General features: G+C 70.7%; 45 protein-coding genes and 2 pseudogenes. 16 read left to right on the forward strand and 31 right to left on the reverse strand.

Annotated elements, in window-relative coordinates:
* Together AADR41_RS23105 and pdxH are read right to left on the reverse strand one after the other, a co-directional pair.
* A partial coding sequence (locus AADR41_RS23105) for a PAS domain-containing protein (protein ID WP_342283295.1) occupies window positions 1-215 on the reverse strand: 215 nt, incomplete at its 3' end.
* 361 nt (window positions 216-576) lie between these two features.
* On the reverse strand, window positions 577-1,203 hold the full coding sequence (pdxH, locus tag AADR41_RS23110; RefSeq protein ID WP_323186651.1) for a pyridoxamine 5'-phosphate oxidase: 627 nt from the start codon (window positions 1,201-1,203) through the stop codon (window positions 577-579).
* A 220-nt stretch (window positions 1,204-1,423) separates the two neighbouring features.
* On the opposite strand from pdxH, the gene AADR41_RS23115 reads away from it, so the two are divergent.
* The 4 genes from AADR41_RS23115 to AADR41_RS23130 all read left to right on the forward strand — a co-directional run bounded on the left by AADR41_RS23115 (window position 1,424) and on the right by AADR41_RS23130 (window position 5,680).
* Window positions 1,424-2,533, forward strand: coding sequence for a citrate synthase 2 (locus tag AADR41_RS23115; RefSeq protein WP_342283296.1), 1,110 nt, complete (start codon window positions 1,424-1,426; stop codon window positions 2,531-2,533).
* Between the two features lie 173 nt (window positions 2,534-2,706).
* Window positions 2,707-4,029: an AAA family ATPase gene (locus tag AADR41_RS23120; protein WP_342283297.1), complete on the forward strand. Its 1,323-nt coding sequence runs from the start codon at window positions 2,707-2,709 to the stop codon at window positions 4,027-4,029.
* A complete protein-coding gene (locus AADR41_RS23125; protein ID WP_342283298.1) occupies window positions 3,983-4,633 on the forward strand; it encodes an RloB family protein in 651 nt (216 codons plus the stop codon). The genes AADR41_RS23120 and AADR41_RS23125 overlap by 47 nt, the downstream gene beginning before the upstream one ends.
* 402 nt (window positions 4,634-5,035) lie before the next feature.
* Window positions 5,036-5,680 carry a hypothetical protein gene (locus AADR41_RS23130; protein ID WP_342283299.1) on the forward strand — a complete coding sequence of 215 codons (645 nt, stop codon included), beginning with the start codon at window positions 5,036-5,038 and terminating at the stop codon, window positions 5,678-5,680.
* A 69-nt stretch (window positions 5,681-5,749) separates the two neighbouring features.
* Here AADR41_RS23130 and AADR41_RS23135 read toward each other — a convergent pair whose 3' ends face one another.
* From AADR41_RS23135 to AADR41_RS23170, 8 genes are all read right to left on the reverse strand, one after another.
* On the reverse strand, window positions 5,750-6,337 hold the full coding sequence (locus AADR41_RS23135; RefSeq protein WP_342283300.1) for a hypothetical protein: 588 nt from the start codon (window positions 6,335-6,337) through the stop codon (window positions 5,750-5,752).
* A gap of 167 nt (window positions 6,338-6,504) precedes the next feature.
* Complete coding sequence (locus AADR41_RS23140) at window positions 6,505-7,098, reverse strand: TetR/AcrR family transcriptional regulator (RefSeq protein ID WP_342283301.1); 594 nt, start codon at window positions 7,096-7,098, stop codon at window positions 6,505-6,507.
* Window positions 7,086-7,832, reverse strand: a complete 747-nt coding sequence (locus AADR41_RS23145; protein WP_342283302.1) for an enoyl-CoA hydratase family protein — start codon at window positions 7,830-7,832, stop codon at window positions 7,086-7,088. Before AADR41_RS23145 ends, AADR41_RS23140 begins: the two co-directional genes overlap by 13 nt.
* 274 nt (window positions 7,833-8,106) lie before the next feature.
* The gene (locus AADR41_RS23150; RefSeq protein ID WP_342283303.1) at window positions 8,107-9,279 is read right to left on the reverse strand and encodes an acyl-CoA dehydrogenase family protein; all 1,173 of its coding nucleotides are present in this window, start codon (window positions 9,277-9,279) and stop codon (window positions 8,107-8,109) included.
* Entirely contained in the window at window positions 9,276-11,228 is a 1,953-nt protein-coding gene (locus AADR41_RS23155; RefSeq protein ID WP_342283304.1) for an ATP-binding protein, read from the reverse strand. Before AADR41_RS23155 ends, AADR41_RS23150 begins: the two co-directional genes overlap by 4 nt.
* Window positions 11,229-11,235: 7 nt before the next feature.
* Window positions 11,236-12,843, reverse strand: a complete 1,608-nt coding sequence (locus AADR41_RS23160; protein WP_342283305.1) for an acyl-CoA carboxylase subunit beta — start codon at window positions 12,841-12,843, stop codon at window positions 11,236-11,238.
* On the reverse strand, window positions 12,840-14,555 hold the full coding sequence (locus AADR41_RS23165) for an acyclic terpene utilization AtuA family protein (RefSeq protein ID WP_342283306.1): 1,716 nt from the start codon (window positions 14,553-14,555) through the stop codon (window positions 12,840-12,842). The genes AADR41_RS23160 and AADR41_RS23165 overlap by 4 nt, the downstream gene beginning before the upstream one ends.
* Window positions 14,552-15,361 carry a TIGR03084 family metal-binding protein gene (locus tag AADR41_RS23170; protein WP_342283307.1) on the reverse strand — a complete coding sequence of 270 codons (810 nt, stop codon included), beginning with the start codon at window positions 15,359-15,361 and terminating at the stop codon, window positions 14,552-14,554. The genes AADR41_RS23165 and AADR41_RS23170 overlap by 4 nt, the downstream gene beginning before the upstream one ends.
* Before the next feature lie 637 nt (window positions 15,362-15,998).
* Between AADR41_RS23170 and AADR41_RS23175 the strand changes: the two genes are divergently transcribed.
* The gene (locus AADR41_RS23175; protein WP_342283308.1) at window positions 15,999-16,787 is read left to right on the forward strand and encodes an AfsR/SARP family transcriptional regulator; all 789 of its coding nucleotides are present in this window, start codon (window positions 15,999-16,001) and stop codon (window positions 16,785-16,787) included.
* 46 nt (window positions 16,788-16,833) lie between these two features.
* Here the strand turns inward: AADR41_RS23175 and AADR41_RS23180 are convergent, their stop codons facing one another.
* The 10 genes from AADR41_RS23180 to AADR41_RS23225 all read right to left on the reverse strand — a co-directional run bounded on the left by AADR41_RS23180 (window position 16,834) and on the right by AADR41_RS23225 (window position 27,874).
* Window positions 16,834-17,715, reverse strand: a complete 882-nt coding sequence (locus AADR41_RS23180; RefSeq protein ID WP_342283309.1) for an ABC transporter permease subunit — start codon at window positions 17,713-17,715, stop codon at window positions 16,834-16,836.
* Window positions 17,712-18,695, reverse strand: a complete 984-nt coding sequence (locus AADR41_RS23185) for an ABC transporter ATP-binding protein (RefSeq protein WP_342283310.1) — start codon at window positions 18,693-18,695, stop codon at window positions 17,712-17,714. The genes AADR41_RS23180 and AADR41_RS23185 overlap by 4 nt, the downstream gene beginning before the upstream one ends.
* 87 nt (window positions 18,696-18,782) lie before the next feature.
* Window positions 18,783-19,298 carry a multidrug transporter gene (locus AADR41_RS23190; RefSeq protein WP_342283311.1) on the reverse strand — a complete coding sequence of 172 codons (516 nt, stop codon included), beginning with the start codon at window positions 19,296-19,298 and terminating at the stop codon, window positions 18,783-18,785.
* A 52-nt stretch (window positions 19,299-19,350) separates the two neighbouring features.
* Window positions 19,351-21,498: a peptidase domain-containing ABC transporter gene (locus AADR41_RS23195; RefSeq protein WP_342283312.1), complete on the reverse strand. Its 2,148-nt coding sequence runs from the start codon at window positions 21,496-21,498 to the stop codon at window positions 19,351-19,353.
* The gene (locus AADR41_RS23200; RefSeq protein ID WP_342283313.1) at window positions 21,495-22,007 is read right to left on the reverse strand and encodes a hypothetical protein; all 513 of its coding nucleotides are present in this window, start codon (window positions 22,005-22,007) and stop codon (window positions 21,495-21,497) included. The genes AADR41_RS23195 and AADR41_RS23200 overlap by 4 nt, the downstream gene beginning before the upstream one ends.
* A complete protein-coding gene (locus AADR41_RS23205) occupies window positions 22,001-25,315 on the reverse strand; it encodes a type 2 lanthipeptide synthetase LanM family protein (protein WP_342283314.1) in 3,315 nt (1,104 codons plus the stop codon). Before AADR41_RS23205 ends, AADR41_RS23200 begins: the two co-directional genes overlap by 7 nt.
* An 88-nt stretch (window positions 25,316-25,403) precedes the next feature.
* Entirely contained in the window at window positions 25,404-25,646 is a 243-nt protein-coding gene (locus AADR41_RS23210; RefSeq protein ID WP_030709581.1) for a mersacidin/lichenicidin family type 2 lantibiotic, read from the reverse strand.
* Window positions 25,647-25,671: 25 nt separating this feature from the next.
* Complete coding sequence (locus AADR41_RS23215) at window positions 25,672-25,893, reverse strand: mersacidin/lichenicidin family type 2 lantibiotic (protein WP_030709583.1); 222 nt, start codon at window positions 25,891-25,893, stop codon at window positions 25,672-25,674.
* 489 nt (window positions 25,894-26,382) lie between these two features.
* A complete protein-coding gene (locus tag AADR41_RS23220) occupies window positions 26,383-26,811 on the reverse strand; it encodes a DUF3592 domain-containing protein (RefSeq protein WP_342283315.1) in 429 nt (142 codons plus the stop codon).
* A gap of 79 nt (window positions 26,812-26,890) precedes the next feature.
* Window positions 26,891-27,874 carry an EamA family transporter gene (locus AADR41_RS23225; protein WP_342283316.1) on the reverse strand — a complete coding sequence of 328 codons (984 nt, stop codon included), beginning with the start codon at window positions 27,872-27,874 and terminating at the stop codon, window positions 26,891-26,893.
* Window positions 27,875-28,024: 150 nt separating this feature from the next.
* On the opposite strand from AADR41_RS23225, the gene AADR41_RS23230 reads away from it, so the two are divergent.
* The 4 genes from AADR41_RS23230 to AADR41_RS23245 all read left to right on the forward strand — a co-directional run bounded on the left by AADR41_RS23230 (window position 28,025) and on the right by AADR41_RS23245 (window position 31,217).
* Window positions 28,025-28,954, forward strand: a complete 930-nt coding sequence (locus AADR41_RS23230; RefSeq protein WP_342283317.1) for a LysR family transcriptional regulator — start codon at window positions 28,025-28,027, stop codon at window positions 28,952-28,954.
* A gap of 332 nt (window positions 28,955-29,286) precedes the next feature.
* On the forward strand, window positions 29,287-29,658 hold the full coding sequence (locus AADR41_RS23235; protein WP_342283318.1) for a hypothetical protein: 372 nt from the start codon (window positions 29,287-29,289) through the stop codon (window positions 29,656-29,658).
* A 480-nt stretch (window positions 29,659-30,138) separates the two neighbouring features.
* Window positions 30,139-30,903 carry a transposase family protein gene (locus tag AADR41_RS23240; protein WP_342283335.1) on the forward strand — a complete coding sequence of 255 codons (765 nt, stop codon included), beginning with the start codon at window positions 30,139-30,141 and terminating at the stop codon, window positions 30,901-30,903.
* A 68-nt stretch (window positions 30,904-30,971) separates the two neighbouring features.
* Entirely contained in the window at window positions 30,972-31,217 is a 246-nt protein-coding gene (locus AADR41_RS23245) for a DUF2283 domain-containing protein (protein ID WP_342283319.1), read from the forward strand.
* 62 nt (window positions 31,218-31,279) lie between these two features.
* Here the strand turns inward: AADR41_RS23245 and AADR41_RS23250 are convergent.
* A pseudogene (locus AADR41_RS23250) lies at window positions 31,280-31,810 on the reverse strand (transposase family protein); the annotation flags it as partial.
* 330 nt (window positions 31,811-32,140) lie between these two features.
* Entirely contained in the window at window positions 32,141-33,238 is a 1,098-nt protein-coding gene (locus tag AADR41_RS23255) for a serine hydrolase domain-containing protein (RefSeq protein ID WP_342283320.1), read from the reverse strand.
* 149 nt (window positions 33,239-33,387) lie between these two features.
* Here AADR41_RS23255 and AADR41_RS23260 point away from each other — a divergent pair.
* Window positions 33,388-33,519, forward strand: a pseudogene (locus tag AADR41_RS23260) (IS5/IS1182 family transposase); the annotation flags it as partial.
* Window positions 33,520-33,644: 125 nt separating this feature from the next.
* Here the strand turns inward: AADR41_RS23260 and AADR41_RS23265 are convergent.
* The 3 genes from AADR41_RS23265 to AADR41_RS23275 form a co-directional block, all read right to left on the reverse strand.
* Window positions 33,645-33,785, reverse strand: coding sequence for a hypothetical protein (locus AADR41_RS23265; protein ID WP_342283321.1), 141 nt, complete (start codon window positions 33,783-33,785; stop codon window positions 33,645-33,647).
* Window positions 33,786-33,815: 30 nt separating this feature from the next.
* Window positions 33,816-34,667 (reverse strand): protein-L-isoaspartate(D-aspartate) O-methyltransferase, encoded by an 852-nt coding sequence (locus AADR41_RS23270; RefSeq protein ID WP_342283322.1) that lies wholly within the window; start codon window positions 34,665-34,667, stop codon window positions 33,816-33,818.
* A 91-nt stretch (window positions 34,668-34,758) separates the two neighbouring features.
* On the reverse strand, window positions 34,759-34,938 hold the full coding sequence (locus tag AADR41_RS23275; RefSeq protein ID WP_342283336.1) for a hypothetical protein: 180 nt from the start codon (window positions 34,936-34,938) through the stop codon (window positions 34,759-34,761).
* Window positions 34,939-35,091: 153 nt separating this feature from the next.
* Between AADR41_RS23275 and AADR41_RS23280 the strand changes: the two genes are divergently transcribed.
* On the forward strand, window positions 35,092-36,000 hold the full coding sequence (locus AADR41_RS23280; protein WP_342283323.1) for an aminoglycoside phosphotransferase family protein: 909 nt from the start codon (window positions 35,092-35,094) through the stop codon (window positions 35,998-36,000).
* 80 nt (window positions 36,001-36,080) lie between these two features.
* Window positions 36,081-36,299, forward strand: a complete 219-nt coding sequence (locus AADR41_RS23285) for a hypothetical protein (RefSeq protein WP_342283324.1) — start codon at window positions 36,081-36,083, stop codon at window positions 36,297-36,299.
* A gap of 43 nt (window positions 36,300-36,342) precedes the next feature.
* Here AADR41_RS23285 and AADR41_RS23290 read toward each other — a convergent pair whose 3' ends face one another.
* The 4 genes from AADR41_RS23290 to AADR41_RS23305 all read right to left on the reverse strand — a co-directional run bounded on the left by AADR41_RS23290 (window position 36,343) and on the right by AADR41_RS23305 (window position 38,143).
* Window positions 36,343-37,074, reverse strand: coding sequence for a DUF6879 family protein (locus tag AADR41_RS23290; RefSeq protein WP_342283325.1), 732 nt, complete (start codon window positions 37,072-37,074; stop codon window positions 36,343-36,345).
* A 183-nt stretch (window positions 37,075-37,257) separates the two neighbouring features.
* Window positions 37,258-37,638 carry a hypothetical protein gene (locus tag AADR41_RS23295; protein ID WP_342283326.1) on the reverse strand — a complete coding sequence of 127 codons (381 nt, stop codon included), beginning with the start codon at window positions 37,636-37,638 and terminating at the stop codon, window positions 37,258-37,260.
* A complete protein-coding gene (locus AADR41_RS23300) occupies window positions 37,638-37,889 on the reverse strand; it encodes a DUF7848 domain-containing protein (RefSeq protein WP_342283327.1) in 252 nt (83 codons plus the stop codon). Before AADR41_RS23300 ends, AADR41_RS23295 begins: the two co-directional genes overlap by 1 nt.
* Complete coding sequence (locus AADR41_RS23305; RefSeq protein WP_342283328.1) at window positions 37,886-38,143, reverse strand: hypothetical protein; 258 nt, start codon at window positions 38,141-38,143, stop codon at window positions 37,886-37,888. Before AADR41_RS23305 ends, AADR41_RS23300 begins: the two co-directional genes overlap by 4 nt.
* A 140-nt stretch (window positions 38,144-38,283) precedes the next feature.
* Here AADR41_RS23305 and AADR41_RS23310 point away from each other — a divergent pair, with 140 nt between their 5' ends.
* From AADR41_RS23310 to AADR41_RS23320, 3 genes are read left to right on the forward strand one after another with little or no spacing between them, the layout of a single operon-like run.
* On the forward strand, window positions 38,284-38,529 hold the full coding sequence (locus AADR41_RS23310) for a helix-turn-helix domain-containing protein (protein WP_342283329.1): 246 nt from the start codon (window positions 38,284-38,286) through the stop codon (window positions 38,527-38,529).
* Window positions 38,502-39,113 (forward strand): DUF5753 domain-containing protein, encoded by a 612-nt coding sequence (locus tag AADR41_RS23315; RefSeq protein ID WP_342283330.1) that lies wholly within the window; start codon window positions 38,502-38,504, stop codon window positions 39,111-39,113. Before AADR41_RS23310 ends, AADR41_RS23315 begins: the two co-directional genes overlap by 28 nt.
* On the forward strand, window positions 39,110-39,322 hold the full coding sequence (locus tag AADR41_RS23320; protein ID WP_342283331.1) for a DUF397 domain-containing protein: 213 nt from the start codon (window positions 39,110-39,112) through the stop codon (window positions 39,320-39,322). The genes AADR41_RS23315 and AADR41_RS23320 overlap by 4 nt, the downstream gene beginning before the upstream one ends.
* A gap of 52 nt (window positions 39,323-39,374) precedes the next feature.
* Here AADR41_RS23320 and AADR41_RS23325 read toward each other — a convergent pair whose 3' ends face one another.
* The gene (locus tag AADR41_RS23325) at window positions 39,375-40,316 is read right to left on the reverse strand and encodes a MarR family transcriptional regulator (RefSeq protein WP_342283332.1); all 942 of its coding nucleotides are present in this window, start codon (window positions 40,314-40,316) and stop codon (window positions 39,375-39,377) included.
* Between the two features lie 478 nt (window positions 40,317-40,794).
* Between AADR41_RS23325 and AADR41_RS23330 the strand changes: the two genes are divergently transcribed.
* A complete protein-coding gene (locus AADR41_RS23330; protein WP_342283333.1) occupies window positions 40,795-41,205 on the forward strand; it encodes a VOC family protein in 411 nt (136 codons plus the stop codon).
* Here AADR41_RS23330 and AADR41_RS23335 read toward each other — a convergent pair.
* Window positions 41,206-43,499: FAD-binding and (Fe-S)-binding domain-containing protein (locus AADR41_RS23335; protein ID WP_342283334.1), on the reverse strand; the 2,294-nt coding region annotated here is incomplete at its 5' end.

Below are 43,499 nucleotides of genomic sequence, written 5' to 3' on the forward strand. Positions count from 1 at the left end.
AACCCGGCCCGCCCCACGGCCTCCCCGGCGGACCAGCCCAGAATCCGCTCGGCCTCGCGGTTCCAGTGGGTGACCGTGCCGTGCGCGTCGAAGGCACAGAGCGCGGCGTCCATCCCGTCGAGCAACGCGGCGAGCAACTCGGCCCCGGACCCGCCCTTCGGCCCCTCGTCGGGCCCGAGCGCCTCGGCCGTCCCACTGCTTGTGGACGCACTCACCCCATACCTCCCGCAGGACGCATCCGGCATTTCTGCACGTCAGACCATTGAACTCGAAGGCGACCCGGCCCACGTCGACTTCCCGGAAATCGGCCGCCGCATTAATTCGCTTGTGCGGTGCCAGAGGCGTTCCTAGGCTGCTGCCACACGCGAAAGGAGGTGTTCCAGAAGTGATTTCTTCTCGGACTCGTGAGGTGGCTGCGGGCTGACGCCCGTTGTCGCGCACTTTGCAGTGCAGGCCGGTCATCGGCCAATCCCAAGCAGTCACCGACCCGCAGGCTCGCCGGTAAGTCCGGCCGGCTCCTCCGCAAGGAGGGTCCAGAGCCTGCGGGTCTCTGCATGTCCGGATGGGGCTGGGCTGCTACGGGCACAGGCGCTCGACGCGCCACTGATCGCCCTCGCGTACGTACCGCAGCCGGTCGTGCAGCCGGTTCTCGTGGCCCTGCCAGAACTCGATCGTGTCGGGGACGACGCGGAAGCCGCCCCAGTTCGGGGGCGCGGGGACCTGTTCGCCCTCGGGGTAGCGGGCCGCGAGCTCCTCGTAGCGGGCGAGCAGTTCGTCGCGGGAGCCGATCACCGTGGACTGGGGGCTCGCCCAGGCGCCCAGCTGGGAGCCGTGCGGGCGGGTGCGGAAGTAGGCGGCCGTCTCGTCGCGGCCGGTCCGGTCCGCCCGGCCGGTGACGATGACCTGGCGGGCCATCGGGTGCCAGGGGAAGAGCAGCGAGACGTACGGGTTGGCGGTCAGTTCGCGGCCCTTGCGGGATTCGTAGTTGGTGAAGAAGACGAAGCCGCGCTCGTCGTACTTCTTCAGCAGCACGGTGCGCGAGGACGGGCGGCCCTCGGGGGTGGCGGTGGAGACCACCATGGCGTTGGGCTCGTGGAGCAGCCCGCCGACGGCGACCTGCCGGAACCAGTGGGCGAACTGCTGCATCGGGTCGGCGGCCAGCGTGTCCTCGGTGAAGCCCTCGGAGCGGTACTGCTCGCGCATCGCGGCCGGATCGGTGGTGGAATCGGAGGGGGAATCTGCGGTGGGCACGGGGTCATCCTGCCGCAGGGGCAGGACCGGCCCGGCAAGGAGGGGTGTTGTGGGGCGGGGCCGATTCGGGGTGCTGTGCCGGATGTCACGCTTCCCCGCGTCCCGGGTGACCCGCCAGTATCTGAGGCAGGCCACTGTGGCCCGCGCAGAGCCGTCGACCGAGGGAGCCGCCATGTCCGACTTCGTACCGGGACTAGAGGGAGTCGTCGCGTTCGAGACGGAGATCGCCGAACCGGACAAGGAAGGCGGTGCGCTCCGTTACCGCGGTGTCGACATCGAGGATCTCGTCGGCCATGTGTCGTTCGGCAACGTCTGGGGCCTGCTGGTCGACGGGGCGTTCAACCCCGGTCTGCCGCCGGCCGAACCGTTCCCGATCCCGGTGCACTCCGGGGACATCCGGGTCGATGTGCAGTCCGCGCTGGCGATGCTCGCCCCCGTGTGGGGGCTGAAGCCGCTGCTCGACATCGACGAGGAGACGGCCCGCAACGACCTGGCGCGGGCCGCCGTGATGGCGCTGTCGTACGTCGCCCAGTCGGCGCGTGGGCAGGGGCTGCCGATGGTTCCGCAGAGCGAGATCGACAAGGCCGGTTCCGTGGTGGAGCGGTTCATGATCCGTTGGCGCGGGGAGCCGGACCCCAGGCACGTGAAGGCCGTCGACGCGTACTGGACGTCGGCCGCCGAGCACGGCATGAACGCCTCGACGTTCACCGCCCGGGTCATCGCGTCGACCGGCGCCGATGTGGCGGCGGCGCTGTCGGGCGCGGTGGGTGCGATGTCGGGGCCGCTGCACGGTGGTGCGCCGTCCCGGGTGCTCGGGATGATCGAGGAGATCGAGCGGACCGGCGACGCCGTCGCGTACGTGAAGAAGGCCCTGGACAAGGGCGAGCGGCTGATGGGCTTCGGGCACCGGGTCTACCGGGCGGAGGACCCGCGGGCGCGGGTGCTGCGGCGTACGGCCGAGGAGTTGGGCGCGCCGCGCTTCGAGGTGGCGCAGGCCCTGGAGAAGGCCGCTCTGGAGGAGCTGCACGCGCGGCGCCCGGACCGGGTGCTGGCGACGAACGTGGAGTTCTGGGCGGCGATCATGCTGGACTTCGCGGAGGTGCCGGCGCACATGTTCACGTCGATGTTCACGTGTGCGCGTACGGCGGGCTGGTCGGCGCACATCCTGGAGCAGAAGCGGACGGGGCGGCTGGTGCGGCCTTCGGCGCGTTACGTGGGTCCGGGCTCGCGGGATCCGCGGGAGATCGAGGGGTACGACCAGCTCGCGGATCTGGGGAACTGAGAGCTCGGCTCGGCTCCGGGGCCGGGGGACGGGTTCTCTCCTTCGGCCTCGGCTCCCGTTCGAGTGGAATCACCACCCGTGACGCCCGGTATTCCTCGTAACGGGTTGCCAGCTTCCTGTACTCGCGATTCACTTGCGCACAGTCCCACTGAATCGCTGGGGGGAGGGCTCACGTGCTGCTGAACTTCAGGGTGTCGAATCATCGCTCGATCCGGGAAGAGCAAGAACTTCAGCTTCACCCCGCCTACGACGCGGACAGGCCTTCCGGCACGGACTGGCAGGCCGTTCCCGTGGCGGGCCTCTTCGGCGCCAACGCGGCCGGCAAGTCGAATCTGCTCGGCGCGTTGGAATACATGGCCCGGATGGTGGTGAACTCGCACCGTGACGCGGAGCCCGACGACGGTGTCACTCGCAATCCGTTCCGTCTGGACACCGCCGCACTCGACGAGCCTTCCTGGTACGTGGTGGATCTGCTGCTCGACGGTGTCCGCTTCACCTACGGATTCAGCGTCGATGACGAGCGGGTTCTGGACGAATGGCTCTACAGCTATCCGCACGGGAAGAAGCGCAAGATCTTCGAACGGCCGGACGGCGACGTACAGCCGGGCGACTCACAGGCCAAGCGCGAACTCGAACTGGTCGAGAACATCACCGAACCCAATGTGCTGTTCCTGACCATGGCGGCACGTTCCAGGCAGCTGGACTTCCGCCCGGTCTACGACTGGTTCCTGACGGACTTGAGGTTCGGCCGACAGGGACCGGGACGCCTCGCCGGCCCCGACATGGCCCGGATGCTGGAGAGTCCGGAACGTCATCCCGAGCTGATGGCTCTCCTGCGCGCGGCCGACCTGGGCATCGAGGAGTGCGGCACGGAGCGTGTGCTCCTGGACGAGGACGCGCTGCGACAGCGGTACGGCGGACGCCTTCCGGCGCGCCTGCTCGCCAGGCTGGAGGAAGAGGGCCCGCAAGAACACCTGCGGCCCTGGCTCGGACATCGCGGTCGTACCGGCGTGGTGCGGATGGACCTGCACGAGCAGTCCGCCGGGACCCGGGCGCTGCTGGAACAGGCCCCACGGTTCATGTCGGTCCTTCGGCGGGGCGGCACCTTCGTCGTGGACGAGATCGACTCCAGTCTCCACCCGCTGCTCACCGCGCAGCTCATCGGCCTCTTCCAGGACCCGGCCACCAACCCGCACGGAGCGCAACTGGTCTTCACCACCCACGATGCCAGCCTGCTGGGCCGCATGGGCGGAGAGGACATCCTCAAGCGGGACCAGGTGTGGTTCCTGGAGAAGAATCGCCACGGGGAGACGGAGTTGTTCGCCCTGTCGGAGTTCAAGCCGCGCATCGGGGAGAACCACGAGCGCCGCTACCTGGGCGGCAGTTACGGCGGCGTGCCGTTCATCGACGACAGTTTCGCCAGGGCGCTGGCGGGCCGGGGGGAGCAGGATGGCGAGGGCACCGAAGCCGAGCGGACAGAACCGTCCCTCTTTTGATTCCCGGCTCGGCAGGAGGACCGGGAATCGCGTCACGCGACAGCGATTACTGGTCGTTTGCGGCACCAAGGTGACGGAACGAGACTATGTGCGGGGGCTCAAGTCCTCTGTCAGAAATCCGGCCGTTTCGGTCAAGATCGTCGAACACCCCAAGGCACCTTCCCAGGTCGTTTCGCACACAGTGAAGTTGCTCGCTTCGGCGGCCGACGAATACGACCGGGCGTGGTGCGTCTTCGACGTCGACGAGTTCACGGACATCGATCAGGCCGTGACCGAAGCGGACCACCACGGCATCGGTATCGCACTGTCCAATCCATGCTTTGAGCTGTGGCTGTTGCTGCACTTCGCCGACCACCGCGGCCACGCCCCGTCGTACGCCCATCTCGTGCCGCACCTGGACAAGCACGCGCCGGGCGGGTACAGCAAGACCCGCCTCGACTTCCGTCTCTACGAAAACACCTGGCCCGAAGCCGTCCGCCGCGCGAAAGGTCTGGCTCCGGAGGGCGACGAGCCGAAGGTGAACCCCTCCACCGGCATGTGGCAGCTCGCCCTCGCCATCGGCGGTCCGGCGGGGTACGACCAGCCGGCCGATCTGGGGAACTGAGGCCCGGGTCCGCACGGACGGGAGACGCCGCGGCACTCCCGTCCGTGCCGTGTTCGGCGGGGCAGGCCGCGGGAGCCACACCCTCCGAGCCGAGCCGTGCCGCGCCCGTCACGCACCTGTGCCGCGCCCCCGCGCGCGCTGTGCGGTGCCTGCGGCAACACCCCTCGCCGCACCCCGTGCCGGGCCTGTGCCGCACCCCGCGCGCCCTGTGCCGGGCCTGTGCCGCGCCTGTGGCGAGTCTGTGTCATTCCCGCCTCAGTCTGAGAGGGCGTCGTGGCGCGCCTCGTTGACGCACCGCCGTCGTCGTGCTGCGCCGACGTGTCCGGTCACATGGCCGGGCGCTTCGCCCAGTTGAACGTTCCGGCTGCCGTATGGGCAACCCTCACTGCCAGTTAGGTCAAAATGACACACAAGGGACGCATCGTCTCCGCAGTCGCCCTCACCACTCTGACGCTCGGGCTCACGGCCTGCAACGACGGCGAGGACGCGGCACCGGCGCAGGAATCGCCGTCGGCCTCCGCCCCGGCGTCGTCCGACCCGGGCGCCAAGAGCCCGTCCACGGACCCCAGCGACGACGCTGCCGCTCCGGCCGGTGGTGACGTCGCCGCACCGGGCACGAAGTTCAAGATCGGTGACCGAGCGGTCCTGCCGTTCAAGTACGGGACCACCAAGAAGGGCACCGTCGCCGTGACCGTCACGGCGATCGAGAAGGGCGCCGAGGCCGACATGGCCGCATTCGGTGCCAAGGCGAAGGGCATGACGCCCTACTACATCCGGATGAAGGTGGAGAACGTCGGCGGGACCGACCTGTCGTACGCGTCGCTGAGGCTGCGCGGCAAGCTGGAAGGCGGCGCCCCCACAGGCGTCATTCTGATCGGCGACATCCAGGGCAAGTGCGACAGCGAGGCGGCGCCCCGCGACTTCACCACCAAGGGCGCGTCGTACGAGACCTGCTCGCTCAGCGCCACGAAGACCGGTCCCATCGCGGTCGCCTCGTTCGAGGAGGGTGACGCGTACCGCGGCAGCCCGGTCCTCTGGACCAGCTGATCAGCCGTTCCCGTGTCCGCGGGCCGGGCATCCCGTCCCTGACGGCAGTCCCGGCCCGCGGCCCACGCGCTACAGCTTCCCGGCGAGGAGCACGGTGCGGTGGCCGCCCAGTCTGCGGCCGATCTCCCGGGTGAAGTCGGACGTGAGCTCCGCCCAGCCCCAGAACGTGAACCCGAGGTGCCCGCACGCGTAGTAGTCGTCCTCCCAGCTCCACCGGTCGATCCCGGACGGCCGGGCGCAGGACGGGCAGTGCACGATCCCTTCGCCACCGTCCTCGGCCCAGTCCTGGAACCGCCCCTTGAAGGGATCCCAGGCGGACTCGATGGGCGCCCACGCCTCGTCGACCAGCCGGATCTCGGTCCGGCAGAGCGGGCAGGTGGCCGCGCCCGCGTCTCCTTGGCCGCTGTCGAAGACCGTACGGCCGGTCTCGACGTGAAACCCGTTGGTCCACAGGTCGACCGGGTCCGGGTCATCGACGGCCTTGGCGAAGTGCGGGCCGGGGGCGTGGCCGTATCCGCCACCGCCCAGGACGCAGTCGGTGCGCTCGGCCGCCACGATCCCGTCCGCGATCAGCCAGTCCAGGATCCGGGCTCCGAGCTCCTGCGCGTCCCGCTCGGTGGCGTCGAGGTCGACGATCGTCTGGAAGTAGTCCCCCATGATTCCCCCGGTTCCTCAGCGGCCCACGTGTGCAGTGCTCATCGCTCTCCCGGCGGACAGTCCAACAGACCCAGGGCGTCTTCGGGCCTGAGGGCCTGAGCTCGCAGCATCGCATACACGTGGTGTCCAGCGCTCTCGCCGTCGGTGGTCCGGCGCAGCGGAAGCCCTCACCCCAGCGCGTCCTCCACCAGCGCAGCCCACTGCGCCACGACCCTGCGCCGCCGGGCCGTGTCGTCCGTGAGGACGTTGGCGAGGCCCAGGCCGCGGGCCATGTCGAGGAGGCCCTGGACGGTTTCGCGTACGCCGGGGCGGGTCTCGTCGGCGTGCAGGAGGCCGACCGCGATGCGGTGGGTCTCGCGGCCCACACGGGCTTCGAGTTCAGTGACGCGGGGGCGGAGCTGCTCCTCGTTGGAGGCGGCGACCCAGAGCTGGAGGGCGGCGCGGAAGAGCGGGCCGGTGTAGAGGTCGACGAGGGCGGCGACGACGGCGGCCCGGTCCTGGTCGGGGACGGCGCGCAGGGCGGCGGAGCGTTCCTCGGCGACGTATTCGACGGCTGCGGTGAACAGGTCCTCGCGGGTGGGGAAGTGGTGCTGGGCGGCGCCCCGTGAGACGCCCGCGCGTTCGGCGACGACGGAGACGGTGGAGCCGGCCCAGCCGTGTTCGGCGAGGCAGGCGACGGCGGCTTCGAGGAGTCCGCGGCGGGTGGCCCGGCTGCGGTCCTGCTTGGGGGTCCGGTCGGTGGGGGGCGTCACAGCGCCCATGCGGGCTCCCGTCGTTCGAGGAAGGCCGTCATTCCTTCCCGTGCCTCGGCGGAGGCGAAGAGGGCCGCCGAGCGGGCGATGAGGTCTTCGGCATGCTGGTCGAAATTCTTCAGCACATTAGCCGTGACCAGCTCCTTCGATGCGGTCAGCCCCTGGGGGGACGCCTTGCGCAGGCCGTCCAGGACGGGGGCGAGTGCCGTGTCGATGTCGTCGATGGGGCCGGTGGCGAGTGTGATCAGGCCGATGCGGGCGGCTTCGGCGGCGTCGAAGCGTTCGCCGGTGAGGTAGTAGCGGGCGGCGGCGCGCGGGTCGGTGCGGGGCAGCAGGGGCAGGGAGATGACGGCGGGGGCGAGGCCGAGCCGGGATTCGGTGAGGGCGAAGGTGGCTCCGGGGCCGGCCGCGGAGATGTCGCAGGCGCCGAGCAGGCCGAGGCCGCCTGCCCGTACGTGGCCGGTGACCCGGGCGACGACGGGTTTGGGCAGGGCGATGATCTGCCGCATCAGGGCGACGAGGGCGTGCGGTTCGGGCGGTGCGGTGAGGTCGGCTCCGGCGCAGAAGGTGTTGCCGGTGTGGGTGAGGACGACGGCTCGTACGGTGTCGTCGGCGGCGCAGTCGTCCAGGGCGGTGGCGAGTTCGCCGACCAGGGCGGCGGAGAGTGCGTTGCGGTTGGCGGGCGAGTCGAGGGTGAGGGTGGTGATGCCCCGGTCGTGGGTGGGTGGGGCGAGCCGGCTCATCGGTCACTCTCCTTGCTGCGGGGATGCCGCGTCGAGCGTGTCAGCGGGAGCAGGACAATCAAGCACGCTTGCATGGTTTCAGTCGCCTCGCTTTCGGGCGCCTCGCTTCCCGGCGCCGCACTTCCCGACCCCGCACTTCCCGGCGCCGCATTTCCCGACCCCGCACTTCCCGGCGCCTCGCGAGCGGTCATGGGTCGGCAGCAGGGGTTGTGAACCTCTTGGCAGGCCCTCCACACCGCCGCAGCCGCGGTGTGGAGGGGCAGGGTGTCCCGGCTCAGTACGACTTGGGCAGGCCCAGGGACTGGTGGGACACGTAGTTCAGGATCATTTCCCGGCTGACGGGGGCGATCCGGGCGACGCGGGCCGCGGTGACGAGGGAGGCGAGGCCGTATTCGCGGGTGAGGCCGTTGCCGCCGAGGGTGTGCACGGCCTGGTCGACGGCCTTGACGCAGGCTTCGCCGGCCGCGTACTTCGCCATGTTGGCGGCCTCGCCGGCGCCGATGTCGTCGCCGGCGTCGTAGAGCCTGGCGGCCTTCTGCATCATCAGCCGGGCCAGTTCGAGTTCGATGTGGGCCTGGGCGAGCGGGTGGGCGATGGCCTGGTGGGAGCCGATGGGTTCCTTCCACACCTGGCGGGTCCTGGCGTACTCGACGGCGCGGGCGAGGGCGTAGCGGCCCATGCCGATGCCGAAGGCGGCGGTCATGATGCGTTCGGGGTTGAGCCCGGCGAAGAGCTGGAGGAGTCCGGCGTCCTCGTCGCCCACGAGGGCGTCGGCGGGCAGGCGTACGTCGTCGAGGACCAGCTCGAACTGCTTCTCCGGGGCCTGGAGTTCCATGTCGATCTGCGAGCGGCCGAAGCCGGGGGCGTCGCGCGGGACGATGAAGAGGCAGGCCTTGAGCTTGCCGGTCCTGGCGTCCTCGGTGCGGCCGACGACGAGGGTGGCGTCGGCGATGTCGACGCCGGAGACGAAGACCTTGCGGCCGGTGAGCAGCCAGTCGGCGTCCGCCCCGGAGCCCTCCCTGCGGGCGGTGGTGGTGATGCGGTGGGAGTTGGATCCGGCGTCGGGTTCGGTGATGCCGAAGGCCATGGTGAGGCTGCCGTCGGCGAGGCCGGGTAGCCACTGCCGCTTCTGTGCGTCGGTGCCGAAGCGGGCTATGACGGTGCCGCAGATCGCCGGGGAGACCACCATCATGAGCAGCGGGCTGCCGGCGGCGCCCAACTCCTCCAGGACGATGGAGAGTTCGGCCATTCCGCTGCCTCCGCCGCCGTACTCCTCGGGAAGGTTCACGCCGAGGTAGCCGAGCTTGGCGGCCTCGGCCCACAGTTCGCGCGGGTGGCCGCCCTCGCGCACGACGGAGGTCATGTAGTCGCGTCCGTAGCGCTTTCCGAGGGCGGCGACGGCGGCGCGCAGTGCCTGGTGTTCTTCGGTTTCGAGGACGGTGCTCATGGCTTCGGTTCCTCCTGTACGTCTTGCACGACGGCGAGCAGGGCACCGACCTCCACCTGGAGGCCGGGTGCGGCGTGGAGCGCGGTGAGGGTGCCGGACGCGGGGGCGAGGATGCGGTGTTCCATCTTCATCGCCTCCAGCCAGATCAGTGGCTGTCCGGCCTCGACCGCCGCCCCTTCGGCCAGCCCGTCCGCGAGGCGGACGACGGTGCCGGGCATGGGGGCGAGCAGCGAGCCGGGTCCGGTGCGGTCGGTGGGGTCGGTGAAGCGGGGCAGGGCGGTGAAGGTGTACGAGCCGGTGGCGGTGTCCACGTACGCCTTGTCGCCGTGGACGGCGATGTCGTAGTGGCGGGTGGTGCCGTCGCCGGTTTCGAGGGTGACGCGGTCGGGGGTGGTGGCGACGACGCGTTCGCCGGTCTCGGGGGCGGGGCCGGTGCGGGTGGTGCGGTAGGCGGCCTCGTGTTCGGTGCCGTCGGGTTCGGCGCGGTAGCGCTTGGTCCGGGGCTGGGAGGAGATGTTGCGCCAGGCGCCGAAGCGGGCCGGGCCGGGGCCGGGGGCGTGCTGCCGGGCGGCGGCGTCGGCGAGGGCGGCGGCCAGGGCGGCGCGACGCGAATCCGCTTGGTCCGGGGCCGGGGTGAGGGCGTCGAGGTGGCGGTCGTAGAAGCCGGTGTCGAGGCGGGCGGCGAGGAAGTCGGGGTGGCGCAGGGACCGTACGAGCAGTCCGCGGTTGGTGACCGGGCCGTGGATGCGGGCGCGTTCCAGGGCGCGGGCGAGCAGGCGTACGGCTTCGGTGCGGGTGGGGGCGTGGGCGACGACCTTGGCGAGCATCGGGTCGTAGTGGACGCCGACGGTGTCGCCGTCGGTGTACCCGGTGTCGAGGCGCAGTCCCGGCTCGTCGGGTACGTGGAAGGTGTGCAGTGCGCCGGTCCGGGGCTGCCAGCCGTGGCTGGGGTCCTCGGCGTAGAGGCGGGCCTCGACGGCGTGGCCGTGCGGTGCGGGGGGTGTGGTGGCGGGCAGGGGTTCGCCTTCGGCGATGCGGAGCTGGAGGGCGACGAGGTCGAGGCCGAAGACGGCTTCGGTGACGGGGTGTTCGACCTGGAGGCGGGTGTTCATCTCCAGGAAGCAGGGGCGTCCGTCGGGGGCGAGCAGGAATTCGACGGTGCCCGCGCCCCGGTAGCCGACGGCGTGCGCGGCGGCCACGGCGGCGTCGTGCAGCCGGGTGCGCAGCGCGTCGTCGAGCCCGGGGGCGGGGGCCTCCTCGATGACTTTCTGGTGGCGTCGCTGGAGCGAGCAGTCGCGGGTGCCGAGCGCCCAGACTCCGCCGTGTCCGTCGGCCATGATCTGGACCTCGACGTGCCGGCCGCGCTCCACGTAGGGCTCGGCGAAGACCTCGCCGTCCCCGAACGCGGATATCGCCTCCGCGGTGGCGGCCGCCAACTCGGCCGGCAATTGGGCGAGTTCGCGTACGATCCGCATTCCGCGTCCGCCGCCGCCGGCCGCCGCCTTGAGCAGCAGCGGCAGGTCGGCGGCGGTGGCCTCCACCGGGTCGACGGGGGCGAGCAGCGGCACCCCGGCGGCGGCCATCAGTTCCTTGGCGCGGGTCTTGGACGCCATCAGCTCGATGGCTTTGACCGGCGGGCCCACCCAGAGGAGTCCGGCGTCCTGCACGGCGCGGGCGAATCCGGGGTTCTCGGAGAGGAATCCGTAGCCGGGGTGGACGGCGTCGGCGCCGGCCGCGAGCGCGGCGCGCACCAGGAGGTCGGCGCGGAGGTAGGTGTCGGACGGGGCGGCGCCGGGCAGCCGTACGGCGGTGTCCGCCTCCCGTACGTGGAGGGCTTCGGCGTCGGCGTCGGAGTACACGGCGACGGTGGCGATGCCGAGCGCCCGGCAGGTACGGAAGATCCGGCAGGCGATCTCGCCCCGGTTGGCGACGAGCAGGGTGCTGATCATGTCTTCCTCACATCCGGAAGATGCCGAAGCCGCCGCGGGCGCCTTCGACCGGGGCGGTGTGGATCGCGGACAGGCACATCCCGAGGACGGTCCTGGTGTCGCGCGGGTCGATGACCCCGTCGTCGTACAGCCGCCCGGACAGGAACATCGGCAGCGACTCGGACTCGATCTGCTGCTCGACCATGGCGCGCAGTCCGGCGTCCGCCTCGTCGTCGTACGGCTGCCCCTTGGCGGCGGCGGAGGCGCGGGCGACGATGGAGAGCACCCCGGCGAGCTGCTGCGGTCCCATGACGGCGGACTTGCTGCCGGGCCAGGCGAAGAGGAAGCGCGGGTCGTAGGCCCGGCCGCACATGCCGTAGTGCCCGGCCCCGTAGGAGGCGCCCATCAGCACGGACAGGTGCGGGACCTTCGAGTTGGACACCGCGTTGATCATCATCGCGCCGTGCTTGATGATGCCGCCCTGTTCGTACTCCTTGCCGACCATGTAGCCGGTGGTGTTGTGGAGGAAGAGCAGCGGGATGTCGCGCTGGTTGGCGAGCTGGATGAACTGGGCGGCCTTCTGCGACTCCTCACTGAACAGCACGCCCTGGGCGTTGGCGAGGATGCCGACGGGGTAGCCGTGGAGCCTGGCCCAGCCGGTGACCAGGCTGGTTCCGTAGAGCGGTTTGAACGCGTCGAAGTCGGAGCCGTCGACGAGCCGGGCGATGACCTCGCGCGGGTCGAAGGGCACCTTCAGGTCGCCGGGCACGATGCCGATCAGCTCGTCCTCGTCGTACTTCGGCGGTTCGGCGGGGCCCGGATCGGCGTGTGCCTTGCGCCAGTTGAGGCGGGCGACGATCCGGCGGGCCTGGCGCAGCGCGTCCTGCTCGTCGACGGCGAAGTGGTCGGCGAGCCCGGAGGTGCGGGCGTGCATCTCGGCGCCGCCGAGCGATTCGTCGTCGCTCTCCTCACCGGTCGCCATCTTGACCAGGGGCGGTCCGCCGAGGAAGACCTTGGACCGTTCCTTGATCATGACGGTGTGGTCGGACATGCCGGGTACGTAAGCCCCGCCCGCCGTCGAGTTGCCGAAGACCACGGCGACGGTCGGGATGCCGGCCGCCGAGAGCCGGGTGATGTCGCGGAACAGTGCCCCGCCGGGGATGAAGATCTCCTTCTGGGACGGCAGATCGGCGCCGCCGGACTCCACGAGGCTGACGCAGGGCAGCCGGTTGGCGAAGGCGATCTCGTTGGCCCGCAGCGCCTTCTTGAGGGTCCAGGGGTTGGAGGCGCCGCCGCGTACGGTCGGGTCGTTGGCGGTGATCAGGCACTCGACGCCCTCGATCACCCCGATCCCGGTGATGAGCGAGGCGCCGACCGTGTACCCGGGGGCCTCGCTGCCCCAGGCGGCGAGCGGCGACAGCTCCAGGAACGGGGTGTCCTCGTCGATCAGCAGCTCGATCCGCTCGCGGGCCAGGAGCTTGCCGCGCGAGCGGTGCCGCGCCACGTACTTCTCGCCGCCGCCCGCCTGTGCCTTGGTGTGTTCGCCGGCCAGTTCGTCGAGCTTGGCGAGCATGGCGGTGCGGTTGGCGGCGTATTCGGGGCTCGCGGTGTCGAGCGCGGTGGGCAGGACGGTCATGCGTGCGCCTCCGGTGCGTGGGCGGTCTCCAGCAGCGATACGGGGATGGGCAGGTGCCGGGAGCGCAGCCACTCCCCCACCGCCTTGGCCTGCGGGTCGAACCGGTGCTGGGCGGCGACGCCCTCGCCGAGCAGTCCGTGGACGGTGAAGTTCAGGGCGCGCAGGTTCGGCAGGAGGTGGCGTACGACGGTGAGGGCGGCGGTCTCCGGGAGCAGTTCCCGGAACCGTTCGACGGTCAGTTCGTGGGCCAGCCACCGCCAGGCGTCGTCGTCGACGGCCCACACCCCCACGTTGGCGTCGCCGCCCTTGTCGCCGCTGCGGGCGCCCGCGATCCGGCCGAGCGGGGCGGACCGGGTGGGCCCGGGGTCCGGCAGGGGTTCGGGCAGCGGCGGTTCGGCGACGTCCTGGAGCGGCCGCGTCGTCGCGGGGGGTGCCAGGTGCTCCCGGCGCCCGTCGGGGAGTACGGCGATGTGCGGGACCTCGCCGGCCGGTACGTACCGGGCCTCGAACACCCCGTACGGGGCGCCCTTGCCGGGCGGGGCGGTGACGTGGAAGCCGGGGTAGCTGCCGAGGGCGAGCTCGATCGCGGCGCCGGAGACCGCGCGCCCGACCGTTTCCTGGTCCTGGTCGCGGACGACGAGCCGGAGCAGGGCGCTCGCGCTCTCCTCGGTGGCGGCGTCGGCCCGGTCGGTCCGGGACAGCTCCCACCGCACCTCGTCGGGCTCGGCGCCGGAGCGGGCGAGCGCGTCCGCGAACTGCTCCCGCACCAGCCGGGCCTTGGCCTCTATGTCGAGTCCGGTGAGCACGAAGACGACCTCGTTGCGCCAGCCGCCGAGCCGGTTCAGCCCGGCCTTGAGGGTGGGTGGCGGGGCCTCGCCGCGTACGCCGGAGATCCTGACCCGGTCGGGTCCGTTCTGGGTGAGCCGTACGGTGTCGAGGCGGGCGGTGACGTCCGGTCCGGCGTACCGGGCGCCGCCGGTCTCGTACAGCAGCTGGGCGGTGACGGTGCCGAGGTCGACGACGCCGCCGGTGCCGTCGTGCTTGGTGACGACGCAGGAGCCGTCGGCGTGGATCTCCGCGAGCGGGAAGCCGGGACGGCGCAGGTCGTGGCCCCGGAAGAAGGAGTAGTTGCCGCCGGTGGCCTGGGTTCCGCACTCCAGTACGTGTCCGGCGACGACCGCCCCGGCGAGCGCGTCCAGGTCGCCGGGCCCCCAGCCGAAGTGGGCGGCGGCGGGCCCCGTGACGAGGGCCGCGTCGGTGACCCGTCCGGTGACCACGATGTCCGCGCCGGCGGTGAGGCAGGCGGCGATCCCGGCGCCGCCGAGATAGGCGTTGGCGGTGAGGAACCCCTCGGGCACGGGCAGGCTGTCGCCCTCCACATGGGCGACCCGCACCGGGACGCCGAGCTTCGCCGCCAGCTCCCGCACCGCGTCGGCCAGTCCGGCCGGGTTGAGGCCGCCCGCGTTGGCGACGATCCTGACCCCGCGCTCGTGGGCGAGCCCGAGCCCCTCTTCGAGCTGGCGCAGGAAGGTGGTGGCGTAGCCGCGCTTCGGGTCCTTGAGTCTGCTCCGGCCGAGGATGAGCATGGTGAGCTCGGCCAGGTAGTCCCCGGTGAGGACGTCGAGGGGGCCGCCGGTGAGCATCTCGCGCACGGCGTCGAAGCGGTCGCCGTAGAACCCGGAGGCGTTGGCGATCCGCAGCGGCGCGGTCACCGGCCTTCTCCCCGGGGTGCGCGGCCCGGTCCGGCGGGTCCGGCGAACGCCTGGGCGATGTCGAGCCACTGATCGGCGTCGGGGCCGACGGCCCGGACGGCGAGGTCGTCGCGGTGCGCGCGCTGGGTGACGAGGAGGCAGAAGTCGACGAGCGGCCCGCTGACGCGCTGCGGTGCGCCCGGCGCCCCAAAGGCGATCAACTCCCCGTCGGTGGTGTGCAGTTCGACCCGGAATTCCTCCTCGGGCGCCTTGATCCCCCGTACCAGATAGGCGTAGTCGCGGGCCCGCACCCCGATCCGGGCGACGTGCCGCAGCCGGGCGGTGGGGGGCCTGCTGACGCCGAGGGCGTCGGCGATGTCCTGGCCGTGCGCCCAGCTCTCCATGATCCGGGCAGTCGCCATGGACGCGACGCTCATCGGCGGCCCGTACCAGGGGAACTTCACGCCGGGCCGGGCCGCGCCCAGGGCCTCGTGCAGCCGGGCCCGGCCCTCGCGCCACCGGACGAGCAGTTCCTCGGGCGACAGCAGCGCGACGAGCTCCCCGGCGGCCTCGTCGACGAACGCCCCGGGGCGCGCGAGCGCCTTCTCGGCCTCGGCGGCGAAGGCGTCCGGATCGGTGACGGCGATCAGGGCGACCTCGTCGGTCCAGTTCAGGTGCGCGATCTGATGGGCGACGGTCCACCCCTCGGCCGGGGTCGGCCGCGCCCAGTGGGCCGCGTCCACCCCGGCGACCAACCGGTCGAGTTCCTCGCTCTCCTGACGCAGGTCGTCGAGTACGGCGACGGTCACGGCCGATGCATCGGACACGGTGCACTCCCTCGGGGCGTGGCGGTGTGCCCAGGAGCATGGCAGCGGGCCAATAAACAATCAAGCACGCTTGCATGATTTACCGTCGCAGAACTGCCTCGATTTGGCGGGAACCGATCGGCCGGGCCTCCATGAACGGAAGCGCAGGATCCTACCTCCCAGTAGCACCGTTCGGAAGACTGTCAACCGCTGGATTCAAGTCAATTACGCGCTGCTACTAGCCGGATCTCATTCCCTCTGAAAGCGTGAACGCAGTTCCAACGGGGGAACAAAAGAGTGACGCCTATGTGCGTTCCCCCTGCCCTGACCACGCAGGAGACGATATGACGCACTTGAGCAGGATCTCGCCGGACATCGAACGAAGGGTCCTCCTCTCTGCCCGGGTCGGCGGCGAGAATCGGACAACAGAGGTTCCGCGGCTCACCACCGGCACGCCTCTCACTGCGTATCTGTGAGAGGACTCCTGTTGATCCAGTCCCCACAGACCGATCCTCCCGACGGATCCGCTCCCCACGCCGTCGGGAACGAGCCGGCCCCAGCCGGCCGCTCCACCCGAGCGACACCGCCCGAAACCCACGACGAACGCCCTGATCCGCGCTTCGGCGTCCTCGGGCAGCTCTCGGTCCACGGCAGGACCATGTCGGTCACCTCACCCGTCCGGCGCGCGGTCCTCACCGCTTGCCTGCTCCGCTACGGACGACCCATCGGTATCGCGGAGTTCAGCGAGATCCTCTGGGACGACCCACCGGTTTCGGCCACGGCGAACCTCCGCAGCCATGTGACGGGACTACGCCGGGATCTCGACGAGGTCGAGCCCGGACTCGGCGACCGGATGCGGACCTACCGCGGCGCCCAGTGCGGGTACGGACTGGAGATCGCGCCCGACGAGTTCGACCTGCCACGGTTCACCGCCGCGGTCCAGCGTGGCCGGAACTGGCTGATACACGGCTCCCACAAATCGGCGGTCGACGCACTGGAACAGGCCGTGGGCCTCTGGAGCGGTCCCTTCGGACAGGACCTCCCGCCCACCCGGTGGTTCAACGCCCACATCGCGGGGCTCAACAACGCCCGGCTGGACGCCTACCAGGACCTCTTCACCGCGTCCGTCCTCGCCGGCCGCACCACCATGCTGGCCTACCGCATCGAGAGCGTGATCGCCGAGGCCCCCTACCGCCAGCACCTGTGGGAGCTGCTCGCGGCGGTGCACTGCCTGCACGGCGACACCGTCAGCACCCTGTCGGTGGTCAACCGCTGCCAGAAGCTGTTCGCGGAGGACCTGGGGCTCGATCTGCCCCCCGGTATCGAGGCCATGCGGGCGGCGGCGCTCAACTGGGACCGGGAGGAGGCCATGCGGCTCGTCGCGTCCCGGACCCAGGACTCCGCGGAGCGGTGCCAATGCCGAAGACCCCCGCGCCCTTCTTCCTGACGCGGAGGTCTCGCGGCCGAGTCCGGTGGCCGTCCGGCCACCGGACTCAGGTCACGTCCCGCCGGAGCAGCAGCAGCGTTCCGGTGAGGCCGCCGACCAGGCTGTAGGCGACGAGCACCGCGGCGCCCGTCCAGGGGGCGGGAGCCCCGGCGAAGAGCTCACCGGGCGTGGTCATGATCTGGGACGCCACTCCGGGCAGCAGCACCTGGGCCTGGAGCACCCAGTCCTCCTCCAGGACCATGTCGTGCACGACCTGGAAGGCGAACGCGACGACGACCGAGGACAGGAAGTACAGCACCGCCGCGGTGACGGTGGCGGCGGTCTGGCTGCGGATGAGCACCCCGAGCCCGAAGCCGAACACGCCCCACACCAGGTAGGCGGCCAGGTTCAGCAGAACCGCGCCGAGCACGTCCGCGCTCCCGAGCCCGAGACCGGTGCCCTGGGAAGTCAGGAAGATCCCGCCGACCACGAGGCTTCCCACCGTCGCCGCCAGCCACAGCCCGGCCGAGGAGATGAGAACGACGACGAGCTTGGCCGTGACGACGCGGCCCCGGCGGGGCGCTGCGAGGAACGTGGCCGTCAGGGTCCGGTACTGGTACTCGTTGGTCACCAGCAGGATGGCCAGCACGCCCGCCAGCAGCAGGCCGAGGGTCTGCCCGGAGGTGTAGAGGGTCGCGGCGATGCGGCCGGGGGCCGACTGGGTCTCCCAGAGGTCGCGCATCGTGCCGACCTGCTCGGCGGACATGTCCTCGCGGGGGGTCAGGATCGCCCCTGCCAGATAGTCCTCGAACGGCTGCATGAAGGTGTGGGCCTGCCAGCTGTTCCACAGCGCCAGCAGCACCGCCACCGCGGCCATCGCCGCGCCGGCGATCCACCAGGTGGGCAGCGTACGGAGCTTGAGCAGCTCGCTGTTGATCAGCCCCCTCATCGGATCTCCGCCTTTCCTTGCGTGAGCCGCAGGAACGCCTGTTCCAGATCGGGCGCGTCCTCGGCGAGTTCGTACAGTTCCCCGCCGTGGGCGGCCGCCGCCGCGGCCACCGCGCCGGTCCCGAGGCCGCTCACGACCAGGAGTCCGTCCCCGGCCGGCGGACGCGTCACGACCGCTCCGGCCGAGGTGAGCGCCGCCGCCAGTTCCACGGGCCGTGAGGCGCGGACCCGCACCCGGACCTCGCCCCGCACCCGCGCGACGATCTCCCGGCTCGACCCCTCGGCCACCAGCCGCCCCTGACTGATGATCACGAGATCGTCGGCGGTCTGCTCGACCTCGGAGATGAGGTGGCTGGAAACGAGCACCGTGCGGCCTTCGGCGGCCAGCGTCCGCAGCAGCTCGCGCATCCAGGCGATTCCTTCGGGGTCGAGCCCGTTGGAGGGTTCGTCGAGGATCAGCACGGGTGGATCGCCGAGCAGCGCCTGGGCGAGGTTGAGGCGTTGCCGCATGCCGAGCGAGTACTCCCCGTACCGCCGTCCGCCCGCCTGGGCCAGTCCGACGTGGTCGAGCACCTCGTCGGCCCGGCGGGCCGGCAGGCCCGTCGCGGCGCACTGCACCCGCAGATGGTCACGGCCGGTCCGCCTGCGGTGGGTGCCGGACTCGTCGAGCATCGCGCCGACGGTTCTGAGCGGCTGTGCCAGGTCCCGGTACGGCTGTCCGCCCACGGTCGCGGTGCCGGACGTCGGGGCGGTCAGGCCGAGGAGCATCCGGAGCGTCGTCGTCTTGCCCGCCCCGTTCGGGCCGAGGAAGCCGGTGACGCGTCCGGGCGCGACTGTGAAGGACAGGTCCCGCACGGCCCATCTGTTGTCGCGGTACCGCTTCGACAGGCCGCGGAACTCGATCGGCCGGCCGTCGGCCCGGCCCTTCGCGTCCCGCGCGTCCTTCACGTCCTGCGCTTCCGGCGCTTCCGGTGGGGTCATGAGCTCTGTTCCTTACGTTCGCGCGGCTGCCGTGCCGGGCGTCACGGGCACGGGCGTCGGGGCCGCTGGAATCGTGCGTGCAGGCCGTCAGGTCCGTACGTGCCGGTCGCGGTGGGCGCGCAGGTCCTCCGCCAGGTGCGATCTGCGCAGCCGGCGAGTGCGCAGCAGCCGGCGCCAGTCCGCCGCGGTGTCGTGCATCAGCTGCCGGTGGAAGTAGTTGACGTACTCCGCCAGGCCCAGGGCGTACAGCACGAGGCCGGGGGCCCAGTCGGACGGCGGCCGTCCCGGAAGGGCCGGGACCATGACCGCGAGCCCGGCCACCAGGGCCAGGGCGCACAGCGGCCGGAGCGGACGGAACACCCCGATCGCCGGCGGTCGCCGTGCCCCGGTGCGCAGTTGACGCACCTTCAGCGCCCAGTACCCGGACCCGATGAGCAGGAGCCCGGCCACCAGGGCGAAGCCCACCGTGTTCACGGTGCTGAAGGGTGCGCCGAGGGCCACGAACACCGCCCAGCCGATCAGTGCGATGTTCGCCGCCTCCAGAAGGGTCAGCGTGCGCAGTCGCCTCAGAAGCGCCGGCCGGGAGCGTGTCGCAGGGGTCATGCTCCCAGCATCGCGTGCCGCCCCGGGCCCGGGGGACGTGCGCGGGAATCGGTCAGTCATGGACCAGTTGCTGGCCGACGAGGGCCGCGTACGCACCTCCTCGTGCGACCAGTTCCTCGTGGTCGCCGTCCTCGACGATCCGGCCGCGGTCGATGACGAGGATGCGGTCGGCGTCGCGGACCGTGCTCAGCCGGTGCGCGATGACGATGCGGGTGCAGTCGAGTTCCGAGAGGTTCTCGTGCACGACCGCCTCGGTGGTCGCGTCCAGGTGGCTGGTGGCCTCGTCCAGCAGCAGCACCCTCGGCCGGTGCACGACGGCGCGGGCCAGGGCGACCCGCTGCCGCTGCCCGCCGGACAGGCCGTTGCCGCCTTCGCCGAGGATCGTCTCGTACCCCATCGGCATGTGCGTGATGTCCTCGTGGACCGCCGCGAGGCGGGCCGCCTCGACGACATCGTCCAGGGTGGCATCGGGCATGACCAGCGCGATGTTGGTCAGCACCGAGCCGCTGAAGATGTCCGCGTCCTGGGTGACGACGCCGCACTGGCGGCGCAGGTGCCCGAGGTCCAGTTCGGTGAGCGGGGTGGAGCCGTAGGTGATCTCCCCGTCCGTCGGGTCGTAGAGCCCGAGGATGAGACGGGCCAGGGTGGACTTCCCCGAACCGCTGCTGCCGACGATGGCGATCTTCTCGCCCGGCCGGACGGTGAGGGAGATGTCCGACAGGGCCTCCGGTCCGTCCCCGGAGTAGCGGAAGCTGACGTCGGTCAAAGTGATCGGCTCGCTCAGGTCCGCCTTCCCGGACCCCTGTCCCAGGGACTCCGGGGGTTCGTTCAGCACGTCGCGCAGCCGGTCGAGGTGGACCCGGATGGTCTGGAACGTCTTGATGCTGCGGCCCAGTTGGGCCACCGGGGCGAGCGCGGAGCCGGCCAGGGCGATGAGCGCGAGCATCGTTCCCAGCGACAGGTTGTCGCTGAAGACGAGGTAGGCGCCGAGTACGAGCATGAGCAGCGGGGACGCGGTGCCCAGCATGCCGAGGACGCCGTCGATCGCGTTGTCCAGCCTGCTGCGGCGTACGGAGGACTCCAGCTGCTCGGTGAACTTCTGCGACCACCGGCGCACCACGACGTGTTCGGCGCCGGAGGACTTGACCGTCTCGGCGCCGGTCACCGCTTCCAGGAGCGTGCTCTGCGCCTCCCCGAGTGCCTGGAGTTCGCGTTCGGTCAGCCGCTGGGCGGTCCGGGCCGAGGCGAACATGATCACGAGCTGGACGGTGGCGACGGCGAGGATCGCGGCGACGAACAGCAGGGACTTGAAGCCGATCACCACGAGGTAGACGCCGAGCAGGGCCACGTCCAGGAGGACCGCCAGGAGCTGGCTGGAGACGGCGTCACGGACGTACGTCATGCTCGACACCCGTACGAGCAGGTCGCCCCCGGTGCGCAGCTGGAAGAACTTGTACGGCAGGGACATCAGGTGTCTGAGGAACGTGCCCATCATCGACCAGTCCATCCGGGTCTGCAGCCACAGCAGCAGCTCGGCCCGGGCCAGCGTCATCAGACCGTGGCTCACGGTGTACGCGACGAGACCGGCCGCCAGGACGAGCAGGGTGTCCTCGCCGCGCCCCGGCAGGACACGGTCGACGATGTACGCGGTGAGGAAGGCCGGGAGCAGTCCGAGGAGCGTGAGCGCGGCGGAGGCGCCGATGACCCCGGAGACGACGGGCACGGAGCGCGGCAGGAAGGGCCGGACGAAGGACCACAGTCCCGCTTCGGCGCCCTCGCGGCGTTCGAGGTCCTCGGTCGGCTCCAGCTCCAGCGCCACTCCGGTGAAGGACGCGTCCAGTTCCGCGTAGCTGATGTGCCGGCGCCCGGAGGCCGGGTCGACGATGTCGACCCCGCGCCGGGTGAAGCGCTCGATGACGACGAAGTGGTTCATGCCCCAGTGCGCGATCAGCGGCAGGACGAGCCCGCGCAGCGCCTCCGGTTCCGCGCGGAAGGCCCGTACCTTCAGGCCCAGTTCGCGTGCCTGCCGGGCGATGGACGCGGCGCTCGCCCCGTCGCGCGAAAGCACCATCCGGTCGCGCAGCTCCGCGACGGTGGTGGAGCGGCCGTGGTGGCCGAGCACCATGGCGAGTGCGGCGACGCCGCACTCGACCGAGGTGGACTGCAACCGCACGGGCACCCTGCGGCGGATGATGGTCACTGGTCGCCCCTTCCGTCCCAGATGTCCATGAGCAGCGGGCGGGTGCCCTGGTCGAGGACCACGGACGCGCCTTCCTTCAGTCCGCCGGCGACGCCACCGGGAAGTTCGACGAGCACCATGGTGACCTGGGATCCGCCCTGACCGGTCTGGAAGTCCTTCACCCGGCCCTCCACGGGCCGGCCGTCCACGCGCAGCAGGATGTCGGTGCCCTTCGCCGGCGGGCCGAAGCCCGGGAAGGCGAGCACGCCCTGGCGTCCGTTGACGCCGGCCAGGGTGCCGGTCGGCCCGACGGGCACCCGCACCAGGAGGCCGGCCGCCACCGTGGCGGCGAGCAGCAGGGCCCCGGCCAGGGCCCACCGCCACCGCGGCCGCATCTGTTCGGGGTGGAAGCCGGTACGGGCGGCGCCGCGCGGGTTGGCGCGGTAGGCCGCCACCATGCTCGGCCGGTAGACGCCGTCGGAGAGGGCGCCGTCCGGCGGGGCCGCCGGTGCGGACCCGCCGTTCAGCACGTCTTCCCCCGGGTGTCCGGGCCGGCGAGCGTCAGCAGGTCCGGCACCTGCTCGGGTGCGGCCTTGCGCGCCAGTCCCCAGGCGATGCCGGCCAGGCCGGTCATGAGACCGGGTGTCTCCACGCCCTTCGGGACGCCGCACAGCCAGCCGTTCTCCCGGCCCTCGTGCAGCAGCGTGTTCCACACCCGGGGCAGCAGAGCGGCGACCTCCGGCTCCTGGTCGGCTCTGCTGCTCTCGTCGATGATGAGCAGATTGCCGATGTCCCCGTGGCACAGGCTGTGGTTGCCGAGGCCGGACACCGGGTCGAGGTCGAGGCCGGTCGAGATGGCGGCGAGGACCGCCATGTGCCGGTCGCTCTCGATCAGGTCGGCCAGGTCCGGGACGGTGCCGAGCTCCTGGAAGGCGTTGCGGGCCATCGCGATGCCCGGGGCGCCGTGGCACCAGGCGTTCATGACCGTACGCCCGCCGAGGTTGGCCGGCCGCAGGTCGCGCCAGGTGCGCAGCTCGGGGTCGAAGGCGGTCCGCTCGTACGTGAGCGCGTGCCGGACGGCCTCCTTGTACTCCGGGCGGGGGGTGGCCCGGTCGAGCCTGGCGAACGCGTACGCGATGCCGGAGGCGCCGTGCGAGAAGCCGGCGAGCGGCTCCTCGGGGTTGATGGGGGTGGCCCAGCCCCATCCCTCGCCGCGTTCCTGCCGGGTGGCCAGCAGGCGGTCGGCGCAGCGCGCCGCGATCCGGGCCGCTCCGATGCCCGGCCGGGCGGTCTCCAGCGAGAGGAGGGCGAGGATCGCGCCCGCGGAGCCGGAGACGATGTCCAGGAGGGGGTCCTCGTCGACGAGTTCGTCGATGGCGGGCAGCAGGGCGGCGGCGGCTTCCGCGTACTCGGGCCGGTCGTGGCGTACGGCGGCGTGCGCCAGGGCGTAGACGGCACCGCCGAACGGGCCGAACGCTCCGATGCCGAACTCCGCGGCTCCCGGCTTCTTCGCCAGGCTCGCCAGTGTCTCGGCGATGAGCACCGACCGCTTCGCCACCTGGTCGAAGGCGGCCTGGGCCAGCTCGCCGGTCCGCTCGTCGCCGGTCACGGCCGCGACGGCGTCCAGGGCGTGTGCGATGCCGGCGGTTCCGGTGTAGAGGCCGATCGGTGCGGGAGCGTACTGCCAGTACTTCTCGTCGACCAGGTCGAGACCGATCCAGCCCAGCCCGTGTTCGTCGCGGATGCACAGGTCCGACAGCCGGTGCGCGAGGCGCAGGGCCTCCTCGGCGAAGTCGCCGGGGTCGGCCGCGCCGTCCAGCCGGGGGCGGTGCCAGTTGGGCCAGCGGGCGTCGCTCTCGCCCATGGCGGTGGCGGCGACGCACGAGCGGATGACCCGCGCCTGGAAGGCGAGGTCGGCGTCGCCGAGGGCGACGAGGCGTTCGCGTACGGCGGTCAGCGGCGGGTAGCGGGTACCGATCGGCAGGCCGTCCAGTCCGCCGCGCAGGGTGCCGGAATCCGCGTCGACGGTGAACATGGGGATGTCTCCGAGCGTGAGCTCGGCGACCTCGTCCAGGATCATCGCGATGCGGGACTCCGGCATCTCGACATGTCCGCCCGCCAGCCGGGCGAGCGAGCGGGAGTGGTCGAGGCCGTCGCGCATGAAGTCCGGGTGGGTGCTCTCCAGCAGCAGCCGGCCGTAGATGTGGGTCGGCCTGGCGATGAGCCGGGTCCGGACGAGGCCGAAGGGGGTCAGCGGCCCCTGGTCGGCGAGCAGTTCGTCCCGGCCCGCTTCCAGCAGCCGGTAGACGTGGGTGAACCCCTCGACGAACGAGTCGACCCGGCCGACCAGGTCGATCGGTTCGCCGTCCGCGGTCATCGGGTGGTTGCGCTCGGCGTCCATCTCCATCCGGCGCTTGACCAGCCGCATCCGGTCGGTTCCGCTGTCCTCCCAGGTGGGCACCGGCATGGGGGTCAACTGCCCGCCGTGGCCCGCCAGTCCGCTGACGTCCAGGCCGAAGGTGCCGTCCTCGCCGCGCACCAGCAGGTGGTTGGGGAGGATGCCCACGGACTGGACGGAGTCGGCGAGGGTGACCGCGGCGATGTCCGTCTCGCCGTCGATCTTGACGACGGCCGCGGTCTTGTCGTTGTGCAGCAGCGCCTCCAGGTCGACGAGAACCGGGTACTCGCCCGCGGCCAGCACGTTCTCGAAGTGGAAGTCCGTGGCGTGCAGCAGGTAGAGGAGTGACGTCAGCGCACCGAGGCGCCAGGCGTAGCGGTCGCCGCCTTCGGCGTCGGTGGTCGCGGTGGTGTCGACCTGTTCGACCCACCCGTGGCTGCCGCGGTCCACGATGCGGATCCGGGCCAGGTCGTGCGGGACGCCCTGCTGGTTGACCCAGTCCAGGAGCCCGTCGAAGGCGGTGTCCATGGCCAGCGGGCGGGGCTTGAAGACCAGGGTGGCGGTGTCGAACTCGACCATGGCGACGGAGCGGCCCCGCCGGTGCTTGTCGCCGGCACCGAACTCCAGGCGTTCGAGCCGCTGGGGCCCCGGGGCGGCGAGCAGGCTCTCGCGCAGTGCGGGGAGGTCGGCGACGAGCGCCTCGATCAGCTCGACCCGCGTGTCGATCCAGAAGCGGAGCTGGGTCACGATCAGCCGTGCCAGGACCGGGTATTCGTCCCAGAGCGCGAGGGCGTTGCCCTCCGAGCGGAGCAGTTCGACGTACGAGGAGAAGCGCTCCTCGGAGGTCTCGCCGCCGAGCCGGTCCTCGACGCGGGCGATGTTGAGTTCGAGTACGAGGGTCCGCTGCACATGGCCCAGCAGGTCGGCGGCCGGGGCGGTCGCGCGGACGACGTCGAGGATGTGGCCCGGGTCGGCCATGAGGGGGTCGTCGCTGGTCCGCACGCGTTCCTCGACGAGCGCGTCGAGTTCGTGGACGGCGCCCTCCACGAGGGGGCGGATCACTTCCAGGAGGCCCATGTCGGGGTCGAGGCGGCGGGTGGCGTCCGTGGTGGCCATGCCCTCGGCCCACCAGCGCCTGAACACCTGGTGCCAGTCGGGTTCGTCCGCCAGGCGGGCGGCGAGGGACGCGTCGCTCTCGCCGAGCAGAGCGGCCAGTTCGTCGGCGCGGACGCCCAGCGGTGCGAGCCGTGCGTCCAGCGTGGCGCGCTCACCGGTCAGCGGCGCCAGCTCCCTCCACATGGCCAGGCGCTTCTCGCCTCGCACCGGGTCGGACTGCGACGGAGTCCCGCCGAGTCTTTCGCTCAGGGTGGCGGCCCGGTGCCAGGGGAGGTGGGCTCCGGCCGACCCGCTGGTGGGGTGCTCGCTTGCGACGTCAGGCATTCCGCTCTTCCTCCTGGGGCAAGAACGTGACCGGCGGGGGCGCACAGTCGCCCGCCCCTGCCGGTCACGCCGTTTCTTCGGTACGCTGCTAGTTCTTGCAGGGCTTACCGGGGTTGCAGGCGAGACCACATACGGTCCAGCCCGAGTACCACGGCAGGCACGAGCAGCACCCGAGAGTGCCGAGAACTCCGGAGCCGGCTCCGTTGATCTCGGTCAGCTCCTCGTCGGTGATTGCGGTGAGGCCTTCGCCCGACGGATGGGCGGGGGCCTCACTCCCGAGGGACAGCCGGTAGTCGGCGTCCTTCCAGGACCGGACTATGTCCACGTACATCACTCCTTGTAGGAAACTGTCACGCTCAGCAACAGCCACGCGTGCCCATGCTGCAGCTGCCGCAGAGGGTTCCGGTCGGGGAGCACACCGTCACGGTCAGAGTGATCGTGGCGCACGCCCACGTGGTCCCGCCCGCAACGCCGTCGAGCTGATCGTCGGCCAGCTCGACGAGGCCGGCCGGGTTGGCGGGAGCCTCGCTGAGGGTGGCCCGGTACTCGGGGTCCTTCCATGCGCGAACAAGGTTCATTTGTCTGTCACCTCCTTTCGCTGAGGATCGGAACCGATCCTGTGGGGCCGGGTTCCGAGTGCCATCCTCAGCGGCCCTCATGCAGCCGGGATATCGCGCGGGCGGCTCCGTGCGCACACGCGGCGCATACGCCGACGATCGCCGCTGCGGAATCGCCGCGGAACCGCCGCGATTTCCGAACTCGGCTTGGTATCACCGGACTTGGGCGGCGATCGGGGCGTTCCGGAGGAGGCGCGGTACGTACCGGAGAAGACGCGGGAAGGCGGCACGTACGGAAAAGGGCGCGGGAAGGCGGCTCGCGGAAGACGGCGAGGAAGGGCGGCGCGGGAGGACGGCGCGTGGACGCGCTGCTCCCGGGCCGCGGTCAGAGGACCGGGGCGACGAAGGCCGCACTCAACGGACCGGAGGGACGACAGCGGTAGCGCTCAGGGAACCAGAACTATGACGGCCGCCGCGCTCGGAGAACCAGCACGACCACGGCCGCCGCGCTCAGGAAACCAGGGCGATGACAGCCGCCGTGACCAGGGCGAAGAAGCTGCCCGCCCCGGTGATCAGGGTCCTGGCGTGGCGCATGCCGAAGGACGGAGCGCGGGTCGTCGCGTCCTTCGGGTTCGCGGTGCCGTAGTAGACGGTCACGAAGTCGCCCAGGGCCGGGGTGAGGCGCGACTGGCGTTCCTCGAAGCTGACGGTGTGCCCGTCGGCCGTACGGAACTCCAGGGTGGGGTGGGTCTGTTCGAGGGGTCCACCCTCGGGGCTCTGGACCTCTTCGGTGCGCAGGGAGACGCACCGGGCCTCGGCGGTGAGCCCCTCGGCCCAGGCGGAGCGGAGCCGGGGGCCCTGGAGCTGCCGGTCCAGGGTTCTCCCGAACATCACGGCCGCGCCGACGGCGAGGACGAAGTAGGCGGCGGCGATGACCATGGCTCCCCCGGCGTGTTCCGTGTATGGGCCGCCATGATCCCGTGCGCGCGGCAGGTCTACAAGGGCCCGCGCACCCGCGTCAGGCCCGCTCGCGCGGCTTCGCGCGCCGCGTCTGGCTCCGTACCGCGCCCATGCTCGCCCCGATGACGAGGGCGATCGCCAGTGCGTCGGTGGTCGTCAGGGCCTGGTCCAGGATCAGGAAGCCGGCCGTGGCCGCGATCGCCGGTTCCAGGCTCATCAGGATCGCGAAAGTGGGCGCGGGCAGGCGGCGCAGCGCCATGAGTTCGAGGGTGTACGGAAGCACCGAGCTCAGCAGCGCCACCGCCGCGCCCAGCCCCAGCGTGGACGGGACCAGCAGCTTCGAGCCCGACTCCAGGATGCCCAGGGGCAGCGAGAGCAGCGCGGCAACGACCAGGGCCAGAGCCAGGCCGTCCGCCTGGGGGAAGCGGCGGCCGGTGCGGGCGCTGAAGACGATGTACGTCGCCCACATGGCGCCCGCGCCCAGCGCGTAGGCGGCGCCGACCGGATCGAGGCGGTCGAAGCCTCCCCCGCCCAGCAGCACGACGCCGCCCAGCGCGAGCCCGGCCCAGACCACGTTGATCAGGCGTCGGGAGGCGAAGACCGAGAGGGCGAGCGGGCCCAGCACCTCCAGGGTGACGGCGGCGCCCAGCGGGATGCGGTCGGCCGCCTGGTAGAAGAGCGTGTTCATGCCGCCCATGGCCAGTCCGAAGGCGAGGACCGTGCCCCAGTCGGCGCGCGAGTGGCCGCGCAGCGTCGGGCGGCAGACGACCAGCATCACGAGTGCGGCCACGGCCAGGCGCAGGGTGACGACGCCGAGCGCACCGGCCTTCGGCATCAGCAGGACCGCGACGGCGGAGCCGAACTGGACGGAGAGGCCGCCCGCGACGACCAGCGCGACCGGGGCGAGCGCCGCACCCCGGCCCTTGCCCTTGGGGCGCGCGGGGCCGGCCGCGTCGCCCAGGGCGGAAGCCGCCTCGGGTACGGCGACGGCTGCGGCCTGCTCGGCGGCCGCCGCCCCTGCTGCACTGCGCTGGTCGTTCACCTGCGGTGTTCCTCCCGAATCCGACAGTACAATTCAATGCACCGTTCGATTTAACATACTGCACCTCGCGCACGCGGTACGTCCTCTTACGGTAGGTACCTCCGCGTGCCGCGTGAAATGTCGATCGACCACTGGTTATGCTCCCCACGCATGAGCATCGGTCGTTCCGGGGAAAGCGCTGGTCGCGGCATCGAGATCCGCCATCTGCGCGCCTTCCTCGCCGTCGCCGACGCGGGCAACGTCACCCGGGCCGCCGCCCGTCTCCGCCTCACCCAGCCCGCGGTCTCGCGCACCCTCGCCGCCCTGGAGCGGCATCTCGGCACCCGGCTCGTCGACCGGTCCACCCACCATCTCGCCCTCACCCCCGAAGGCGTCGTCTTCCGGGACAGGGCCACCGCCGCGGTCGCCGCCTTCGACGAGGCGCTCGACTCCGGCGGACTGCGCCACTGGCCGCTGCGGCTCGGGCACGCCTGGTCGGCGTTCGGCCCGTACACCACACCGCTGCTGCGCCGCTGGCAGGAGCTGTATCCGCAGACCCCGCTCGAACTGCTGCGGATCGACGACCGCACCGCCGGTCTGACCCGCGGCGAGGTCGATGCCGCGCTGCTGCGGGGGCCCGTCGAGGCGCCCGGCCTCGTCGCCGAGGTGCTGTTCGAGGAGGACCGGGTGGCGGCGGTCGCGGCGGACGGCCCGCTCGCGGACCGCACGGCACTCCGCCTCACCGACCTGGCGGCCGAGACCGTCGTCCTCAACACCGTCTCCGGCACCACCACCGTCGAGCTGTGGCCGCCCGACGCGCGGCCCACCGCGACCCTCACCGTCGCCAACACCGACGACTGGCTGACGGCCATCGCTGCCGGCCGCGGCGTCGGCGTCTCCGCCGCGTCCACCGCCGACATGCACCCGCACTCCGGCGTCGCCTACCGGCCGCTGCTCGACGCCCCGTCCCTCCCCGTGCTCCTCGCCCGGCGGGACGTCCCGGGGCACCCGGCACTGCCGGCGCTCGCCGCCCTCGCCCGCGAGATCGTGCGGCTCGGGCGGCATCAACCTGGAGGCTCAAGTCATCCAATTGTTCAGTGAGTTGACTTGAAGGCGCCGAACAACTCCAGGGCCATACCTGCGGCCTCTTCCCGGCAGATGGTCCGAGGGCGAGCGGGACGGCCGCAGGCGGCCGAGTCCAACACGCTGCCGGAGCCGACAGGTTGGAATGGACCCATTGACTGGCACCATTCAAGGAATGACGCGAATTCGTCCGATTTACATCCGGAGACACCGGAGGGTTCGGGCGTCGCACAGAGGCGGCAACCGGAATATCCGATACCCGTTGCCCACCAGGTGACGATGCGGAATAGTTGGGCCGGCAGACAGGAAAGGGCGACTACGTCAGTATCGCCGAGCAAGGGGGAGACGTCATGAGGTTGAAGAACGTAGTCCGGTCGACCGCAGGCCTGACCGTCGCGTTGGGCACAATGCTGGCACTGGGCACCTCCACGGCCTACGCGGCCGACAAAGGCGTGACCCTCAACGGTCGCGGCACCGCGCATTTCCAGGACAGCGGCGACAAGTTCACCGTATGTGACACCAACGCGGATGGTCATGGCGTCCAGATGAGCCTGTATCGCGTCTCCGACGGCAAGATCATGTGGACGATCAACGACGGAGGTGACGCAGGCTGCGACAGCAAGACGTACGACATCGTGGGTTCCACGCAGTACTACATGCACCTCTGCTGGAGCGTTCCCGGCGCCGAATGCGTCAAGTCTTCCAACTTCAGCGAGAGCTAATCCACTCGTAGCCGTTCAGCCAGGACCCACCGACGAACAGAAGAGCCCCGGTTCCGGATCTCTCCGGCCGGGGCACTTTTGTTTGCCGGAATTCCCCCTCCGACAATTGGTGCTGTTCGACCCTGCCGCGCGCCGGCACACGGCTGTTCTCATCGACTGCGGTATTGCGGCGGGCATTGTTCAGGAGGTGGCGCTGCCCGGGAATGGGGGCTCGCCGAGAATTCGCACGCGCTCGAATCGTTTACCGCACACGGGCCGGTCGCGCCGTCCGGCGCACCATGCGTCGTGGAGGTACCGGTCGACGTGGCCGGAGCAATCGGGAGCGCCGTTCTCGTCAACTCGGGGAGCGCGGCCACACCGTGAGCCTTTTCCAACCTGATGGGGTAGCAGGTTGCGGGTGGGCAAGCACTGTACGGAGTAATGAAGCTCCTGGTAGACGGGTTCACGACCAAGATCGCCCGTACGTGCCAGGAGCTTCGAGTGCTTGTCTACCCATCAGCGATTGATCTGTCCAGTTCGAGCCTGCTGTACCTGACCCGTCACTTGTCGGCCCACCGCAAGCGCATAGGAAGCCGCTGGCGCCGACTCCCGGCCGGACGCCAGGCCCTGCTCGCCTTCGCGCACCTGCGCTGCGGGGACACCTACGCCCAACTCGCCGTGGCCTTCCGCATCGGCATTGCCACGGTCTACCGCTACGTCCGCGAGGCCGTCGACATCTTGGCCGCGCTGGCACCCACCCTCGCCGACGCCGTGCGTACCGCGAAGGCCAAGGCGTTCGTCATCCTGGACGGCACCCTGCTGTCCATCGATCGCATCGCCGGCGACCGCCACTACTACTCCGGCAAGCACAAGCGCCACGGCATGAACGTTCAGGTTATTGCGGACCCGCTCGGGCGGCTGATCTGGACCTCGCCAGCCCTGCCAGGTGCCGTCCACGACATCAAGGCCGCCCGCACCCACAACATCATCGACGCACTCACCGAAGCCGGCATCCGAACCTGGGCCGACAAGGGATATCAGGGAGCCCGCGGCACCATCCGCGTGCCCTACCGCGGCCGCTGGAGTACGCTCCCGGCTGGAAAGCGCGCGGTGAACTCCTCCCACGCCAAGATCCGGGCCGCTGGCGAGCAGGCCAACGCCACCCTCAAGAACTGGCGTCTCCTGCGCAAACTCCGTTGCAGCACCACTCGCATCACCGACATCGTCACGGCTGTCCTGGCATTGCAGCTCGCCGCGTCGGCATGAGGTCGGCGAAGCACCGGCATGGACAAGGACAGCGCCGGCATCAACGACACCAAGGGAGCCAGATCACCGTGGCAGACGTGAGGGTCACCCACGACAAGACTGTGGACGCAGCGTATGTGCACTTCACCGATCCGCAGCTCCGCGTGAACTCCGCACGCATGTATCCCTGCGATCCAGTGGATGTCGACGGCATGATCAACCTCGACTTCGACGAGCAGGGCCGCCTCATAGGTATCGAGGTCTTGGCGGCCAGTTCAAAACTGCCCCAGTACCTGCTCCAGTCAGCGGAGCGCCTAGGCATCGAAGGTGCATGAAGCAGGGGAGCACGGCAGTCGCGACCACTCCACCGCGCTCTCACTCAGGTTGGAAAAGGCTCCTTGTCGGCCCAGCACTTGAGGTCGGCGTCGGTGAGTGCGTCGACGATGCCGTGGGTGCGGGCGGCGGCCAGGTCGTGGGTGGATCCGGGAAGTACGGGTGAGGCCCACAGCAGGCGGCCGAAGGGATCGGTGAGGATCTGGACGTTCATGCCATGGCGTTTGTGCTTGCCCGAGTAGTACGGGGTGTCGGCAGCGATCCGGTCGATCGGCAGATGGGTGCCGTCCAGGATCACGAACGCCTTGGTCCGTGCGATGCGTATCGCCTCGGCCAGGGTGGGCGCGAGCGCGGCCAGCACGTCGACGGCTTCGCGTATGTAGCGGTACGCGGTCGCGATGCCGATCCCGAACCTGGCGGCGAGCTGGACGTATGTGTCACCGCACCGCAGATGGGCCAGGGCGGGGAGAGCCTGACGGCCGGCGGTCAGACGCCGCCACCGGGTCCCGATCTCCCCTCGCCGCACAGCGAGTCGTCCGGTCAGGTACCGCAGGGTGCGACTGGACAGGTCGATCGACGACGGGTAGACAAGCACGCGAAGCTCCTGGCAGACGGCGGATCTTGGTCGTGAACCCGTCTACCAGGAGCTTCGTCGTTCCGCAGATCCGTCCAACACACGGCCAGCGCCGGCAGGCTGGAAACGGCTCACTGTTCGGGCACGCCCGCAATTGCTGAACCTGCACTCACCCGCAGCACGGAGCCTGGACGAACAGGCTGAGAGGGAACCGCCGTGGAAGCCTTCGAACGCGCCTGACTGGAGCACCACTCGCGGCCGCATAGCTGGCACCGTCGGACGAGGACACGGGGCGCAACGGCCGGAGGCCCCGGCTGTGCGCTCCGTGTCCTCGTCCGATAGGTGGGCAGGTCACGTGCCGACGATGGCGTCGTGGGCGGCCCAGCCCAGGTCGCCAGCGGACCAGCTCGTGTTGCCGAGGACGGCCACGTCCAGGTCGTACTGGGGGTAGTGGTAGAGACGTGCGCTGACCCCGTCCTCCTCGCCGGTGTGACCCCAGCGGACGATGTTCGCCTCGTCGTCGAGGATATGGGTGAGGCCGAAGCCGTACATCCACTGGTAGCCGCGGATCTTCTCCTCTCGCTCGGAGACCTGCGGGGTGAGTGCCAGGCGTGTGGTCTGCTCGTTCAGCAGTCGTCCGTGGCGCAGCGCGTGGTTGAAGGCCGTCAGGTCGGCGGCCGTGCAGGTCGCTCCTCCGTCAGCGGCCGCGCGGGGAGTGGTCGCGTAGTGGTTGGTCCGGTACGGGGTGGGGCTGTCGGCCGTGGCGAGGTACCCCTCGGCGATGCCGGGGCCCAGTTCGTCCAGGGCTGGGAAGCCAGCCGTGCTCATGCCGGCACGGGCGAAGACTTCCTCGGTGATGACTTCCTCGAAGGTCCGGCCTGTCACTGATTCGATCAGCAGCCCGAGCAGGATGTAGCTGGCGCCGTTGTAGAGGTGGCGTTCCCCGGGAGGGAAGTGGGCTTGCTTGTCGACGAACAGGGGCACGTAGTCCTTGTTGTCGCGCAGCAGGTAGAGGGGGTGGGACGCGGTCAACGCGGCCCATTCTGCTTCCCAGTTCTCGCTGCTCTCCTCGAACCAGTCGCCAATGCCCGAGGTCATCGTCAGGGCGTGGCGGACCGTGACGCGTGGGTCCAGTCTGGGAATGTGAGCCTTGACGTGGTCCAGCAGCGCGTCGTCAAGGCCGATCCGGCCCTGTTCGACGAGTTGTAGGACGGCCACTGCGGTGAATGTCTTGGACACTGAGGCCACTCGGAAGCGCGTGTCAGGCGTGTTCGGTACTGCCCACCGCCGTGAGGCCATTCCGAACGACTGCGTGAACAGCGGCTTCCCGTGCTGCGTCACCCGGACCGTGCCGGAGAATCCCGCGGCATCCGCCGCCTCACGGACGGCTCGCTCCAGCGCGGCCGGATCAAGGCTATCGGTGCTGTCGGATTGCGATATCGCCGTCATTGCGCCCCCTGCTGGGAAGGAAGATCGGAAGTCGGCAATGATCCTCGTCAGCCGGTTCGTTCCTGGTCAACCCGTTTTCCTGCGCTTCAACGCGTATGTGCACCGCTCTGGGCCATGGCCGGCTGCTGCCCGCCGCATGAGGAGGGGGCCTCGAGTGCCTCGGCGAGCAGGCCATGGCCACCCTGAAGGGCTGGCGCCTCCTACGGAAGCTCCGCTGCAGCACCAACCGCATCACAGCGATCGTCCAGGCCATCCACGTCCTTCACCACGCGTCAGCGTGAGGTTGGAAAAGGCTCCGTGGCTGCCGAACTCGGGGCGGCCCGGCCGTCACCCCCGCCGGGCGCACGAGGTGGGGGCGGGAGTGCGACGGCCGAGGCTGCGCGGCCCGGAGGCCGTCAGCCCGCGGTCACGCCCAGATGAGGCGCTGCCCGTCCGGGCCCACGTGCAGCCGCATGCGGTCAGCGGGCGGGCCACCGTCCGTCCGCCACTGCGAGACCCGCTCGGTGATCTCGTCCCACAGACGCACCGGGCCGCCCTGCCGGACCATCCACCGTCCGTCGTCCCGGAAGAGGACCGCTCACGCCCCGGCGTCCACGTCGACCACGACGTGTTCCGTCCGGCCGTCACGTTCCAGAGCGAGTCGCTGCGCACGGGGCGCGGCTGACTGCGCGACGAACCGGGGCGTCCAGTCGTCGAGCGCGTCCGCGCCCAGCTCGGCGGGCACCGCGTCGCCCTCACCGAGGTTCGGCAGGATGCCCAGCGGGGGCGGAAGGTGGGGCCGGGCGAGCATGAACGAGACCTGTCCGCCGAGCACCGGGCCGTCGGCCGTGCCGTCGTCGGCGACGGTGAGCCGTACGAGTTCGGACGCGTGCATCCACCCGCCGACCGTGACCAGGATTTCACCGCCCGGCCGGGTCTGCGCGAGCCAGTCGGCCGGCACGGTGCGCACCGCGCACGTAGCGATCACACGGTCGTACGGGCTCCCCTCCTCGTAGCCCGCCAGGCCGTCACCGACCACGCGGAAAGGCCAGTACCCGGCCCCCGCGAGGGCTGTTCCCGCACGGGCGGACACCTCGGCATCGACCTCGACCGTGGTCACGTCGTCCTCGCCGACGACGTGACAGAGCAGCGCGGTCGAGTAGCCCGTGCCCGTGCCGATCTCAAGCACGCGCGTCCCCCTGGACGCCCGCAGGTCTTCGAGCATGCGCACGACCAGGCCCGGCAGGGTGGACGACGACGAGGGGGCTGCGGCGACACGTCCTTCGACCTGGTCGGGAAAGACGCCCCCGGCCACCTGCGTCACGAGGGTGTCGTCCTCGTAGATCCGCGTGAGTCCTCCCGGAGAGCCCCCGGACGCCGGGCGGTACCAGCCGCCCGCTTCGTACTCGAACCAGCCGTGCGCGAGAAACGCCTCGCGAGGCACCGCCATGACGGCCGCTCCCCACTCCGGGGCGCACAGAGTGCCGGAGTCCGACAGGCGCCGCGCAAGGTCGGCTCGCAGGTCTTCCGAGGCCAGGGGGTCAGTCTTCGAGGTCAGAGGGTCGGTCATGGCGGCTCGCTCCGCTCTCCAGCAGATCCGCGATCGCGGCGGTGATCGGCAGTCCGGCCGCGTCTTCGAGCCACGCCCATTGGCCGTTGGGGTTGCACTCCAGTTTTCCGACCGCGTCAGCCGGTCTTGTGGCGTTGACCTGGTGTTTCACGTGGCGTGGATGTTCGCCATGCGGTGGTGATGTCGGTCTGGTTGCGTGTGGCGGGCCGAGAGGTGGCTGAGTCTGGCCTCCCCTGCTGCTGTGGGCAGAGGGCCAACGGAAAGTCGCTGGCTTCCCGTGCCGCCCAGCGGAGAGACTTCCGGCGTGACGCTTCACCAGAATGAGGTTTCAGTCGACGAGGCGCTTGTCAGGTCGCTGCTGGAGGCGCAGTGCCCAGAGTGGTCTGACCTGCCGTTGTCCCTCGCGGGCGCGGGAACGGACAACACCATGTACCGGCTGGGCGACGATCTGCTCGTGCGGCTTCCACGAACCGCAGACACAGCGCGGTCCGTGCGGAAGGAACGGGAATGGCTTCCTCGCCTGGCACCCCACCTTGCGTGTCATGTCCCCGAGCCCGTCCATGCTGGGACGCCGACGACCGCCTTCCCGCTCGTCTGGTCGGTCTACCGCTGGATTGATGGTGACGTGGCGGGCCCGGATACCGTCCGGGACTGGGCAGCCTTCGGAGCCGACCTGGCGGCGACTGTGCGTGAGTTCCACAACATCGACCTGATGGGAGCGACTCGCACGGATGACCTCAGCTGGTATCGCGGGGGCAGCCTGCAGGCATGTGACCAGTGGATCAGCGCCTGTCTCGACGATTGCCGAACCATGGTGGGTCCTGATCTCGATGTTGAGGTTCTGGAAAGGTTGTGGCGAGCCGCGCTCGCCCTGCCCGAGTCTTCCGGACCCCACGTGTGGCTTCACGGCGACCTCAAGCCCAGCAACCTCTTGGTCCGGGAGGGCAGAGTGCACGCGGTCATTGACTTTGGGTGCCTCTCGGTCGGTCTTCCCGACGCGGAGCACTCCACAATCTGGGACCTGCCGTCCGAAGCACGACAGGCCTACTGGAACACTCTGGGTCTCGACGATCTGACCTGGGCTCGTGCCCGAGCCTGGGCGATCGCTGTCGGCGTCAGCGGAATCTCTTACTACTGGCACACATACCCGGCCTTCGTCGCCGAATGCCAAGGACGACTTCAGTCGATTCTCGCTGACGCCGCCGCGCGTTGAGTTTTATCGGTACTGGTTCTCCCGCACGGGTCCGCGCATGAGCAACGTCGGTGCTACGGAGACTGGCTGCGGTCGAGGAGTTGGGCTTCGAGCTGGGAGATGCGGCGGTCCTGGAAGCGGCTGTTGGAGCGGGCGGCTTGGAGGCGTTCTTCGAGGGTGCGTTTGTCCTGGGTGAGTTGGCGGACTCGCTGTTTGAGGCTGGTGTTCTCGGTGGTGATGCGCTCGATGGCCTCGTCGGTCCGCTGGGTTTCCAGGTCGCCGCTCGTCCCCTTGTCCGTGCGCGTGCAGGCCCCACTTGAGCTCAGCTCCCACCAGCGGTCGCAGGCCGCTCAAAGTCGGTCGTCACACAGTCGAGGCTACAGCGAACTGCCGCGTAGGCACGGCGTGATGCCAGGCCGCATCGCGGGCCTGGCAGGCGGCGAGCACCTCGGCCGGATCCTCCGTGACGTACACGCCGAGCGTGGTGTCGCTCTCGTCGAACGCGAATCGAGCCACGGTCCTGGAATCGAACAGCCAGAAGTCGTAGTCGGGCAGCCGCAACTGTTCGGCCCGCGCACGGGTGAGATTGCGGATGTCCTCGCCGGCTCGCACATTGCCGGGCGCACTCGCGAGAAGGAACCGTTGGCCTTCGGTGGGCGGCTCGTCGACCAGGCGTACTCGCTCGATCCGCTTCCCGGCCGCTGTCTGTCCGGCGACGTTCTCCAGCCACGCGCTCGTGCCGCCGGCGACATCCTCGCCGGCCTGCCAGCGTGCCCACTTCGGGCTCTTCCTGTCGGAGGCGTACCCGCTGCGGGTCTCCAGCCGCCACGCCGTGTGCCGAAACTCGCGGAACAGATGGGAGACCGAGGAGAACGGCTGCAACTCCGGCACCTCGGCCCGCGGCGCGAACCCGGTGAGCAAGCTGCGCGGGACGCGCATGAACGCCTCGCGCGGCTTCACGTCTCGGAGCTGCACCAGGTGTTCGGGGTTGGTCTCACGGTCGCCCTGGACGAGAATCTCGTCCGTGCCCTCGATCTCGTACAGGGTGGGACAGTCGCCTTCGTCGCTGGTCGTACCGATGAGCCTGAGTGTCATGTCACCCTCCACATTTGCGGGGTCGGAGATCCAGGATGGGCGAGGCGTCGCCGGGGCGGGCGGGGATTGCGGCGAGTTGCGTTCTCCCCCGGTGTCTGCGTGACGGGCGGCGCAATTGGGCGCAATAGACCTGCTCACCGTCTCGGGGCACCGGTGACGGGCTGCGTCCCAGTGATGGACTCGTCACAGGTAGAGCTGTCGCTCGCAGGCCCGGCAGAAGGTCTTGCCGTGGCGACTCACGGTCCGCCGGTGCTCGCACACCGCCGTCCCGGGCGCGTACGCGGGCACGGCGAGCCTCGCCGACCGCCCGTCGCGATCACCGATCCCGTCCCGTCCGTGTGCCTGGGCCCGCACCATGGCGTCGAGCTCCACCAGGCACGGGCCGCACGCGTACACGTCGCCCGCCGCACCGGGGGTGCTCACGGAGCCGACCCACAGCACGCGCACGTCCTCGCGTCGGCAGTACAGCCAACAGGTCCCCGTCCCCCACAGGTTGCCGTCGTCGGTCTGCGCGACGAGCGGCCACGCATCGCGCCACGGCCGTCCGGCAGCGGGGGCGAGCATCACGACGCACCTCCGTATGCCATCGGCCGCAGCACCGCGTAGTCGCCGAAGTTCCGGCGGTAGCGTCGGTGCCCCGTCTCCTGCGTGTGCCTGCGCTGCCACTCCTCCACCGGTCCGGGGTCGTTGTACGCACCGGACTCCACGCCGCACTCGGTTTCGTCGCCGGACACGCAACGGGCCTCGTACTCCGGTTCCGCCGTCGCGTCCTGCTCGACGGAGAACGGAACGTAGCGGAACACCCGCCGGGTCACCGCGCCGCCGCCTGCCGGGGTCCGGCGCCCCGGAGCCGGAGCGCGGCGGCGAGCGCGTGGGCCGTCGCCACGTTGCAGCGCCCGAGGTCGATCAGAACGCGCGGGACGGTCCCGGCGCAGGAGACGGCGTCGAGGGACAGGGACGGCAGCTTCACCCCCGCCGCCTTGAGCGCCTCGCTCAGTTCATCGCGCGCCCGCTCGGCGTCCCCGATCCCGTTTCCCGCCGCCCGCCACGCGTTGTCTGTCGTCGCCATGTCTGCCACTCCGTACGCCATTGACCGTTCAGTCCCGCTCGCTCTGCGTGACTCCCTGCTCACACCATGACTTGGAACCACGTACGCTCGATAGATCTGGACCCATTCCAACGCAGGCTGAATACGAGGGAGTTGAACAGGTGAGCGAAGGGGCTGACCAGGCACGGGAGCCCGCGAACGGTGCCGTGTACTTCGGCGAGGAGACCAAAGCACTGCGTGAAGCCCTGCTGCTCTCGCAGGAGCAGTTCGCGGACAAGCTGCACTACCGGCAGGCACAGGTCAGCAAGGTCGAGAACGGTGCCGTGCTCGCGTCGGAGGCCTTCGCGGAGGCCATGGACCGCGTGGCCGCACGCCAGGCGTGTACGCCCGACTGCGCTCCAAGCTGAGCAAGCAGGGGCATCCTGAATGGTTCGTGCCGTACGTAACCCTTGAGGAGGCCGCGAGCGGGATCACGGACTACTCGTGCACGTTCCTCATGGGCCTGTTGCAGACCACGGAGTACGCGACGGCCGTCTTCCGCGCCGCCCATCCACGTGAGGCGGAGGAACGAATCAAGGAACGCGTGGGGCTGCGCATCAGGCGGCAGGCAGTCATAGAGCGTAACGAACCACCGCTCCTGTGGGTCGTGATCCATGAAGCCGTCCTGCGCGCGTGCGTCGGCGGCCGGTCCGTCATGATCGGGCAGCTTGAACACCTGATCGCGCAGATGTCATCGCCTCACGTCACGGTCCAAGTGCTGCCGTACAGGGCAGGCGCCGCGCCCAGCCACCTGCCGTTCACGCTGCTCTCGTCGAACGGCGCCCCCCACGCCGTCTACACCGAGACTCCCACCCATGGCGGACAGGTGGACGACACCTCTAGCGTGGTGGCGACAGCCGTCAGCATGTTCGACCGGCTTCGCATGGCGGCACTGTCCGAGGAAGAGTCACTGACCCTGATTCGCAAGATCATGGAGGATCACGCCACATGAGCAGCACGCCCGACCCTCGAACCATGCAGTGGGTCAAGAGCACCTACAGCGGCGGCGATGGGGGGCAGTGCATCGAATGGTGCCCCGACCATGCGCACGCGACCGGTGAGTTCCTGGTCCGTGACAGCAAGACGCCGGACGGCCCGCACCTGACCCTGACGAACGAGGGGTTCACCGGACTCGTGGAGTTCGCCAAGCTCCACGGGTGACCGACCCCGGATTACCGGCCCTCGCCCCACGGCGAGGGCCGTTGTCATGCTGTCAGGCCGGGCCGGTTTCGCGGCACGGCCTGCACAGGCCGTCGCGGAACGCCTCGGGCCTGCCCGGGGCGCCGCACTCGGTGCACTCGACCATCAGGCGGCGTACGGGAGTTGCCCGCGCGGCCGGGGTCGTGGCGGGCAGGCGGGGCGGGAGTTTGTCGTGGAGGCGGCGGCGGACGAAGCCGAAGGGGGAGTCGACGGACGCGGGAAGCCCGGCGGTGAGGGCGTGCGTCAGGTAGTCGGCGTCCACGCCGCGCGCGAACCACTCGGCGGCCGCCTGCTCCAGTGCCGCACAGTCCGCCGCCGAGAGGGCCAGGCGGGAGTCGGTGCGGCCGAGACGGGCCAGGGCGGCGAAGGCGGGCGAGGGGTCGCCCGCCGTGTGGGCCGACGTCGGTGCCTGTGCTGCGGTGCGTTGCTGCGGTACCACCAGGGCGGGCGGCTGCGCGGGTACGGATACGGGATCGGATGCCGGATCGGGTTCAGGCTCCGGCGCTTCGGCCGGGGCGCACGTCCCGGTGGCCTCCTGCGGTGCGGGGTGGTGTTCCTCGGCGGCCAGGAAGGCGGTCCACCACTCGTTGTCATGGGCGGTGCGGGACCAGAACGTGCGGGTGACCCAGCGGACCTGGTCGCCCTCGCCGCTCAGGCAGCGGACGTGGCGCAGATGACCGGCCACGCCCAGGGCCCGCAGCGCGCTGCCGACGGCCATCTGCCCGTACAGCGGCTGGCTTCTGGCCAGCGACTTGATGTCCATCGCCGCACCCTCGGGCAGCGCGTCGACGTAACCGGCGATGTGCCGTTCGCGTTCGGGGAGGAGGGTGAAGTGGCCCTGGTCCTCATCGCCTTGCTTCAGTACGGATCGCTTGCCGTAGCCGGGCTTGGCCTTCGGGTGGGCGCGCGAGGATGCGGGTGCGCGCAGGGCAGGGCTAAGGTTTGGGGCAGCCACGGGATCGCCTCTGAATTCTCGATCTTGGGGTCAGGCCCCGGCCGGTGCTGAGAACACCGCGTCGGGGTCGTTACGTTGGGCACCGTAAGCAGCCGCGACTCGCCGCCGCAAGTTGGTCACGACTAGTCATACTTGCTGGCCGTGACGGGTCGGGGAGGGTGGGGAGGTTTCCCCAAACCCCTTCATTTGCCTACCGGTTGTACGGCATCGCTCGAATCCCGACGTCCGGGTCCCGGCTCCCGAAGCCCGAAGCTCAAGACCCGGCACCTGACCTCTCCGCGTACCCACGAAAGAGTGAACGGGCCGTCCCGGAGCTCGGAACCAGGAGCTCGAAACCCGGATCCCGAGACCCGAGGTCCGGAACCCGAGCTTCGGGGCCGCCCAGGGCGGGCAATAGGACGGAATCTGTCCGATATCGATTTTACGGTGTGCCGTGCAACGACGCCTTCAAACGAGCACCCACCCCGAGGAACACGTCATGGACTTCGTCTCGATCCGCATCATCACCGCCGACGTCGCGCGCCTCGTGGCGTTCTACGAGCGGATCACCGGGATCACGGCCGACCGGGCCACCGAGGACTTCGCGGAACTGCGCCTGCCCCGTGCCACGCTCGCGATCGGCAGCGAACGCACCGTGCCGCTGTTCGCCCCCGGCTCGGCCCGGCCCGAGGCGAACAGCAGCGTCATCATCGAGTTCCTCGTCGACGACGTGGACCGCGTACACCGGAACCTGACCGAGTTCGTCGCCGACTTCGTCAAGGAGCCGACGACCATGCCGTGGGGGAACCGGGCGCTGCTCTTCCGCGACCCCGACGGGAACCTCGTCAACTTCTTCACGCCCGTCACCCCGGAGGCCGTCGCGAGGTTCGGCGCGGGCCGCGCCTCGTAGTCACTCGGGCTCCTCCTCCAGGCCCTCGGCCAGCACCTCCACCAGGTGCCGTGCCCGTACGCCGCCCAGTTGTTCCAGCTGGGTCCGGCAGGAGAAGCCGTCCGCCAGGATCTCCGTGCCCGGCTCGGCGGCCCGTACCGAGGGCAGCAGGGTCTCCTCCGCGCAGGCCACCGACACGTCCCAGTGGCCGCGTTCGAAGCCGAAGTTTCCGGCCAGGCCGCAGCAGCCGCCGCTCAACTCGCCTGTCAGCCCGGCCCGTTCCCGCAATCGGCGTTCCGCCGCGTCACCCAGGACGGCGTGCTGGTGGCAGTGGGTCTGGCCGGTCACCGGGCGGTCCAGGCGGGGTGGTTGCCAGTCGGGGGCGAACTCCTCCAGGTATTGGGCCAAGGTCCGGACGGACGAGGCCAGTTCGGCGGATCTCGGGTCGTCGGGAAGGAGTTCGGGCAGGTCGGTACGGAGGGTGGCGGCGCAGCTCGGTTCGAGGACGACCACGGGGGTGCCGAGCGTGCCGCCCAGCCGGTCCAGGGTGCGGCGCATGACCTTGCGGGCCTTGCCCAGCTGGCCCGTCGATACGTAGGTGAGGCCGCAGCACAGTCCGCGCCCGGCGGGGATCGTGTGCCGGCCCGCCGCCCCCAGGACCCGCACCGCCGCCCGGCCCACCTCGGGCGAGAGGTGTTCGGTGAAGGTGTCGGGCCAGACCATGGCCACCTCGTCGTTCGAGAAGATGAACGTCCCCTTGCCCCAGCGTCGGTTCAGCCACCGGGTGAACGTCTCCCGCGCCAGGACCGGAATCCCGCGCTCCGGCGCGATGCCCGCCAGCCGCTTGGCGAGCGCGGCGAGGAGGCGGACCCGGGCCAGGGCGTTGAGGGCGGGTGCGAAGCGGGACGCCGGGCGCAGCCAGGCCGGCAGCCGGCCCATCGTGTAGTGGGAGGCCGGGCGCAGCCGTCTCCGGTAGTGGTGGTGCAGGAACTCCGCCTTGTACGTGGCCATGTCGACGCCCACCGGGCAGTCGGTGCGGCAGCCCTTGCAGGACAGGCAGAGGTCGAGCGCGTCCCGTACCTCCGTCGAACGCCAGCCGTCCGTGATCACTGCCGTCGTGTCGGCGGCACCATCCGCAGCGCCCGAGCCGCCCGCGAGCATCTCGTGCAGCAGCCGGGCCCGTCCCCGGGTGGAGTGGGCCTCCTCGCCGGTCGCCCGGAACGACGGGCACATCACGCCGGTGCCCGCCGGCTGCGCCGTACGGCATTTCGCGACGCCCACGCACCGCCGCACCGCCGCCGAGAAGTCGCCGCCGTCGTGCGGGTAGCCGAACTCGACGTCCACCGGGCGCTTCGGCAGCACCTCGAAGCGGAGGTTCTCGTCGAGCCGGGCGGGGCGGGCGAGGATGCCGGGGTTCATGCCGCCGTCCGGATCCCAGATGTCCTTGAAGCGGGCGAAGAGGGCGACGAGTTCGGCCCCGTACATGCGCGGGAGCAGTTCGGCGCGGGCCTGACCGTCGCCGTGTTCGCCGCTCAGTGAGCCACCGTGCGCGACGACCAGGTCCGCGAGTTCCTCGGAGAAGCGGCGGAAGCGGGCGACACCCGGTGGGCTCAGCAGGTCGAAGTCGATGCGGACGTGGATACAGCCGTCGCCGAAGTGCCCGTACGGGGTGCCGCGCAGCCCGTGCTCGGTGAGCAGGGCGCGGAAGTCGCGGAGGTAGGGGCCGAGGCGGGCGGGCGGTACGGCGCAGTCCTCCCAGCCGGGCCAGGCCTCGGTGCCGTCGGGCATCCGGGTCGCGGTGCCCGCGGCGTCCTCGCGGATGCGCCACAGGGCCCGTTGCCCGGCGGGGTCGGTGACGACGGTGCCGTCCAGGGCGTCGGCCGCCCGGAGGATGCGCTCGGCGTGCGCCCGCGCCTCGGCGGGGGTGGCGCCGCCCGTCTCGACGAAGAGCCAGGCGCCGCCGCGCGGCAGCCCGGCCGGTTCCCGTACGAGGTCGGCGGCCATGCCCTCGACGGTGAGCGGGTGGTGCGGGAGCAGGCCGGGGGCGGCCTCGGCGGCCGCGGCCTCGTCGGCGTAGCCGAGTACGGCGAGCGCGCGGGCCACCGGGGCCTCGACCAGTCGTACGGTCGCCTCCGTCACCACGCCCAGCGTTCCCTCGCTGCCGCAGAAGGCACGGACGAGGTCGGTCCCGCGCTCGGGCAGAAGGGCGTCCAGGGCGTATCCGGAGATGCGGCGCGGGAGCTCGGGGAAGCGGGTGCGGAGCAGGGCGAGGTTCGCGCGGATGAGCTCGGGGAGGCCGGGGAGGGGAGCAGGGA

It is taken from the genome of Streptomyces sp. CLV115, assembly GCF_038448545.1.
Taxonomy (GTDB): domain Bacteria; phylum Actinomycetota; class Actinomycetes; order Streptomycetales; family Streptomycetaceae; genus Streptomyces; species Streptomyces sanglieri.

Bases quoted from the DNA above. Each gene is read 5' to 3' on its own strand.
- AADR41_RS23145 (WP_342283302.1), bottom strand. From the start codon at position 7,832: ATGAGCCGGCTCGCCCCACCCACCCACGACCGGGGCATCACCACCCTC.
- AADR41_RS23290 (WP_342283325.1), bottom strand. From the start codon at position 37,074: ATGACACTCAGGCTCATCGGTACGACCAGCGACGAAGGCGACTGTCCC.
- AADR41_RS23305 (WP_342283328.1), bottom strand. From the start codon at position 38,143: ATGGCGACGACAGACAACGCGTGGCGGGCGGCGGGAAACGGGATCGGG.
- AADR41_RS23135 (WP_342283300.1), bottom strand. From the start codon at position 6,337: ATGGGGGACTACTTCCAGACGATCGTCGACCTCGACGCCACCGAGCGG.
- AADR41_RS23175 (WP_342283308.1), top strand. From the start codon at position 15,999: ATGTCGGTCACCTCACCCGTCCGGCGCGCGGTCCTCACCGCTTGCCTG.
- AADR41_RS23295 (WP_342283326.1), bottom strand. From the start codon at position 37,638: ATGCTCGCCCCCGCTGCCGGACGGCCGTGGCGCGATGCGTGGCCGCTC.
- AADR41_RS23125 (WP_342283298.1), top strand. From the start codon at position 3,983: ATGGCGAGGGCACCGAAGCCGAGCGGACAGAACCGTCCCTCTTTTGAT.
- AADR41_RS23150 (WP_342283303.1), bottom strand. From the start codon at position 9,279: ATGAGCACCGTCCTCGAAACCGAAGAACACCAGGCACTGCGCGCCGCC.
- AADR41_RS23320 (WP_342283331.1), top strand. From the start codon at position 39,110: ATGAGCAGCACGCCCGACCCTCGAACCATGCAGTGGGTCAAGAGCACC.
- AADR41_RS23220 (WP_342283315.1), bottom strand. From the start codon at position 26,811: ATGGTCATCGCCGCCGCCTACTTCGTCCTCGCCGTCGGCGCGGCCGTG.
- AADR41_RS23130 (WP_342283299.1), top strand. From the start codon at position 5,036: ATGACACACAAGGGACGCATCGTCTCCGCAGTCGCCCTCACCACTCTG.
- pdxH (WP_323186651.1), bottom strand. From the start codon at position 1,203: ATGCGCGAGCAGTACCGCTCCGAGGGCTTCACCGAGGACACGCTGGCC.
- AADR41_RS23155 (WP_342283304.1), bottom strand. From the start codon at position 11,228: ATGATCAGCACCCTGCTCGTCGCCAACCGGGGCGAGATCGCCTGCCGG.
- AADR41_RS23140 (WP_342283301.1), bottom strand. From the start codon at position 7,098: ATGGGCGCTGTGACGCCCCCCACCGACCGGACCCCCAAGCAGGACCGC.
- AADR41_RS23255 (WP_342283320.1), bottom strand. From the start codon at position 33,238: ATGACGGCGATATCGCAATCCGACAGCACCGATAGCCTTGATCCGGCC.
- AADR41_RS23235 (WP_342283318.1), top strand. From the start codon at position 29,287: ATGAGGTTGAAGAACGTAGTCCGGTCGACCGCAGGCCTGACCGTCGCG.
- AADR41_RS23180 (WP_342283309.1), bottom strand. From the start codon at position 17,715: ATGAGGGGGCTGATCAACAGCGAGCTGCTCAAGCTCCGTACGCTGCCC.
- AADR41_RS23330 (WP_342283333.1), top strand. From the start codon at position 40,795: ATGGACTTCGTCTCGATCCGCATCATCACCGCCGACGTCGCGCGCCTC.
- AADR41_RS23115 (WP_342283296.1), top strand. From the start codon at position 1,424: ATGTCCGACTTCGTACCGGGACTAGAGGGAGTCGTCGCGTTCGAGACG.
- AADR41_RS23190 (WP_342283311.1), bottom strand. From the start codon at position 19,298: ATGACCCCTGCGACACGCTCCCGGCCGGCGCTTCTGAGGCGACTGCGC.
- AADR41_RS23270 (WP_342283322.1), bottom strand. From the start codon at position 34,667: ATGGCGGTGCCTCGCGAGGCGTTTCTCGCGCACGGCTGGTTCGAGTAC.
- AADR41_RS23265 (WP_342283321.1), bottom strand. From the start codon at position 33,785: ATGGTCCGGCAGGGCGGCCCGGTGCGTCTGTGGGACGAGATCACCGAG.
- AADR41_RS23210 (WP_030709581.1), bottom strand. From the start codon at position 25,646: ATGTACGTGGACATAGTCCGGTCCTGGAAGGACGCCGACTACCGGCTG.
- AADR41_RS23215 (WP_030709583.1), bottom strand. From the start codon at position 25,893: ATGAACCTTGTTCGCGCATGGAAGGACCCCGAGTACCGGGCCACCCTC.
- AADR41_RS23230 (WP_342283317.1), top strand. From the start codon at position 28,025: ATGAGCATCGGTCGTTCCGGGGAAAGCGCTGGTCGCGGCATCGAGATC.
- AADR41_RS23160 (WP_342283305.1), bottom strand. From the start codon at position 12,843: ATGACCGTCCTGCCCACCGCGCTCGACACCGCGAGCCCCGAATACGCC.
- AADR41_RS23205 (WP_342283314.1), bottom strand. From the start codon at position 25,315: ATGCCTGACGTCGCAAGCGAGCACCCCACCAGCGGGTCGGCCGGAGCC.
- AADR41_RS23185 (WP_342283310.1), bottom strand. From the start codon at position 18,695: ATGACCCCACCGGAAGCGCCGGAAGCGCAGGACGTGAAGGACGCGCGG.